49 protein-coding genes, 2 rRNA genes and 1 riboswitch (2 of these 52 cut by a window edge) are annotated in these 55,533 nt (G+C 66.1%); of the genes, 27 read left to right on the top strand and 24 right to left on the bottom strand.

The window, feature by feature from the left end; all coding sequences use genetic code 11:
* The 3 genes from ACAM55_RS02425 to ACAM55_RS02415 form a co-directional block, all read right to left on the bottom strand.
* Window positions 1-1,287, bottom strand: partial view of a carboxyl transferase domain-containing protein gene (locus ACAM55_RS02425; RefSeq protein ID WP_369654506.1) — the 5' portion only. The gene continues 345 nt to the left of window position 1, outside the view; only the first 1,287 of its 1,632 coding nucleotides appear in the window; it begins with the start codon at window positions 1,285-1,287; its stop codon lies beyond the left edge, outside the window.
* Window positions 1,284-2,954: an AMP-binding protein gene (locus ACAM55_RS02420; protein ID WP_369654505.1), complete on the bottom strand. Its 1,671-nt coding sequence runs from the start codon at window positions 2,952-2,954 to the stop codon at window positions 1,284-1,286. Before ACAM55_RS02420 ends, ACAM55_RS02425 begins: the two co-directional genes overlap by 4 nt.
* Window positions 2,955-3,044: 90 nt before the next feature.
* Entirely contained in the window at window positions 3,045-4,217 is a 1,173-nt protein-coding gene (locus ACAM55_RS02415) for an isovaleryl-CoA dehydrogenase (RefSeq protein ID WP_369654504.1), read from the bottom strand.
* A gap of 140 nt (window positions 4,218-4,357) precedes the next feature.
* Between ACAM55_RS02415 and ACAM55_RS02410 the strand changes: the two genes are divergently transcribed.
* Entirely contained in the window at window positions 4,358-5,386 is a 1,029-nt protein-coding gene (locus tag ACAM55_RS02410; protein ID WP_369654503.1) for an AraC family transcriptional regulator, read from the top strand.
* A 6-nt stretch (window positions 5,387-5,392) separates the two neighbouring features.
* Here the strand turns inward: ACAM55_RS02410 and ACAM55_RS02405 are convergent, their stop codons facing one another.
* From ACAM55_RS02405 to ACAM55_RS02380, 6 genes are all read right to left on the bottom strand, one after another.
* Window positions 5,393-5,722, bottom strand: a complete 330-nt coding sequence (locus ACAM55_RS02405; RefSeq protein ID WP_369654502.1) for a thioredoxin family protein — start codon at window positions 5,720-5,722, stop codon at window positions 5,393-5,395.
* 96 nt (window positions 5,723-5,818) lie between these two features.
* Window positions 5,819-6,511, bottom strand: coding sequence for an HAD family hydrolase (locus ACAM55_RS02400; protein ID WP_369654501.1), 693 nt, complete (start codon window positions 6,509-6,511; stop codon window positions 5,819-5,821).
* Window positions 6,512-6,695: 184 nt separating this feature from the next.
* Entirely contained in the window at window positions 6,696-7,466 is a 771-nt protein-coding gene (locus ACAM55_RS02395) for an SDR family oxidoreductase (protein WP_369654500.1), read from the bottom strand.
* A 75-nt stretch (window positions 7,467-7,541) separates the two neighbouring features.
* A complete protein-coding gene (locus tag ACAM55_RS02390) occupies window positions 7,542-8,453 on the bottom strand; it encodes a pseudouridine synthase (protein WP_369654499.1) in 912 nt (303 codons plus the stop codon).
* Window positions 8,450-9,760, bottom strand: a complete 1,311-nt coding sequence (locus ACAM55_RS02385) for a leucine-rich repeat-containing protein kinase family protein (RefSeq protein ID WP_369654498.1) — start codon at window positions 9,758-9,760, stop codon at window positions 8,450-8,452. The genes ACAM55_RS02390 and ACAM55_RS02385 overlap by 4 nt, the downstream gene beginning before the upstream one ends.
* Before the next feature lie 9 nt (window positions 9,761-9,769).
* Complete coding sequence (locus ACAM55_RS02380; RefSeq protein WP_369654497.1) at window positions 9,770-10,849, bottom strand: MBL fold metallo-hydrolase; 1,080 nt, start codon at window positions 10,847-10,849, stop codon at window positions 9,770-9,772.
* Between the two features lie 121 nt (window positions 10,850-10,970).
* Here ACAM55_RS02380 and ACAM55_RS02375 point away from each other — a divergent pair, with 121 nt between their 5' ends.
* The 7 genes from ACAM55_RS02375 to iaaH all read left to right on the top strand — a co-directional run bounded on the left by ACAM55_RS02375 (window position 10,971) and on the right by iaaH (window position 19,361).
* Complete coding sequence (locus tag ACAM55_RS02375) at window positions 10,971-11,369, top strand: MerR family DNA-binding transcriptional regulator (protein ID WP_369654496.1); 399 nt, start codon at window positions 10,971-10,973, stop codon at window positions 11,367-11,369.
* Between the two features lie 39 nt (window positions 11,370-11,408).
* A complete protein-coding gene (gene can, locus ACAM55_RS02370) occupies window positions 11,409-12,185 on the top strand; it encodes a carbonate dehydratase (protein WP_369654495.1) in 777 nt (258 codons plus the stop codon).
* Window positions 12,186-12,189: 4 nt separating this feature from the next.
* Window positions 12,190-14,010, top strand: coding sequence for a bifunctional isocitrate dehydrogenase kinase/phosphatase (gene aceK, locus ACAM55_RS02365; protein WP_369654494.1), 1,821 nt, complete (start codon window positions 12,190-12,192; stop codon window positions 14,008-14,010).
* A 50-nt stretch (window positions 14,011-14,060) separates the two neighbouring features.
* Window positions 14,061-15,245: an acetyl-CoA C-acyltransferase gene (locus ACAM55_RS02360; RefSeq protein ID WP_369654493.1), complete on the top strand. Its 1,185-nt coding sequence runs from the start codon at window positions 14,061-14,063 to the stop codon at window positions 15,243-15,245.
* Window positions 15,246-15,328: 83 nt separating this feature from the next.
* Entirely contained in the window at window positions 15,329-16,579 is a 1,251-nt protein-coding gene (locus tag ACAM55_RS02355; RefSeq protein ID WP_369654492.1) for a glutamate carboxypeptidase, read from the top strand.
* Window positions 16,580-16,615: 36 nt separating this feature from the next.
* Window positions 16,616-17,746: an acyl-CoA dehydrogenase family protein gene (locus tag ACAM55_RS02350; protein WP_369654491.1), complete on the top strand. Its 1,131-nt coding sequence runs from the start codon at window positions 16,616-16,618 to the stop codon at window positions 17,744-17,746.
* Window positions 17,747-17,897: 151 nt separating this feature from the next.
* On the top strand, window positions 17,898-19,361 hold the full coding sequence (gene iaaH, locus ACAM55_RS02345) for an indoleacetamide hydrolase (protein ID WP_369656319.1): 1,464 nt from the start codon (window positions 17,898-17,900) through the stop codon (window positions 19,359-19,361).
* A gap of 4 nt (window positions 19,362-19,365) precedes the next feature.
* Here the strand turns inward: iaaH and ACAM55_RS02340 are convergent, their stop codons facing one another.
* Window positions 19,366-20,100, bottom strand: coding sequence for a response regulator transcription factor (locus ACAM55_RS02340; protein ID WP_369654490.1), 735 nt, complete (start codon window positions 20,098-20,100; stop codon window positions 19,366-19,368).
* Between the two features lie 134 nt (window positions 20,101-20,234).
* Here ACAM55_RS02340 and ACAM55_RS02335 point away from each other — a divergent pair, with 134 nt between their 5' ends.
* Together ACAM55_RS02335 and thiC are read left to right on the top strand one after the other, a co-directional pair.
* Entirely contained in the window at window positions 20,235-20,663 is a 429-nt protein-coding gene (locus tag ACAM55_RS02335) for a YchJ family protein (protein WP_369654489.1), read from the top strand.
* Between the two features lie 26 nt (window positions 20,664-20,689).
* Window positions 20,690-20,794, top strand: a riboswitch (TPP riboswitch).
* A gap of 87 nt (window positions 20,795-20,881) precedes the next feature.
* Window positions 20,882-22,765 (top strand): phosphomethylpyrimidine synthase ThiC, encoded by a 1,884-nt coding sequence (gene thiC, locus ACAM55_RS02330; protein WP_369654488.1) that lies wholly within the window; start codon window positions 20,882-20,884, stop codon window positions 22,763-22,765.
* A 66-nt stretch (window positions 22,766-22,831) separates the two neighbouring features.
* Here the strand turns inward: thiC and ACAM55_RS02325 are convergent, their stop codons facing one another.
* The 5 genes from ACAM55_RS02325 to glyQ are packed head-to-tail and all read right to left on the bottom strand — an operon-like array spanning window position 22,832 to window position 28,261.
* Window positions 22,832-23,785 carry a M48 family metallopeptidase gene (locus tag ACAM55_RS02325; protein ID WP_369656318.1) on the bottom strand — a complete coding sequence of 318 codons (954 nt, stop codon included), beginning with the start codon at window positions 23,783-23,785 and terminating at the stop codon, window positions 22,832-22,834.
* Between the two features lie 49 nt (window positions 23,786-23,834).
* The gene (locus ACAM55_RS02320; RefSeq protein WP_369654487.1) at window positions 23,835-24,605 is read right to left on the bottom strand and encodes a lysophospholipid acyltransferase family protein; all 771 of its coding nucleotides are present in this window, start codon (window positions 24,603-24,605) and stop codon (window positions 23,835-23,837) included.
* On the bottom strand, window positions 24,605-25,183 hold the full coding sequence (gmhB, locus tag ACAM55_RS02315) for a D-glycero-beta-D-manno-heptose 1,7-bisphosphate 7-phosphatase (protein WP_369654486.1): 579 nt from the start codon (window positions 25,181-25,183) through the stop codon (window positions 24,605-24,607). Before gmhB ends, ACAM55_RS02320 begins: the two co-directional genes overlap by 1 nt.
* A gap of 30 nt (window positions 25,184-25,213) precedes the next feature.
* Complete coding sequence (gene glyS, locus ACAM55_RS02310) at window positions 25,214-27,352, bottom strand: glycine--tRNA ligase subunit beta (RefSeq protein ID WP_369654485.1); 2,139 nt, start codon at window positions 27,350-27,352, stop codon at window positions 25,214-25,216.
* 3 nt (window positions 27,353-27,355) lie between these two features.
* Window positions 27,356-28,261: a glycine--tRNA ligase subunit alpha gene (gene glyQ, locus ACAM55_RS02305; RefSeq protein ID WP_369654484.1), complete on the bottom strand. Its 906-nt coding sequence runs from the start codon at window positions 28,259-28,261 to the stop codon at window positions 27,356-27,358.
* Between the two features lie 298 nt (window positions 28,262-28,559).
* Here glyQ and ACAM55_RS02300 point away from each other — a divergent pair, with 298 nt between their 5' ends.
* Genes ACAM55_RS02300 through ACAM55_RS02290 form a run of 3 tightly spaced genes read left to right on the top strand, consistent with a single transcriptional unit; the run spans window position 28,560 to window position 31,175 of the window.
* Window positions 28,560-29,525, top strand: coding sequence for a diacylglycerol kinase family protein (locus ACAM55_RS02300; RefSeq protein WP_369654483.1), 966 nt, complete (start codon window positions 28,560-28,562; stop codon window positions 29,523-29,525).
* On the top strand, window positions 29,522-30,346 hold the full coding sequence (locus ACAM55_RS02295; protein ID WP_369654482.1) for a metallophosphoesterase: 825 nt from the start codon (window positions 29,522-29,524) through the stop codon (window positions 30,344-30,346). The genes ACAM55_RS02300 and ACAM55_RS02295 overlap by 4 nt, the downstream gene beginning before the upstream one ends.
* Window positions 30,347-30,356: 10 nt before the next feature.
* Window positions 30,357-31,175 carry a phosphatase PAP2 family protein gene (locus tag ACAM55_RS02290; protein WP_369654481.1) on the top strand — a complete coding sequence of 273 codons (819 nt, stop codon included), beginning with the start codon at window positions 30,357-30,359 and terminating at the stop codon, window positions 31,173-31,175.
* Window positions 31,176-31,181: 6 nt separating this feature from the next.
* Here the strand turns inward: ACAM55_RS02290 and ACAM55_RS02285 are convergent, their stop codons facing one another.
* Entirely contained in the window at window positions 31,182-32,252 is a 1,071-nt protein-coding gene (locus tag ACAM55_RS02285) for an asparaginase (protein ID WP_369654480.1), read from the bottom strand.
* A gap of 145 nt (window positions 32,253-32,397) precedes the next feature.
* Between ACAM55_RS02285 and ACAM55_RS02280 the strand changes: the two genes are divergently transcribed.
* Entirely contained in the window at window positions 32,398-33,075 is a 678-nt protein-coding gene (locus tag ACAM55_RS02280; protein ID WP_369654479.1) for a TetR family transcriptional regulator C-terminal domain-containing protein, read from the top strand.
* 30 nt (window positions 33,076-33,105) lie between these two features.
* Here ACAM55_RS02280 and ACAM55_RS02275 read toward each other — a convergent pair whose 3' ends face one another.
* Entirely contained in the window at window positions 33,106-34,053 is a 948-nt protein-coding gene (locus ACAM55_RS02275; protein ID WP_369654478.1) for a LysR family transcriptional regulator, read from the bottom strand.
* A 113-nt stretch (window positions 34,054-34,166) separates the two neighbouring features.
* On the opposite strand from ACAM55_RS02275, the gene ACAM55_RS02270 reads away from it, so the two are divergent.
* Entirely contained in the window at window positions 34,167-35,387 is a 1,221-nt protein-coding gene (locus ACAM55_RS02270; protein WP_369654477.1) for an MFS transporter, read from the top strand.
* A gap of 144 nt (window positions 35,388-35,531) precedes the next feature.
* Here the strand turns inward: ACAM55_RS02270 and ACAM55_RS02265 are convergent, their stop codons facing one another.
* Window positions 35,532-36,491: a TauD/TfdA dioxygenase family protein gene (locus tag ACAM55_RS02265; protein WP_369654476.1), complete on the bottom strand. Its 960-nt coding sequence runs from the start codon at window positions 36,489-36,491 to the stop codon at window positions 35,532-35,534.
* 231 nt (window positions 36,492-36,722) lie between these two features.
* Here ACAM55_RS02265 and ACAM55_RS02260 point away from each other — a divergent pair, with 231 nt between their 5' ends.
* The 7 genes from ACAM55_RS02260 (at window position 36,723) to ACAM55_RS02230 (ending at window position 43,553) form a co-directional block, all read left to right on the top strand.
* Entirely contained in the window at window positions 36,723-37,310 is a 588-nt protein-coding gene (locus ACAM55_RS02260) for an NAD(P)H-dependent oxidoreductase (protein WP_369654475.1), read from the top strand.
* Complete coding sequence (locus ACAM55_RS02255; RefSeq protein ID WP_369654474.1) at window positions 37,307-38,584, top strand: amidohydrolase family protein; 1,278 nt, start codon at window positions 37,307-37,309, stop codon at window positions 38,582-38,584. Before ACAM55_RS02260 ends, ACAM55_RS02255 begins: the two co-directional genes overlap by 4 nt.
* A gap of 16 nt (window positions 38,585-38,600) precedes the next feature.
* Window positions 38,601-39,464 carry a creatininase family protein gene (locus ACAM55_RS02250; protein ID WP_369654473.1) on the top strand — a complete coding sequence of 288 codons (864 nt, stop codon included), beginning with the start codon at window positions 38,601-38,603 and terminating at the stop codon, window positions 39,462-39,464.
* Window positions 39,465-39,537: 73 nt separating this feature from the next.
* Window positions 39,538-40,524, top strand: a complete 987-nt coding sequence (locus ACAM55_RS02245; protein WP_369654472.1) for an ABC transporter substrate-binding protein — start codon at window positions 39,538-39,540, stop codon at window positions 40,522-40,524.
* A 10-nt stretch (window positions 40,525-40,534) separates the two neighbouring features.
* Window positions 40,535-41,365: an ABC transporter ATP-binding protein gene (locus ACAM55_RS02240; RefSeq protein ID WP_369654471.1), complete on the top strand. Its 831-nt coding sequence runs from the start codon at window positions 40,535-40,537 to the stop codon at window positions 41,363-41,365.
* Window positions 41,362-42,168 (top strand): ABC transporter permease, encoded by an 807-nt coding sequence (locus ACAM55_RS02235; RefSeq protein WP_369654470.1) that lies wholly within the window; start codon window positions 41,362-41,364, stop codon window positions 42,166-42,168. The genes ACAM55_RS02240 and ACAM55_RS02235 overlap by 4 nt, the downstream gene beginning before the upstream one ends.
* Window positions 42,169-42,179: 11 nt before the next feature.
* Entirely contained in the window at window positions 42,180-43,553 is a 1,374-nt protein-coding gene (locus tag ACAM55_RS02230) for an FAD-binding oxidoreductase (RefSeq protein WP_369654469.1), read from the top strand.
* 16 nt (window positions 43,554-43,569) lie between these two features.
* Here ACAM55_RS02230 and lnt read toward each other — a convergent pair whose 3' ends face one another.
* The 4 genes from lnt to ACAM55_RS02210 all read right to left on the bottom strand — a co-directional run bounded on the left by lnt (window position 43,570) and on the right by ACAM55_RS02210 (window position 47,440).
* Entirely contained in the window at window positions 43,570-45,159 is a 1,590-nt protein-coding gene (gene lnt, locus ACAM55_RS02225; RefSeq protein WP_369654468.1) for an apolipoprotein N-acyltransferase, read from the bottom strand.
* Entirely contained in the window at window positions 45,159-46,037 is an 879-nt protein-coding gene (locus ACAM55_RS02220) for an HlyC/CorC family transporter (protein WP_369654467.1), read from the bottom strand. The genes lnt and ACAM55_RS02220 overlap by 1 nt, the downstream gene beginning before the upstream one ends.
* 91 nt (window positions 46,038-46,128) lie before the next feature.
* Entirely contained in the window at window positions 46,129-46,857 is a 729-nt protein-coding gene (locus ACAM55_RS02215) for an N-acetyltransferase family protein (protein ID WP_369654466.1), read from the bottom strand.
* Window positions 46,858-46,966: 109 nt separating this feature from the next.
* Complete coding sequence (locus tag ACAM55_RS02210) at window positions 46,967-47,440, bottom strand: Lrp/AsnC family transcriptional regulator (RefSeq protein ID WP_021012636.1); 474 nt, start codon at window positions 47,438-47,440, stop codon at window positions 46,967-46,969.
* Window positions 47,441-47,594: 154 nt separating this feature from the next.
* Here ACAM55_RS02210 and hppD point away from each other — a divergent pair, with 154 nt between their 5' ends.
* The 5 genes from hppD (at window position 47,595) to ACAM55_RS02185 (ending at window position 53,224) form a co-directional block, all read left to right on the top strand.
* The gene (hppD, locus tag ACAM55_RS02205; RefSeq protein WP_369654465.1) at window positions 47,595-48,722 is read left to right on the top strand and encodes a 4-hydroxyphenylpyruvate dioxygenase; all 1,128 of its coding nucleotides are present in this window, start codon (window positions 47,595-47,597) and stop codon (window positions 48,720-48,722) included.
* Between the two features lie 28 nt (window positions 48,723-48,750).
* Window positions 48,751-49,548 (top strand): transporter substrate-binding domain-containing protein, encoded by a 798-nt coding sequence (locus tag ACAM55_RS02200; protein ID WP_369654464.1) that lies wholly within the window; start codon window positions 48,751-48,753, stop codon window positions 49,546-49,548.
* Between the two features lie 17 nt (window positions 49,549-49,565).
* Window positions 49,566-50,450 carry a phenylalanine 4-monooxygenase gene (gene phhA / locus ACAM55_RS02195; protein WP_369654463.1) on the top strand — a complete coding sequence of 295 codons (885 nt, stop codon included), beginning with the start codon at window positions 49,566-49,568 and terminating at the stop codon, window positions 50,448-50,450.
* A 152-nt stretch (window positions 50,451-50,602) separates the two neighbouring features.
* The gene (locus tag ACAM55_RS02190; protein WP_369654462.1) at window positions 50,603-52,294 is read left to right on the top strand and encodes an AMP-binding protein; all 1,692 of its coding nucleotides are present in this window, start codon (window positions 50,603-50,605) and stop codon (window positions 52,292-52,294) included.
* Window positions 52,295-53,224 (top strand): MBL fold metallo-hydrolase, encoded by a 930-nt coding sequence (locus ACAM55_RS02185; RefSeq protein ID WP_369654461.1) that lies wholly within the window; start codon window positions 52,295-52,297, stop codon window positions 53,222-53,224.
* A gap of 108 nt (window positions 53,225-53,332) precedes the next feature.
* Here the strand turns inward: ACAM55_RS02185 and rrf are convergent.
* Both rrf and ACAM55_RS02175 read right to left on the bottom strand, forming a co-directional pair.
* Window positions 53,333-53,445, bottom strand: a 5S ribosomal RNA gene (gene rrf / locus ACAM55_RS02180).
* A gap of 142 nt (window positions 53,446-53,587) precedes the next feature.
* Window positions 53,588-55,533, bottom strand: a 23S ribosomal RNA gene (locus tag ACAM55_RS02175); it runs 928 nt beyond the window's last position.

Below are 55,533 nucleotides of genomic sequence, written 5' to 3'. Positions count from 1 at the left end.
GTTGCCGGCACCGAAGCTGCCGCCGATGATGATGGTGAACTTGGGCACGTTCGCAGTGGCCACGGCCGTCACCATCTTGGCGCCGTGGCGCGCGATGCCTTCGTTCTCGTACTTGCGGCCCACCATGAAGCCGGTGATGTTCTGCAGGAACACCAGCGGGATCTTGCGCTGGCAGCACAGCTCGATGAAGTGTGCACCCTTCTGGGCCGACTCGCTGAACAGGATGCCGTTGTTGGCGACGATGCCGACGGGCATGCCTTCGATCTCGGCAAAGCCGCAGACCAGCGTGGCGCCGAAGCGGGCCTTGAACTCGTGGAACTCGCTGCCGTCGACGATGCGCGCGATGATCTCGCGCACGTCGAAGGGCTTGCGCGTGTCGGTCGGAATCACGCCATAGAGCTCTTCGCGCGGGAACTCGGGCGGGCGCACCGCTGCAGCCCCCTCGGCTGCCGGCTGCGTAGCGACCTTCGCATTGAGATTGGCCACCGCAGAACGCGCGAGCGCAAGCGCATGCAGGTCGTTCTGCGCGAGGTGGTCCACCACGCCCGAGAGCCGCGTGTGCACGTCGCCGCCGCCCAGGTCTTCGGCCGTGACGACCTCGCCGGTGGCCGCCTTCACGAGCGGCGGGCCGCCCAGGAAAATCGTGCCCTGGTTCTTCACGATGATCGATTCGTCGCTCATCGCCGGCACGTACGCACCGCCCGCCGTGCACGAGCCCATGACCACCGCAATCTGCGGAATGCCCTGGGCGCTCATGTTGGCCTGGTTGTAGAAGATGCGGCCGAAGTGGTCGCGGTCGGGAAACACCTCGTCCTGGTTCGGCAGGTTGGCGCCGCCCGAGTCGACGAGGTAGATGCAGGGCAGGCGGTTCTGCTCGGCGATCTCCTGCGCGCGCAGGTGCTTCTTCACCGTGATCGGATAGTAGGTGCCGCCCTTCACCGTCGCGTCGTTGCAGACGATCATGCAGTCGACGCCGTTCACGCGGCCGATGCCGGCGATGATGCCCGCGCCGGGTGCCGACTCTGCGCCCTTGGCATCGAGGTACATCGCATGCGCGGCCAGCGGCGCGATCTCCAGGAACGGCGTGCCGGGGTCGAGCAGCTCGGCCACGCGGTCGCGCGGCAGCAGCTTGCCGCGCGCCGTGTGCTTGGCGCGCGCGGCCTCGCCGCCGCCCTGCTCCACTTTCGCGAACTGCTGGTACAGGTCGTCGACCAGCGCGCGCATTGCGGCAGCGTTGGCCTGGAAGTCGGCCGAACGCGCATTCAATTTCGTTTCGAGTTTGCTCATGCTGTCTTTTCTTGCTGGAGGCCGAGTTGCTCGGTCATGGCATCGCGGATCTTGAATTTCTGGATCTTGCCGGTCACCGTCATCGGGAATTCGGTGACGAAGCGGATGTACTTCGGCACCTTGTAGTGCGCGATCTGGCCCTTGCAGAAGTCGCGGATCTCGTCTTCGGTGGCGGTCTGGCCCGGCTTGACGATGATCCAGGCGCAGAGTTCCTCACCGTACTTCTTGTCGGGCAGGCCGACCACCTGCACGTCCTGCACCTTCGGATGGCGGTACAGGAATTCCTCGATCTCGCGCGGGTAGATGTTCTCGCCGCCGCGGATCACCAGGTCCTTGATGCGGCCGACGATGTTGACGTAGCCCTCGGCATCCATGGTGGCGAGGTCGCCGGTGTGCATCCAGTGCTCGGGATCGATGGCTTCGCGTGTGCGCGGCTCGTCCTCCCAGTAGCCATGCATGACCGAGTAGCCGCGCGTGCAGAGCTCGCCCGACTTTCCGGTCGGCATGATCCCACCCGTCTCCGGATCGATGATCTTCACTTCGAGATGCGGCTGCACGGTGCCCACCGTGGACACGCGCTTGTCCAGCGGCGTGTCCGTGCTGCTCTGGCAGCTCACCGGGCTGGTCTCGGTCATGCCGTAGGCGATGGTGATCTCGCCCAGGTGCATCTCGCTCACCACGCGCTTCATCACCTCGATGGGGCACGGCGATCCGGCCATGATGCCGGTGCGCAGTGTGGAAAGGTCGAACTCCTTGAAGCGCGGATGGTCGAGCTCGGCGATGAACATCGTGGGCACGCCGTGCAGGCCGGTGCACTTCTCGGCCTGCACGGTCTCCAGCACGGTGAGCGGGTCGAAGCCGTCGTTCGGGTACACGATGGCCGAGCCGTGCGTGAGGCAGGCCAGGTTGCCGAGCACCATGCCGAAGCAGTGGTACAGCGGCACCGGAATGCACAGCTTGTCGGCCGGCGAGAGCTTCATGCATTCGCCGATGAAGAAGCCGTTGTTGAGGATGTTGCGGTGGGTGAGCGTGGCGCCCTTGGGGAAGCCCGTGGTGCCGCTGGTGAACTGGATGTTGATCGGGTCGGTGGCTTTCAGCGTCTTCTGCACCTGCGCCACGCGCGGGTCGGCCGCATCGCCGCTCGCGAGCAATTGGCTGAAGCGCTGCATGCCCGGCTCTTCCACGCCGGCTGCCGCCTTGCCGTCGATCCAGAAGGTGTGCTGCAACTGCGGCAGGCGCTTCGGCCCCAGTTCGCGCAGCATGCCGAGGTAGTCGCTGGTCTTGAACTGCGCCATCGTGACCAGCACCTTGCAGCCGACCTTGTTGAGCGCGTACTCGAGCTCGGAGGTGCGGTAGGCCGGGTTGATGTTGACGAGGATCAGGCCGGCCTTGGCGGTCGCGAGCTGCATCAGCACCCAGGGTGCATTGTTGTGCGACCAGATGCCGACACGGTCGCCGGGCACGAGGCCCAGATTCAGCAATGCGCTCGCGAGGCGGTTCGATTCGGCCTGCAGTTCGCGGTAGGTGAAGCGCTTGCCTTCGTGGCGGCTGATGAGCGCCTCGCGGTCGGGGTGCTTCGCGGCCATGTCGTCGAAGAAGTCGCCGATGGTTTGTTCGATCAGCGGGACGTCGGTGGCGCCTTGGGCCAGGCTCTGCGTCAATGGCATCGTCTTGTCTCCTTGTCTTTCCCCCTCTCCCTTTGGGAGAGGGTTGGGGTGAGGGCGCTCGGCCTGGAATGCCGGACAGCGCGCTTCATCCTAGGCAGTTTCCGAGAACAGCTCACGCCCGATCAACATCCGGCGGATCTCGCTCGTGCCCGCGCCGATCTCGTACAGCTTGGCATCGCGCCACAGCCGCTCGACCGGAAAGTCTTTCGTGTACCCCACGCCGCCGAGCGCCTGGATCGCCTCGCCGGCCATCCACGTCGCCTTCTCGGCCGAATAGAGAATTGCCCCGGCCGCATCCTTGCGGAACGTGCGCGCATGGTCGTTGCGGTCGCAGGCCTTGCCCACGGCGTACACATAGGCGCGCGTGGCCTGCCACGTCGAATACATGTCAGCCAGCTTGCCCTGCATCAGCTGGAATTCGCCGATGCTCTGGCCGAACTGTTTGCGCTCGTGAATGAAGGGCAACACCGCATCCATGCAGGCGGCCATGATGCCCAGCGGGCCGCCCGACAGCACCGCGCGCTCGTAGTCGAGCCCGCTCATCAGCACCTTGGCGCCCATGCCCTCGCCGCCGAGCACGTTCTCTTCGGGCACTTCGCAGTTGTCGAAAAACAGCGGGTAGGTGTTGGAGCCCCGCATGCCCAGCTTGTCGAGCTTGGTGCCGGCCGAAAATCCCTTGAAGTTCTTCTCGACGATGAAGGCCGTCATGCCGCGCGCGCCCATCTCGGGTTCGGTCTTGGCGTAGATCACCAGCGTGTCCGCGTCGCCGCCGTTGGTGATCCACATCTTGCCGCCGTTGAGCACGTAGTAGCCGTTCTTCTTCTCGGCCTTGAGCTTCATGCTCACCACGTCGGAGCCGGCGTTGGGCTCGCTCATGGCCAGCGCGCCGACGTGCTCGCCGCTCACCAGCTTGGGCAGGTACTTTTTCTTTTGCGCCTCGCTGCCGTTGCGGTGGATCTGGTTCACGCACAGGTTGGAGTGCGCGCCGTACGAGAGGCCCACCGAGGCCGAGGCGCGCGAGACTTCTTCCATGGCCACGATATGCGCCAGGTAGCCCAGCTCGGTGCCGCCGAACTCTTCCTTCACCGTCATGCCGTGCAGGCCGAGCTCGCCCAGCTTCTGCCACAGGTCGTGCGGGAACAGGTTGTCGCGATCGATGTCGGCGGCGCGCGGGGCGATTTCGTTCGCGGCGAAGTCCTGGATGGCGCTGCGCAGCGAGTCGATGGTGTCGCCCAGGTCGAAGTTCAGGCCGGGATCGTGCATGTGTCTTGTCTCCTCTGAGGGGGTCGGCGCGCAGGCTGTCCCACGCGGATTGGCGCTTGGAAGAAACGCAGCTTACGCCTCGGCGAGCCGCAATTGGCGCCACAATGGTTGCAAATTGCGCCACGCCTATGCACCCATCCATGACTTCGCCCGCCTTCCTCCGACCCGCCCGCGCCGCCACGCCGATGGCCTTCGTGAGAGCCATTGTGAAGGGCTACGAGCGTTACGGCGCCGATCCGGCGGGGGCTCTGCAAGCGGCACAGATCACGCCGCGTGAACTGGCCCGGCCGGACGCGCGTGTGACGGCCGCGCAGTTCGAGGCGCTCTCGGAACATGCCATGCAGGAACTGGACGACGAGGCCCTCGGCTGGTTCTCCCGGCGGCTGCCCTGGGGCAGCTACGGCATGCTGTGCCGCGCCTCGCTGACCTCGCCCGACCTGGGCGTGGCCATCAAGCGCTGGTGCCGCCACCATCGCCTGCTGACCGACGACGTCACGCTGGCGCTGGAGGTGTCCGGCGGCGTCGCCACGATGCGCATCACCGAGAACCGCCCGCTGGACGAGGCGTTTCGCGAGTTCTGCCTGGTGACCACCCTGCGCTTCCTGCACGGTTACGTCTGCTGGGCCATCGACTCGCGCATTTCGTTGCGCGACGCCACGTTTCCGTTCGCGGCGCCGCAGCACCGCGACGCCTACCCGCTGATGTTCACGGCCGACGTGCGTTTCGATGCGCCCGAGGCCGGCTTCAGCTTCGATGAGCGGTACCTCGCCCTGCCGCTGCAGCGCGACGAGCGCGCGCTGCGCACCATGCTCAAGCGCGCGCTGCCGCTCACGGTGCTGCAGTACCGGCGCGACCGGCTGCTGGGCCAGCGCGTGCGCGAGCTGCTGCGTTCACGCGCGAGCGAGGCGACCACCGCGGAGGCCTTGGCCACGCTGCTCAACGTCTCGAGCCGCACGCTGCACCGCCAGCTGCATGAGGAAGGCACGTCACTGCAGACGCTGAAGAACGAGGTGCGCCACGAGATGGCGGTGGACCAGCTGCGCCGCACCAGCCGCCCCATCAAGCAGGTGGCGCTGTCGGTCGGCTTCAGGAACGAAAAGAGTTTTTCGCGCGCCTTCCTGCAATGGACCGGGCACGCACCGCGCGATTTCCGGCAGCAGGGAAAGTAGCAGCGCTCAGGCAGCCGGCGCGTCGATGAGCGCGAGCGCGTCGGAGATGGATTGGCTGTCTTCCGGCCGCACCAGCTTCGCGACCTGTTTGCCGTCGCGCATGAACACCAGCGTGGGCCACAACCGCACGTTGAACGAACGGCCCAGCGGACGTCCGCTGCCATCCTCCACCTTGATGCGGCGGATGTGCGGGTACTTGGCAAAGGCCTCGGCGATGTTCGGCTGCGCAGCCTTGCAGATGCCGCACCAGTTGGTGCCGAACTCGACCACGGCGGCGCCCGCGAGCGCATCGATCTCGGCGCGGTCGGGCTGCTCGGTCTTGTACTCGGAAGTCATGCGATCTGGCTCCTTGTGGACTTGCTTTGCTGCCATTGCAGCAGAAACCCGGCGGGCTTGCCGCGACAGGGGCTTGGTTCTTTCGGCCTGTATTTTTCAGGCCGGCTGCAAGCCGTGCGCGGCCAACAGCGCGGGCAGTTCCTTCATGTCGCTGAACACCTGCAGCGCGCCAACGCTGCGCAGCGCCTCGGGGCCGCTGTGGCCCGATTCGCCGGTGCTGTAGCCGAACACCGTGGCGCCCGCGGCGACGCCGGCCATCGCGCCGGTGACCGTGTCTTCGACCACCGCGCAGCGCTTGGGGTCGACGCCGAGCGCGGCGGCCGCGGCAAGGTACACGTCGGGATGAGGTTTGGAGCGCGGCATCTCGTGTCCGCTGAAGATGCGGCCTTCGAAGCAATCGAGCAGGCCGACCTTCGCCAGTTGCAGCTCGACCTTGTGGCGATCGGCGCCCGAGGCGCAGGCAATGCGGCCCTCGAGCTTCGCGTGTATTTCTCGGATGGCCGCGGGGGCGTGGGGAATGGCCTTCAGGTCGCGCTCGAGGGCTTCGTTGCGGCGCCCCCTGAATGCCTTGAGCCACTCTTCGGTGATCCTGACGCCGGTCTTGGATTCGATGAGAGCGGTTTCGTCCTTCACGGCCTTGCCGGTGAAAGTGTTCATCGACTCTTCGGTGGTGAGGTGCCAACCGAGTTCACCAAGCATTTCGGCGAGGACACGGTTGGTGATGGGTTCGGAATCTACGAGGACGCCGTCGCAGTCGAAGAGGACTGCGGCGAAGGGGAATGAGGGCATTTGGCTTTGTTCGGGCTTGTCGGCTTTGGGGACGATGGTAGCAACTGGGCTTGTTTGCTTCCCGAGGCCGGGATATCCGCCCGGCGGCGGACTCACATTTTTTTCTTCGCCAAAAGAAAGTAGGCAAAGAAAAGTAGGTCGCCCGCCAGGGCGAGTCCCGGCCTCGGAACCTAAAAAAATACCTCTAGCGCGCGTGCGTAACCCCCCCATCCACCACCAACGTAGACCCCATCACATAGTCCCCCGCCCGCGAAGCAAGATAAATAGCCGCCCCCGCCATGTCCTCGGGCGTCCCGATGCGCCCCGCAGGAATCCGCTCCTTCACTTCATCGCCATGGTCGCGCGCCAGCTTGTTCATGTCCGAAGCGAACGCGCCCGGCGCGATCGCACTCACCACGATCCGGTCTTGCGCGAGCCGCAGCGCCATGCGCCGCGTGAGCTGGATCAGGCCGGCCTTGCTCGCCGCATAGGAGTACGTCTCCTGCGGATTCACCGAGATGCCGTCGATCGATGCAATGTTGATCACCTTTGCCAGGTGATCGGTCGCCGCCTTCTTGAGCATCGGCGTCAGCGCCTTGGTCAGGAAGAACGGTGTCTTGAGGTTCAGGTCCACCACCTTGTCCCAGCCGCTCTCGGGAAACTCGTCGTACGGCGCGCCCCAGGCCGCGCCGGCGTTGTTGACCAGGATGTCGAGCGAGCTCTCATGCTTCGCGTAGGCGTCGACCAGCGCCTGCGCGCCTTCCAGCGTGGACACGTCGGCCGGCAGCGACACGCAATGGCCGAAGGCCGACAGCTCCTTGGCGGTCTGGTCGCAGGCCGCGGCCTTGCGGGCCGAGATGTACACGCGCGCGCCCTGCGCCAGGAAGCCTTCGGCGATCATGCGGCCGATGCCGCGCGAGCCGCCGGTGATCAGGGCGCTGCGGCCCTTCAGCGAGAAGAGTTGGGTGGTGTCCATGGTGCAGGTGTCTCCTGAATGAAATGACGAAAGATTCCAGGAAACGAGCTTAGTGCGCCACGCGCCGACGAGGCGTCACCTTGGCGGCAGCGACAGGCTTCGCGGACTCGTGAAGCTGCGCAGCTCGCCGCTCACGGGGTCCTGGAACGCCACCGACTTGGCCAGCAGCTGCAGCGGCTTGTCGAAGTCGTCGCTGCCCTGCGGCAGCAGCGTGGGGTAGATCGGATCGTTCACGATCGGCATGCCCAGGGCCATGCAGTGCACCCGCAGCTGGTGCTTGCGGCCGGTGACCGGCGAAAGCTTCAGCAGGGCGTGGCCGTCCTGGGCCTGCTCCACCACGATGCGCGTTTCGGAGTTGGGTTCGCCGGCCTCTTCCTTCACGCGCATGAAATGCTCGTCGTCCACCAGCCGGCTGCGGTAGGTGCCGGGCACCGACGACACGCCCGGCGGCCATGGCACCACGGCCTCGTAGTGCTTGGCGATGCGGCGCTGCGGGAACATGGCCTGGTAGGCGCCGCGCGTTTCGGGGCGCACCGAGAACAGCACCAGCCCCGCCGTGCTGCGGTCGATGCGGTGCAGCGGCACCAGGTCGTCGAGCTTCAGCTTGCGCTTGAGCCGCACCAGCAGGCTTTCCTGCAAATACTTTCCGGTCGGCGTCACGGGCAGGAACGGCGGCTTGTCGACCACCACCAGCTGGTCGTCCTGGAACAGCACCTGCTCGTCGAAGGGAATGCGCACTTCGGCATCGAGCGTGCGGTAGTAGTACACACGCAGCGGCGCCTGGTAGCGGCGTTGTGCGGTCACGGGCACGCCGTGTTCGTCGACCACATCGTTGGCCTCGATGCGGGTCATCCAGGCTTCACGCGTGATCGCGGGAAAGCGCGCCATCAAGAACTCCGCGATGGTGGGCCAGGGGCCTTGCGGCAGGCCCACGCAGCTCGGTCCGACGCCGTCGCGCGTGGGCAGCGGCAAGCGCGGGCTCGTCATTGCGAGAGCTCGCCCTGGAGCAGCGGCAACACCTCGGCGAAAGAGGGCCGCGCGGCCACGTCCGTTTGCATGCAGCGGTCCTTCAGGTCGGCCATGGCTTGCGGCGGCGCATCGCTGCAATGCGCGAGCAGTTCTTCGAGCAGGCAGCCGAATGCGCGCATCTCCAGCCGTTGCAGTGCCCCGGCATGCGCCGGGTCGAGCGCGCCCGTCATCCAGCCCGCACCGAAGTCGCCGAGCAACCCGCCGCCCTGTGCGCTCCAGAGGATGTTGTGCGCATAGAGGTCGCCGTGCAGGATGCCGCGTGCATGCAGGTGCCGCATGGCGGAGGCGATGTCGCGGGCGATGCGCAGTGCCACGCCGGAGGTCCATTGCGCGTCGGCCGGATAGACGTCGCGCGTGCAGGAGGCAAGGCTTGGCGGCCCGGCCAGCGCGCGGAACGATGGGTCCACCAGCGCCATGACCAGGCCTTCGGCGCCGCCCGGATGCCCGTCGATCCTGCTTTGCGCGGCGATGAGGGTCGGGTGCGCGCCGGCTGCGATGCTGGCGGCCATTTCGCTGTGCGGCCAGCCGTCGCTCGTCACCGCACCCTTGAAAAGCTTGACGGCCACCGGCTGCAACGCCGGGCCCAGGGTCGCCTGGTGGATCACACCCGACGCCCCCTCGCCGAGCTGCTTGCCCAGCGTCAGTTCGCGCCAGTCGACATGCGGCACCGACTGCGCAGCGATGGCCGCATCCTCGGCCTGCGCATCGAAGGGATTGCCCGCACCCGCGAGCCAGGAAAGGCGCGGCAGCGAGAGCAGCCATGCGGGCAGTGCCTCGAAACGGTTGGCGGAAATGCGCAGCAGTTCGAGCTGGCCGCAGGCCGCCAGCGACTCCGGCAGCGCACGCAGCTGGTTGCCGGCGAGCATGAGCTTCTGCATTGCGGTGCATTGGCCCAGCGCCTCGGGCAAGGCCTCGATCTGGTTGTCCGTCAGGATCAGCCAGCGCAGCAACGGCAGCCGCAGCGCGGCGGCGGGCACGGTGCGGATGCGGTTGGCCTTGAACCCGACCATCTCCAGCGCCTGGCACTGGCCGATCGATTCGGGCAGTTGCGTGAAGCGGTTGTCGGAGCAGAACAGCACGCGCAGGCGATGCAGCCGGCCCAGGTCGCCGGGCAGCGAATCGAGCGCGTTCCCGGAGAGGTTCAGCGTCTCGAGCGAATCGGCCAGGTCGAAGATTTCGCGCGGGAACTCGGTGAGTCCGCACGAGAGGTCGAGCCTGGTGGCGCCTGCCAGCCGGCCCGCGCGCAGCTCAGCAAGCGTGTCCATCCGCCGAGTCTAAAGTCCCTGGGCCGCGGCGGTTCCGGCGCCGAAACGGTAGATGCCGTCCGCGCCCAGCTCGCGCCTGACCTGGCCCGCAAACCACAGCAGGTGCAGGTGCGCTACCGTCTCGCCCATCGCGAAGGTCATCTGGTGCAGGTCGAGTTCGCGCTTGAACAGGATGGGCAGGCCCTCTGCCGCGGTCAAAGGACGTGCGGTGCAGGCTTCGAGCAGTTCGGCCAGGCGGTCGCGGTGGTGCTCCTGCAGCTGGTCGACGCGTCGGTGAATGCCCGTGAACGGCTTGCCGTGCGAAGGCAGGCCCAGCGTGTCGGCCGGCAGCGCCTTGAATTTGTCGATGCTGTCCAGGAACAGCCGCAGCGAGTTGGCTTCGGGCTCGCCCGCGTGCACGCTCACGTTGGTCGAGATGCGCGGCAGCATCATGTCGCCGCCCAGCAGCAGCTTCAGCTCGTCGCAGTACAGCGCGATGTGCTCGGGCGCGTGGCCGTAGCCGCTGATGCAGCGCCAGTCGCGGCCGTTGATGGCCACCGTGTCGCCGTCCATCATGCGCGTGAAGCGGTCGGGCACGGAGGGCACCATGTTGGCGTAGTAGTTGGTGCGCGCGCGGATCTTGGCGACCGCTTCGGGATCGGTCAGGCCGTGCGAGGCAAAGAAGCTCGCGGCGGCATCGCCGCCCGCCAGCGTGTCGCCGGCGGTGCTCAGCACGCGGGCCACGTGGTAGTCGGTCGAGCTGATCCACAGTGGCGCATTCCAGCGCGTGCACAGCCATTCGGCCAGGCCGATGTGGTCGGGGTGCATGTGGGTGACGATCACGCGCAGGATCGGCAGGCCCTGCAGCTGGGTCTCGAACACCTGCTCCCACTGCGCGCGGGCCTCGTCGTGCGCAATGCAGCAGTCGACCACCGTCCAGCCCTCGACGCCGTCGATGCTGTCGCGCAGCAGCCAGAGGTTGATGTGGTCGAGCGCAAAGGGCAGCCGCATGCGGATCCATCGCACGCCCGGCGCGACTTCCAGTGCTTCGCCGGCGGCGGGCAGGGTGTCGCCCAGGGGGTAGTGGAGTTCGCGTTCGAGGAGGTTCATGTAAGATTGACGTTTACGTAAACGTCATGGATTGAGGGCACCATTGTAGGGAGAGCGGGGAAAACCTGCTGTCGCGCCCGCAACGCCCCCCAGAGACGGCTTCCAGACAGACCGCATCCACATGTCCGCGCAGACCTTCACCATCAGCCAGCTCGCGAAGGAGTTCGACCTCACGACGCGCGCCATCCGCTTCTACGAAGACATGGGGCTGCTGACACCGGAGCGCTCCGGCATGCAGCGCATCTACAGCGCGCGCGACCGGGCGCGGCTCACGCTCACGCTGCGTGCCAAGCGCCTGGGCCTGAGCCTGACCGAGGCCAGGGAAATCCTCGACATGTACGACAGCCCGCGCGACACCGTGCCGCAGCTCGAGAAGTTTCTCGGCGTGCTCGGCGCGCACCGCGCCCAGCTCGAAGCCCAGCTGGCCGAGCTGCAGGCCAACCTGGCGGAAGTGCGCGAACACGAGAAGAAGGGCCGCGCGACGCTGGCCAAGGCACAGAAAGCCGCCAGGACGGCCTGATATACCGCACCCAATCACGACTCATCGACAATCACGCCCATGTCCGACACTCTTGATGACCTGTTTGCCCACAACCGTGCCTGGTCCGCACAGATGGAACGCGACCGGCCCGGCTTCTTCACCAGCCTGGTGAAGCAGCAGACGCCGCGCTACATGTGGATCGGCTGCTCCGACAGCCGCGTGCCCGCCAACCAGATCACCGGCCTGGAGCCGGGCGAGGTGTTCGTGCATCGCAACGTCGCCAACATCGTGGTGCACTCCGATCTCAACGCGCTCTCGGCCATTCAATTCGCGGTCGAGCACCTGAAGGTCGAGCACATCATGGTGGTGGGCCACTATGGCTGCGCCGGCGTCAAGGCGGCGCTCAGCGGCAAGCGCATCGGCCTGGCCGACAACTGGATCCGCCACATCCAGGACGTGCGCGACCGCCACGCCGTGATGCTCGAAACCCTGCCCGAAGACGTGCGCGTCGATGCGCTGTGCGAACTCAACGTGGCCGAGCAGGTGGTCAACGTGGCCGTCAGCACCGTCATGGTCGATGCCTGGGGCCGCGGCCAGAAGGTCAAGATCCACGGCTGGACCTTTGGCGTGCACGATGGGCTGCTGCAGGATCTCGGGCTGAATGTCGACGGCGCCAAGCCGCTCGACGCGGTGTACAAGGCCGCGGTGCAGCGCATCCGCTACAAGTGGAGCAAGCCCCTGGGTATCTCGCCCTCCGCGCAGGCCGGCTCCGATGGCACCGAGGTCATCGAAGTCATTCCGGCCGGCGAGGCCCACGCCCCCGTCGGCGAAGGAACCGAAGCGAAATCCGGCTGAAGCCATGTTTCCGCAGCGTCTCGATTCACCGCTGGCCTACGACATCGCCAAGGCGATGATCGATGGATTCAATCGCCACTACAGCCTGTTCCGCGCTGAATCGGCACGCGCCAAGCACCGCTTCGAAACGGCTGACTGGCACGGCCAGCAGCGCGCCCAGCGCGAGCGCATCGAGTTCTATGACCTGCGCGTGAACGAGGCCGTGGCCCGCCTGGAAAAAGAGTTCAAGGCCGGCGACCAGCCGATGGAAGTGTGGCACCAGGTCAAGCTGCACTTCATCGGCCTGCTGGTGGACCACCACCAGCCCGAGCTGGCCGAGAGCTTCTTCAACTCGGTGACCACGAAGATCCTGCACCGGGCCTACTTCCAGAACGACTTCATCTTCGTTCGCCCGGCCATCAGCACCGAATACATCGAGCCGCGCGGCGCGCCCACCTACCGGCCCTACTACCCTTCGCACGAGACGCTGGCCGACACCATCGAGCAGATGCTCGACGATTACGCGCTGCAGGGCAGCTTTGCCAACAAGCGGCGCGATGCCGAGCGCGTGGCGCACGCCATCATGGGGCGCTTTCACCAGGTGAAGCTGCGCGCCAATTTCCAGCTGCAGGTGCTCTCGGGGCTGTTCTATCGCAACAAGGGCGCCTACGTGGTCGGAAAGATCATGAACGGCTTTGTCGAGCTCCCGTTCTCGCTGCCGATCCTGCATGACAGCCACGGCAAGTTCTACATCGACGCGGCGCTTTTCGGCGAAGACGACCTGCAGATGCTCTTCAGCTTTGCGCGCGCCTATTTCATGGTCGACATGGAAGTGCCGTCGGCCTGCGTGCAGTTCCTGCGCTCGCTCATGCCGCGCAAGCCGCGCGCGGAAATCTACAACGCGCTGGGCCTGGCCAAGCAGGGCAAGACGCTGTTCTATCGCGACTTTCTTTCGCACCTGAACTACTCGAGCGACCGCTTCCGCATTGCACCCGGCATCAAGGGCATGGTCATGCTGGTGTTCGACCTGCCGTCGTTCCCGTTCGTGTTCAAGGTCATCAAGGACTTCTATCCGCCGCAGAAGGACACCACGCGCGAGCAGATCAAGAGCAAGTACATGCTCGTGAAGCAGCACGACCGCGTGGGCCGCATGGCCGACACGCTGGAGTACAGCGACGTGGGCTTTCCGCTCGACCGCTTCGAGCCCGAGCTGATCGAGGAGATCCGCAAGTTCGCGCCCAGCCAGCTCGAGATCGGCGACCGCGACGGCAACGGGGAGATGGAGCTGGTGCTCAAGCACGTCTACATCGAGCGCCGCATGATCCCGCTCAACATCTACCTGCAGGAGGCCTTCGACACGCTGGCCCACCCCGAAAGCCCGGCCCACGCCAAGCGCGCGAAGGATCAGCTGGAGCATGCGGTGATCGAATACGGCAACGCGATCAAGGACATGGTCGCCGCCAACATCTTCCCGGGCGACATGCTGTGGAAGAACTTCGGCGTCACGCGCGGCGGCAAGGTCGTTTTCTACGACTACGACGAGATCGAATACGTTACCGACTGCAAGTTCCGCAAGGTGCCTGCGCCGCGCAACGAGGAAGACGAGATGAGCGGCGAAGTCTGGTACTCGGTGGGCCCGAAGGACGTGTTTCCCGAAACCTTCGAACCCTTCCTGCTCGGCAACAGCGACGTGCGCGAAGCCTTCATGGCGCACCATGCCGACCTGCTCGACGCTGCCTTCTGGCAGCACCACAAGGAACGCATCGAGGCCGGCCAGATGCTCGACGTGTTCCCGTACGAAGAATCGCAGCGCTTCCAGCATGAAGGCCATGCGACCCATTTTTGATTGAGCCCCGGTCCACGACGACCGCTTTTCAACTTTTGAAGGAGACCACCATGCCTGAATCCATCGTCATCGTCGGCGCCGCCCGCACCCCCATGGGGAGCTTCCAGGGCGACTTTTCTTCCCTCTCGGCGCACGACCTCGGCGGTGCCGCCATCAAGGCCGCCGTCGAGCGCGCCGGCATTGCGCCGGACAGCGTGGGCGAAGTGCTGTTCGGCAACTGCCTCATGGCCGGCCAGGGCCAGGCCCCTGCGCGCCAGGCGGCCTACAAGGGCGGCCTGCCCGACAGCGCGGGCGCCGTCACGCTCAGCAAGATGTGCGGCTCGGCCATGAAGGCCGCCATGCTCGCGCACGACCTGCTGCTGGCCGGCACGCACGACGTGATGGTGGCCGGTGGCATGGAAAGCATGACCAACGCGCCCTACCTCATGCTCAAGGGCCGCGGCGGCTACCGCATGGGCCACGACCGCATCTTCGACCACATGATGCTCGACGGCCTGGAAGACGCCTACCAGCCGGGCCGCTCGATGGGCACCTTCGGCGAAGACTGCGCCGCCAAGTACAAGTTCACGCGCGAGCAGCAGGACGCCTTCGCCATTGCCAGCGTGCAGCGCGCCAAGGCCGCCACCGAGTCCGGCGCGTTCAAGGACGAGATCACGCCCGTCACTGTGAAGGGCCGCGGCGGCGACACGGTCATTTCCATCGACGAAGGCCCGGGCAAGGTCAAGCTCGACAAGATCGCCACGCTCAAGCCCGCGTTCAAGAAGGAGAACGGCACCATCACCGCCGCGTCGAGTTCGTCGATCAACGACGGCGCCGCCGCGCTGGTGATGATGACCGAGTCGCATGCGAAGAAGATCGGCGCCAAGCCCATCGCCCGCATCGTCGGCCATGCCACGCATGCGCAGCAGCCCGAATGGTTCTCCACCGCCCCCGTGGGCGCGGTCGCCAAGCTGTTCAAGAAGACCGGCTGGACGGTCAAGGACGTGGACCTGTGGGAAGTGAACGAGGCTTTCGCGGTGGTGCCGATGGCGCTGATGCACGAACTCGACGTGTCGCACGACATCGTCAATGTGAACGGCGGCGCCTGTGCGCTGGGCCACCCGATCGGCGCCAGCGGCGCGCGCATCATGGTCACGCTGATCCATGCGCTGAAGGCACGCGGCAAGAAGCGCGGCGTGGCCACGCTGTGCATCGGCGGCGGCGAAGGCACGGCCGTGGCGCTTGAATTGCTTTGATAAAAACAACCGCCACGAGCGCCCCCGGACGGGGCGCTTCGAGGTTTTACTTTACGACCATTGCACCCGGCAGGAGATTCTTCATGCGCCCATTCAACCAACGTACCGTCATGGCGGCCTTGCTGGCCGGCGCTTTGCTGGCGCCCGCCGCCGGCTGGGCGCAGAAGCGCGACAACGTGCTGTTCCAGGCAGCCACCGACGCGCAGCCCGCGGTGCTCAAGACGTTGGAGCAGCTGGTCAACATCGAAACCGGCACGGAAGACGCCGAAGGCATTGCGGCCGCCGGCAACTACCTGGAAGGCGAGCTCAAGAACCTGGGCTTCACCGTGACGCGCAGCAAGTCCACCGGACTCGTGGCGGGCGACAACATCGTCGGCAAGCTCAAGGGCCGCGGCGGGAAGAACCTGCTGCTGATGTCGCACATGGACACCGTGTACCTCAAGGGCACGCTCGCGAAGGCGCCGTTCCGCATCGAGGGCACCAAGGCCTACGGCCCGGGCATTGCCGATGACAAGGGCGGCAACGCCGTCATCCTGCACACGCTGAAGCTGCTCAAGGACTACGGCGTGCGCGACTACGGCACCATCACCGTGCTCTTCAACACCGACGAGGAAAAAGGCTCCTTCGGCTCGCGCGACCTGATCCAGGAAGAAGCCAAACAGGCCGACTACGTGCTGTCGTTCGAACCCACGAGCGCGGGCGACGAGAAGCTCTCGCTCGGCACTTCGGGCATTGCCTATGTGCAGGTCAACATCACCGGCAAGGCCTCGCATGCGGGCGCGGCGCCCGAGCTGGGCGTGAACGCGCTGGTCGAAGCTTCCGACCTGGTGCTGCGCACCATGAGCATCGACGACAAGGCGAAGCACCTGCGCTTCAACTGGACCATTGCCAAGGCGGGCAATGTGTCGAACATCATCCCCGCCAGTGCGACCTTGAATGCCGACGTGCGCTATGCGCGCAACGAGGACTTCGACGCCGCGATGAAGACGCTCGAAGAGAAGGCGCAGCAGAAGAAGCTGCCCGAATCCGACGTCAAGGTGGTGGTCACGCGTGGCCGGCCGGCCTTCAACGCGGGCGAAGGCGGCAAGAAGCTGGTCGAGAAGGCCGTGGCCTTCTACAAGGAAGCCGGCGGCACGCTGGGCGTGGAAGAGCGCAGCGGCGGCGGCACCGACGCGGCCTATGCGGCGCTTTCGGGCAAGCCGGTGATCGAGAGCCTGGGCCTGCCGGGCTTCGGCTATCACAGCGACAAGGCCGAGTACGTCGACATCAGTGCCATTCCGCGCCGTCTGTACATGGCCGCGCGCCTGATCATGGATCTGGGCTCGGGCAAGTAAGACGCAAGAAGTAGAAAAACGACAGGAGACAACGCCATGCTGCTCAGCGCCGACCAGGAAGCCATCCGCGACGCGGTGCGCGATTTTTCGCAGGCCGAACTCTGGCCCAACGCCCCGAAGTGGGACCGCGAGCACAGCTTTCCGAAAGAGGCGCACCAGGGCCTTGCGGCGCTCGGCGCCTACGGCATCTGCGTGCCGGAGGACCACGGCGGTGCGGGCCTGGACTACCTGACGCTCGCGCTGGTGCTGGAAGAAATCGCCGCCGGCGACGGCGGCACCAGCACCGCCATCAGCGTGACCAACTGCCCGGTCAACGCCATCCTCATGCGCTACGGCAACGCCCAGCAGAAGAAGCAGTGGCTCGAGCCGCTCGCGCAAGGGCAGATGCTCGGCGCCTTCTGCCTCACCGAGCCGCAGGCCGGCAGCGATGCATCGAGCCTGCGCACCACGGCGCGCAAGGAAGGCGATGCCTACGTGATCGATGGCGTGAAGCAGTTCATCACCAGCGGCAAGAACGGCCAGGTCGCGATCGTCATCGCGGTGACCGACAAGGGCGCGGGCAAGCGCGGCATGAGCGCGTTCATCGTGCCGACCGACGCGCCCGGCTACGGCGTGGCGCGGCTCGAGGACAAGCTGGGCCAGCACAGCAGCGACACCGCGCAGATCAATTTCGACGGCTGCCGCATTCCGTCGGAAAACCTCATCGGCGCCGAGGGCGAGGGCTACAAGATCGCGCTCGGCGCGCTCGAGGGCGGGCGCATCGGCATCGCGGCGCAGAGCGTGGGCATGGCGCGCAGCGCCTTCGACGTGGCGCTGGCCTATGCCAAGGAACGGCAGGCCTTCGGCGGTTCGATCTTCGAGCAGCAGGCCGTCGGGTTCCGCCTGGCCGAATGCGCCACGCAGCTCGAGGCCGCGCGCCAGCTGATCTGGCATGCCGCCAGCCTGCGCGATGCCGGCCGGCCCTGCCTCAAGGAAGCCGCCATGGCCAAGCTGTTCGCGAGCGAAATGGCCGAGCGCGTGTGCAGCGCCGCCATCCAGACGCTGGGCGGCTACGGCTACGTGAACGACTTTCCGCTGGAGCGCATCTACCGCGACGTGCGCGTGTGCCAGATCTACGAAGGCACCTCGGACATCCAGAAACTGCTGATCCAGCGCGCGCTGGCGTGAGCATGCGCCGCGGGCGCTGGGGTGTCATCGGTTTGGATGACAGACAGCAAAGCGCCGGCAGCGCAGCATGGCGGTCTCTTCGTCGGAGGTCTTTGCCATGTCCAATTTCAAACCCGTTCCCCTCGCCCTGGCCCTGCTGTGCCTCGGTGCCATGGGCTCGTCCACGCAAGCCCAGCCTGCCGCCCCGGACCTCGCCACGCTGACCGCGAGCGACGCAGTGCGGCAGCTCTGCGAGGGCACGGTGAGCAGCGAGCAGCTGGTGTCGGCCTACATCGCGCAGGCCAATGCAAGAAAGAACCTCAATGCCTTCGTCATGCTCGACGAAGCCGGGGCGCTGAAAGCCGCGCGCGCCGCCGATGCAGAGCGCAAGCGCGGCGGCACCTGCAAGCCGCTGGCCGGCCTGCCGGTGGTCATCAAGGACAACATCCAGGTGCGGGGCCTGCCCGCCACGGCCGGTTCACCTGCACTCAAGGGCTTCGTGCCCGCAACGGACGCCCCCGTGGTCGCCAGGCTTCGGGCGGCGGGCGCGGTCATCCTCGGCAAGACGAACATGCACGAGCTGGCCTTCGGGGTCAGTGGCTACAACCCCGCGTTCCAGAGCGGCCCCGATGTGGGTGTGCGCAACGCCTACGACCCGAGCCGCATTGCGGGCGGCTCGTCGTCGGGCAATGGCGCGGCGCTCGGCGCGCGCATGGCGCCGGCCGCGCTGGGCACCGACACGGGCGGCTCGGTGCGCATTCCGTGCGCGTTCAATGGCTGCGCATCGCTGCGTCCGACCATGGGGCGCTATTCGCAGCAGGGCATCGCGCCGATCTCGCACACGCGCGACACGGCCGGACCGATGGCGCAGTCGATGGCCGACGTCGCGCTGCTCGACCGAGCGATCGCGGGCGGCACGCCGCTCAGGCCCGCCGACCTGAAGCGGGTGCGGCTCGGCGTGGTGCCGGCCTTCTACGCGAACCTCGATGCGGACACGCGCGCCACCACCGATGCCGCGCTGGCCAGGCTGCGCGCGGCCGGCGTCACGCTGGTGGACGTGGAGATGCCCGGGCTCATGGAACTCAACGGTGCCATCGGCTTTCCGCTTGCACTCTACGAGGCGCACGACGACATGGTGGCCTACCTTGCGAAGTACCGCACCGGCATCGATATCGCGCAGTTGACGGCCGGCATCGCAAGCCCCGACGTCAAGGGCACCTTCGAAGCCTTCGTGATCCCGCGCAAGCTGCCCGCGCCGAACGGCGCGGTCGATGCCAGGCCGGCCTACGACAACGCCATGCGCGTGGCACGGCCGGCACTGCAGAAGCTTTATCGCGATACCTTCTCGAAGAACAGGCTCGATGCGCTCGTGTTCCCCACGGTGCCTCGCTTGGCCCTGTCGGCAGGGCCCGAGGCCAGCAGCCCCGAGAACTTCGGCGCGCTGATCCAGAACACCGACCCCGGCAGCAACGCTGGTATTCCGGGAGTGCAGTTGCCCTCGGGCCTGGGCGCGACCAGCGGCCTGCCGGTGGGGCTGGAACTCGACGGGCCGGCCGGCAGCGACCGCAAGCTGCTCGCCGTAGGGCTCGCGGTGGAAGACGTGCTGGGCCGCCTGCCTGCGCCCAAGGCGAAATAGCGAATCAGCGCTTCGCCAGGCCGGCCAGCGCCGACCGGCGTTCGATGCCGAGCTTGTCGAAGATGCGCCGCAGGTAGGTGCGCACTGTCGGCACGCTCACGGCCATGCGGCGCGCGATCTCCTTGTCGGTGAGGCCTTGGCACACGGCCCGTGCAACCTCCTGTTCGCGCGCGCTCAATTCGCGCCAGCCGGTTTCGGCGGGCATCGGCGTGGCAGCCGCCGTGCGCTGCGCGCGCCGCAGCGCACCGATGAACGCCGGCTCGATCAGGTCGAGCAGCGCCTTCTCATGGTCACCAAAATCGCCGCGTCCCTTGCGCCGCCAGATGCGCAGATCGCCCAGCGCACGGTTGCCTTCGAAGGCATGCAGGTTCATGCCCCAGTGCAGTCCGTCGCGCGAGAGAAAGTCGGTGAAGAACTCGGTCTGCATCAGTTCGCGCTGCGGCATCACGTCGGTCACCCGCGTGGCGCGGCGGTGCGACTGCAGCACGAAGGTGATGGGGTCATGGTGCTGGTGCCATTCGCCGTAGCGGTCGAGATTGGCGGGGTCCATGTTCAGCGCAACGCGACCCTCGAAGCGGCCGGTTTCGGCATGCCACACGAAGGAGGCGAACTGGTCCGCATGCAGCAGGTCGAGCAGCGCCCAGCCCAGGCGCTCGCGGATGTCGCTTTCGCCGCGGTCTTGCGCGAGCAGCGTGAAAACGCCGCGCAGCGCCTGCTGTTCGGAGCCTGTCAGGTACATCGCCGCCTCGTTCTGTGGGTATGCCGAAGAAGGCTAGCGTTTAGCAAGCACTGCGCCAAGGGAGTATCTCCGGAGGCGGCCGCAGGGCTTGCCCCATCGGAGGGAAGGCTTCGAGGTGTTCCAATAGGGGCTTCATGAGTGCCACCGATCCCACCACCGGACCTTGCCCCTGCGGCCGCACGGACCGCCGAGACAAGCCCATTGGCTACGCCCTGTGCTGTGGCCGCTACCTCGACGATTTCGAGGGCACACCCGCGCCCGACGCCGAATCGCTGATGCGTTCCCGCTATACCGCCTTCGTGCTGGAGCGCGGCCCCTACCTGCTCGCCACCTGGCACCCGTCGAAGCGGCCGGACTCGATCGAGTTCGAGCCCGGCGTGAAATGGCTCGGGCTCGACATCCGCTCGCGATCGGTGCTCGACGCCGACCATGCCGAGGTCGAATTCGTCGCCCGCCAGCGCAGCAGTACCGGCGCGGCAACGCGCCTGCACGAGCGCAGCCGCTTCGTGCGCGAGGGAGACCGCTGGTTCTACCTCGAGGGCGACCTGCAGACCCCCGGTTGACGCACCGGGCCCCGGCCCGCACAATAGGCCCCGCTCCGGGGTGCACGCATGTGGCGTGCTGAGATGGCAAAGTGCCGACCCGCGAACTTGATCCGGGTCATACCGGCGTAAGAAGAGCTGCACTCCCTGACTCCGGTCCCGCCACCCACCCACCGTGGCGGCCCAAAGTCCTCAGAGCGATTGCGGAGCACCCTTTCCCTCAACAAGGAGTGCCCCGCATGAATGCCCCCGACAAGTTCACCTCCCTGCTTTCGCTCACGCGCGAGCCCTTTCCCGCTTCGCACAAGTGCCTGATTCCGGGCAGCCGGCCCGACCTGAACGTGCCGGTGCGCGACGTGCTGCTGACCAATGGCGAGACCGTGTCGCTCTACGACACCTCGGGCCCCTACACCGATGCCAAGGTCGAGATCGACGTGCGCCGCGGCCTGCCCGACGTGCGCGGCGCTTGGGTCCTGGAGCGCAACGACACCGAAAGCTACGAGGGCCGCTCGCACCATGCGCTGGACGACGGCGCCAAGAACGAAGACCGCGACGCCCAGCGCCTGGCCGAATTGCGCGCCGGCGCCTCGGCCCTGCAGCGCACGCCGCGCCGCGCCAAGTCGGGCGCCAACGTCACGCAGATGCACTACGCGCGCCGCGGCATCGTCACGCCCGAGATGGAATACGTGGCGCTGCGCGAGAACGGCAAGCGCGAATGGATGGCCCAGTACATGGCCAACGAGGAGCGCGCGAAGCGCGTGGCCGGCAACCCGATGGGCGCGAGCATTCCGCGCATCATCACGCCCGAGTTCGTGCGCGACGAAGTGGCGCGCGGCCGCGCCATCATTCCGGCCAACATCAACCACCCCGAAGTCGAGCCGATGGCCATCGGCCGCAACTTCAAGGTGAAGATCAACGCCAACATCGGCAATTCGGCCGTCACCTCGAGCATCGAGGAAGAGGTTGAAAAGCTGGTGTGGGCGATCCGCTGGGGCGCCGACAACGTGATGGACCTGTCGACCGGCAAGAACATCCACACCACGCGCGATTGGATCGTGCGCAACTCGCCGGTGCCCATCGGCACCGTGCCGATCTACCAGGCGCTCGAGAAGGTGGGCGGCGTGGCCGAGGACCTTACCTGGGAGATCTATCGCGACACGCTGATCGAGCAGGCCGAGCAAGGCGTGGACTACTTCACCATCCACGCGGGCCTGCGGCTGCCGTTCATCCACCTGACGGCCGACCGCATGACGGGCATCGTCTCGCGCGGCGGTTCGATCATGGCCAAGTGGTGCATCGCGCATCACAAGGAGAGCTTCCTGTACGAGCACTTCGAGGACATCTGCGACATCATGAAGGCCTACGACGTGAGCTTCTCGCTCGGCGACGGCCTGCGGCCCGGCTCCGGCGCCGACGCCAACGACGAAGCCCAGTTTGCCGAGCTGCGCACGCTTGGCGAGCTGACGCAGATCGCGTGGAAGCACGACGTGCAGACCATGATCGAAGGGCCGGGTCACGTGCCGATGCACATGATCCAGTCGAACATGGACGAGCAGCTCAAGCACTGCCACGAAGCGCCGTTCTACACGCTCGGGCCGCTGACCATCGACATCGCGCCGGGCTACGACCACATCGCGAGCGCCATTGGCGCGGCGATGATCGGCTGGGCCGGCACCGCGATGCTCTGCTACGTGACGCCCAAGGAACACCTGGGCCTGCCCGACCGCGACGACGTGAAGCAGGGGATCATTGCCTACAAGATCGCCGCGCACGCGGCGGACGTGGCCAAGGGACACCCAGGGGCCCGCTCCCGCGACGACGCGCTGAGCAAGGCGCGCTTCGAGTTCCGCTGGCAGGACCAGTTCAACCTCGGACTCGACCCCGACACCGCGCGCGAATTCCATGACGAGACCTTGCCGAAGGATTCGAGCAAGGTGGCGCACTTCTGCTCGATGTGCGGCCCGAAGTTCTGCTCCATGAAGATCACGCAGGAGGTGCGGGAGTACGCGGCGAAGAAGGGCGTGGCGGAGGCCGAAGCCATGGCGGCCGGCATGGCCGAGAAGTCGCAGGAGTTCGCGGCGGCTGGTGGGGAGATGTACATCCCGATTCGGGCGGTGTCCTGAGTTTTTTCCCGGGGCCGGCTCTCGCCCCGGCCTCAGACCTCAAAAAACCAGCAGAAAGCAAGACCCTCAAGACCACCGAGGCGCAGCCTCGTCCTTGAGCTGCTGCCGGAGCAGGTCATAGTCCGGCACCACACTCTCCACCGTCTCCCAGAACCGGTGCGAGTGGTCCATCACCCGCAGATGCGCGAGCTCGTGCGCAACCACGTAGTCGATCACCGGCAGGCGAAAGTGGATCAAGCGCCAGTTCAACCGGATAGATCCATCAACGCTCGCACTGCCCCACCGCGTAGCCGCATTCGACAGCGAAAGCTTCTGCCAGCGCACGCCGAGCCGCGGCGCGAAGTGATCGAGCCGTTCGATGAAAAGCCGCCGCGCCTGGCGCATGAGCCAGGCCTGGGCCGCGTCGCGAATCTGCGAAGCTTCGGCGTTCTGCGCCACGGCCAGCCGCAGGATGCGCGGACCACTGCCGTCGTCGCTCGCGTCCAGCGTGCCGCCGACGCTTGCGAAGCCGTGCTTCGGATCGAGGCGGATCACGACCGTTTCGCCCATGAACGGAAATTGCGCGCCGTCTTTCCACTCGATGCGCGTGGCCTCGACGCGCGCGTGGCGCTGCCGCGTTTCCAGCAGCTTGCGCAGGATCCAGTCGGATTTCTCCTTGATGGCGGCATCCACATCGCGCAGTGTGACCCAGCGCGGCGCGCGCACCGACAGGCCTTCGGCACCCACCAGGAATCCGATGGTCTTGCGCTTGCCGCGCTTGAACTCGTAGGCCACACGCGCCGAGCCCAGCACCGTTTCACGCGTGGCCTGCGGGTGCACGAAGCTCGCGAGCGCCAGCGTGTCGCGCAGCGGAATGGCGGGCAGCGCGGGGCCGGTGTGGTCGGCCTTGTCCTGTTGCAGTCCCTCGAGCGCCGAAGGCGGCGCCACGGGCGGTGCGGCCTTCTTCTTGACCTTTCGGGTCCGCGGCGCGGGCGGCTTGGCCGGCGCAAACTCGTTGCCCAGTCCTTCGAACAGGTCCATCGTGAACTGAAGCAGTCCCCGCATCTCGGGCTCTTTTCTTTCTTCTTCTTCAGCGCACTTCTTGCGGCACCTGCAGCGGCGGGCTGTCGCGGTAGGCCTCGGGGTCGAGCCGGCGCATCTCGGATTCGATCCAGGCCTCGACTTCGCGCATCAGCTCGTCGGGCTTGCGGCCGACGCTGGGAATGGCCGGGCCGATCGACACGTCGACCACGCCGGGGCGCTTGATGAAAGCCTTGCGCGGCCAGACCTTGGCCGAGGTGACGGCAATGGGAATCACCGGCACGCCGGTTTCGCACGCGAGCCGCGTGCCGCCGCTCTTGTAGGTGCCCTTCTGGCCGCGCGGAATGCGGGTGCCTTCGGGAAACATGATGATCCAGATGCCCTGAGCAAGCAGCTTTCGGCCCTGGTTCACGACCTTGTTGAAGGCCTGCGCGCGCTGGCTGCGGTCGATGTGGATCATGTCGAGCCGGGCCATGGCCCAGCCGAAGAAGGGCACGTAGATCAGCTCCTTCTTGAACACGAAAGCCAGCGGATGCGGCATCAGCGTAGGCATCAGGAAAGTCTCGAAGGTCGACTGGTGCTTGACCAGCAGGACCGCGCCGGCGAGCTTGTCGACGGGCAGGTTTTCCATGCCGGTGACGCGGGTGCGGATGCCCAGCAGCACACGCGCGCCGCCGATGGCCCAGCTGAGCCATTGCACCGCCATCCAGTAGAGCGGAATGCCGCGCTTCCAGAGCGAGCTGATGCACATGATGATGCCCCAGGGCACCACGGTGACGAGCATCCACAGGGCATGGACCACGGAACGGATAAACGCCATCAGACAGCCACCTGCAGTGCGGCCTGCGCTTCGCGCGCAAGCAGAAAATCGACAAAGGCGGCCAGGCTCTCGTGAACCATGGTGTTCGCCGGGTATTCGGGGGGCAGCGGATCGACGCCGCGGCAGGACGCCCCCATGCCGGTGAGCAGCAGGTGCGGCTCGCAGCCGGCCGCCGCGCCGGCCTGCAGGTCGCGCAGGCTGTCGCCCGCGGTGGGTACGTCTTTGAGGTCGATGCCGTAGCGGTCGCCGATCTGGCGGAACAGGCCCGGCGCGGGCTTGCGGCAATCGCAGCCTTCGTCGGGGCTGTGCGGGCAATAGAAGACCGCATCGACCCGCCCGCCCACGGCCGCGAGCATCTTGTGCATCTTGGCGTGCATGGCGTTGAGCGACGCCATGTCGAACAGGCCGCGTCCCAGGCCCGACTGGTTGGACGCGACCACCACGTGCCAGCCGGCATGGTTGAGCTTGGCCACGGCCTCGAGCGCGCCGGGCAGCGGCGTCCACTCGATGTCGCTCTTGACGAAATCTTCACGGTGCACGTTGATCGTGCCGTTGCGGTCGAGGATGACGAGTTTCATGGCGCTGGCAAGAAGCCCCTGTCTTTACGGTCAGGCCGCCAGCCGCTCGAGCTGCGCCACGCGGTTCATCGCCACGTGCAGCGACATCAAGAGGCCCAGCCGGTTGAGGCGCAGGTCGGCCTGTTCGGCATTGACCATCACGCCGTCGAAGAAGGCATCGACCGGCTCTCGCAGCGCGGCCAGTGTCTGCAGAGAAGCGGTGTAGTCGCCGGCGTCGAACTGTGCATTGGCGGCGGGCACGACCTCGGCCATGGCCGCGTGCAGCGCCTTCTCGGCGGGCTCGTGCAGCAGCAGTTCGCTGACGTGCGCGTCGGCTTCGGGCGCCTTCTTGAGGATGTTGCCGATGCGCTTGTTGGCGGCGGCCAGCGCGGCCGCGGCGGGCAGCGCGGCAAAGGCGCGCACGGCGGCCAGCAGCTTGGGCACTTCGCCCAGGCGCTGCGGTCGCGGCGCGAGCACGGCGTCGACCTCTTGCGCGCTGGCGCCCTGCTCGCGCAGGCTGCCGGCCAGTCGGTCGAGAATGAAGTCCTGCAGCAGGGCCGTGGCCTTGCCGGCGTCGAAGCCGTCGATGTCCTTGAACTGCGCGGCGGCGTCCTGCAGCAGTGCGTCGAGCCCCAGTGGCAGGTCTTTCTCGATCAGCATGCGGATCACGCCCAGCGCATGCCGGCGCAGCGCGAACGGGTCGCGGTCGCCGGTCGGCAGGTTGCCGATGCCGAACATGCCGACGAGCGTCTCGAGCTTGTCGGCCAGCGCGACCACGATGCCGACCGTGTGGCGCGGCAACTCGTCGCCTGCGAAACGCGGCTTGTAGTGGTCCTCGATCGCGTCGGCCACTTCGGCGGACAAGCCGTCGTGCAGCGCGTAATAGCGGCCCATGGTGCCCTGCAGTTCCGGGAACTCGCCGACCATGTCGGTCACCAGATCGGCCTTGGCCAGCTGCGCCGCCTGCACGGCATGCGCAGTGAGCGTGGCGTTACCCAGCGGCGCCGCGATGCCGCGCGCGATGCGCATCACGCGCTCGACGCGCTCGCCCTGGGTGCCGAGCTTGTTGTGATAGACCACCTTGCCCAGCGATTCGACACGCGAGGCCAGCGACTTCTTGCGGTCCTGGTCGAAGAAGAACTTGGCGTCGGCCAGGCGCGGGCGCACCACGCGCTCGTTGCCGCCGACCACCGCGCTCGCGTCCTCGGGGCTGATGTTGCTGACGACCAGGAACTTGTTGGTGAGCTTGTTCGATGCGTCGAGCAGCGGAAAGTACTTCTGGTTGGCCTTCATCGTGAGGATGAGGCACTCCTGCGGTACTTCGAGAAACTCGCGCTCGAAGCTGCATATCAGCACGTTGGGCCGCTCGACCAGCGCCGTCACTTCGTCGAGCAGCGCGTCGTCCTGGATCGGCGCGGCGGCGCCGCCGGCCCGCACGGCCGCGGCAGCGAGCTGGCGCGCGATCTCGGTGCGGCGGGCCTCGAAGCTCGCGATGACTGCGCCCTCGTCCTGCATCTGCAGCGCATAGCTGTTGGCGTCGCGCAGCACCACGGGGTCAACGGCCGCTTCGAAGCGGTGGCCATGGGTTTCGCGGCCTGCACGAAGGCCGAGCGCCTCGACCGGCACCACGGTGTCGCCATGCAGCGCCACCAGGCCATGCGCGGGGCGCACGAAGCTCACGCTGCTCCAGCCCGGCAGCTCGCAGCCGGTTTCGAGCTGGTAGCTCATCACCTTGGGAATCGGCAGCTTGGCGATCGCTTCGGCCAGCGCCTTTTGAAGGCCTTCGGCCAGCGTGGCGCCCTTGGCGGTGCTTTCGTGGAACAGGGCTTCGGCCTTGCCGTCCACCGCGCGCTTGAGGCCTGGCACGGCCGAGGCGTCTGCGCCCAGTGCGGCCAGGCGCTTGAGCAGTGCGGGCGTGGGCTGGCCCGAAGCATCGAGCCCCACGGCCACAGGCATGAGCTTTTGCGACACGGCCTTGTCGGCGGCACGCTCGGCCACGTGCGTGAGATGCGCGGCCAGGCGGCGCGGCGATGCATAGGCGGTCAGCACGGAGGCGGGCTCGGCGAGCCCCTGCGCCACGAGCTGGTCGCGCAGGCCATTGGCGAAGGCATCGCCGAGTTTCTTGAGGGCCTTGGGCGGCAGCTCTTCCACGAAGAGTTCGACCAACAGGTTCTTTTGCACGCTCGTCATCGCTCAGGCCGCCTTCTTCGTGATTTGTGCAACCCACTCGCGAGGCGCCATCGGGAAACCGAGCCGCTCGCGGCTCTCGTAGTAGCTTTGCGCCACGCTGCGCGCGAGGTTGCGGATACGGCCGATGTAGGCCGCGCGCTCGGTCACGCTGATGGCGCCGCGCGCGTCGAGCAGGTTGAAGCTGTGCGCGGCCTTGAGCACCTGCTCGTAGGCCGGCAGCGCGAGCTGCTCGGTCATGAGGTGCTTGGCCTGCTTCTCGTGCGCGGCAAAGGCGGTGAACAGGAACTCGGCGTCGCTGTGCTCGAAGTTGTAGGTCGACTGCTCGACCTCGTTCTGCTTGTAGACGTCGCCATAGCTCAGGCCTTCGGTCCACGTGAGGTTGTAGACGTTGTCCACGCCCTGCAGGTACATCGCGAGGCGCTCGAGGCCGTAGGTGATCTCGCCGGTGATGGGCTTGCAGTCGATGCCGCCGACCTGCTGGAAATAGGTGAACTGCGTCACCTCCATGCCGTTGAGCCAGACTTCCCAGCCCAGGCCCCAGGCGCCAAGCGTCGGATTTTCCCAGTCGTCCTCGACGAAGCGGATGTCGTTCTTCTTCAGGTCGAAGCCCAGCGCCTCCAGGCTGCCGAGGTAAAGCTCCAGGATGTTGCTAGGCGCCGGCTTGAGCACCACCTGGTACTGGTAGTAGTGCTGCAGGCGGTTGGGGTTCTCGCCATAGCGGCCGTCCTTGGGGCGGCGGCTGGGCTGTACGTAGGCGGCCTTCCACGGTTCGGGGCCGAGCGCGCGCAGGAAGGTGGCGGTGTGCGAGGTGCCCGCGCCCACTTCCATGTCGTACGGTTGCAGCAGCGCACAGCCCTTGTCGGCCCAGTACGACTGCAGTTTGAGAATGATTTGCTGGAAGGTCAACATGAAGCTGGCCGGCGTGACCGGGCGTTGGACGGTAGCGCGGTGATTCACCGCGAAAGCAGACGATTTTACGGTCGGAGGGCAACTCTCCCACAGCCAGCCGGGATGCCGGCCGCCGGCGCGGCGCCGCGGGCCGTGCGATAACTCCGAGCCGGTTGCGCGCGATCTCTTCCCGATCGCCTCGCAATTGCCTTTTTCAAGTCTTTTCGAGCCTCTCCGAGCCCCTACTCCGGTCTTCCGCCCTCGTCCCGCAGTCTTGCACGAGCCCGCGGGACCCGCCTCTTTTCCGTTTCATCCAGACATGCCAGCGCCCTGCATCGGTCCGAGTTCCCCGTTATTCATCGTTCTCAATGCCGGCGCCGGCAGCGCGGATGCCGCCCAGACCCGCCGGATCGTCGAGGAGGGCTGCGCCGCGGCGGGCCGCCGGCACCGCCTCTTCGTTGTCGACGAACGCGCAACGGTGCAGGCGCTGGCGCGCGAGGCCGTCGAGCGCGCCCGCGCGGTGGGCGGGGTGGTGGTGGCCGCGGGCGGCGACGGCACCGTCAACGCGGTGGCGCAGGCCACGCTCGGCAGCGGCCTGGCCTTTGGCGTGCTGCCGCAGGGCACCTTCAACTACTTCAGCCGCACCCATGGCATTCCGCGCGACACGGCAGAGGCGCTGCAGGTGCTGCTGACCGGGCAGCCCCGGCCGGCGCAGGTGGGACTGGTCAACGACCGCATCTTTCTGGTGAATGCCAGCATGGGCCTGTATGCCGAGCTTCTGGAAGACCGCGAAAGCTACAAGGCGCGCTATGGCCGCAGCCGCTGGATCGCGTTCTTCGCCGGCCTCCTGACCGTGATGCGCGGCCACCGGCACTGGAACCTGCGCATGGCCTGGCGAGGCCAGGAGCGCGACCTGCGCACGCCGACGCTGTTCGTGGGCAACAACCCGTTGCAGTTGCTGCAGGTCGGCATCGAACACGCCGATGCGCCTGAAAACGGCCAGCTGGCTGCCGTGGCGCTGAAACCCATGGGAGTTCTTGCGATGCCGGGCCTCCTGGTGCGCGGCGCCCTGGGCCGGCTCGGCGGCGCCGACGAGGTATTGAGCTTTCCGTTCGAATCGATGACAGTGAAAGCCGGCCGCTCGCACGGCCCGCGCCGCGTGAAGGTGGCCGCCGACGGCGAGATCTCATGGGCCGAGATGCCGCTGCTGTTCCGCGTCTCGCCCGAGCCGCTGTGGCTGGTGCGGCCCGACACCGCGCCCGAACTGGAGGCCGCCAAGGAATGAGCTGCCTGCTTCAGATCTCCGACACGCATTTCGGCACCGAACGGCCCGAGGTGATGGAAGCGCTCGAGCGGCTTGCGCATGCCTTGTCGCCGCAGGTGGTGGTGCTTTCGGGCGACATCACTCAACGCGCCACGCGCGCCCAGTTCGCGGCGGCGCGCGCCTTCGTCGAAAGGCTGGCCGCGCCGGCCGTGATTGCCATTCCGGGCAACCACGACATTCCGCTTTTTCAGCTGGGTGCTCGGCTGTTCACGCCGTATGAAAGGTACGCCGGCGCCTTCGGCGCAGACCTGGAGCCGGTGTTCGAATCCGCCGAATGGCTGGTGGTTGCAGTCAACACCACGCGCTGGTACCGGCACGCGCACGGCGAGGTTTCACCCGCGCAGATCGAGCGGGTGGCGGCCCGGCTCGCGGCTGCTTCGCCCGAGCAGCTGCGCGTGGTGGTCACGCACCAGCCGGTGATGGTGACGCGGCAGGAAGACATGCCGAACCGGCTGCACGGGCGCGAAACCGCCGTGGCGCGATGGTGCGCGGCCGGCGCCGACCTGATCCTCGGCGGGCACATCCACCTGCCGTTCGTGCGTTCGCTGCACGACGCCTACGCCGGCTGCCCGCGCACGACGTGGGCCGTGCAGGCCGGCACGGCGGTGTCGTCGCGCATGCGTGCGGGGCACCCCAACTCGGTGAACGTGCTGCGGCTGGGCGAAGCGGACGACGGCCGCACCTGCCAGGCGGAGCGGTGGGATCACTCGGCCGTGGACAAGGCCTTCGTGTGCGCCAAAGTATTGCAGCTCCCGCTTGCCAGCGCCGCGGCACCTGCTTAGGGTGCGCGGCATGCCGACGGAAGCCCCTGCCCTCGTTCTTCTCGCCCGCCAGCTCGGCGAGCATTCCCTTGCATGGTTCGCATGCGTCCTCGCCCTTTCGGTGCTCGGCGCCGGCGTGGCCTGCCGGGCATGGCGGGAACGCCGCGCCCGGACATTGCCGACGGGGGAACCGGAAGAACCGCGGCTCGCGGCCGCGCTGGCGATGGGTTTCCTGGTGATCCTCGGGGCAGCGAGCCTGGTGGCGTACATCGCGTCGAAGCTCGGCGACGGACGCCTGCTCGGCCTGGCCGACCAGGCGCTGGCCGATGCAATCGGCGACCATGTGCCCTGGGCGGCCCTGGTGGTTTTCAGCTGGCTCACGCACCTGGGCGACGCCGAACTGCTGGCGCCGGTGTGCCTGGTCGTGGCCTTGCTGCTGTGGCGCAAGGCCCATCATGGCCTGGCGCTGGGCTGGGTGATGGCGCTCGGGGGCATCGTGCTGCTGAACCCCGCCCTCAAGCGCATCTTCGCGCGGGCGCGGCCGCTGCACGACCATGGGCTGGCACTGGAAACGAGCTTCAGCTTTCCGAGCGGCCACAGCGCGGGCGCCATCGTGAGCTACGGGATGCTGATGTACCTGGCGCTGCGCCTGTTGCCCACGCGCTGGCATGTGCCGGCGGCCATGGCGGCCGCGGCTGCCATCGTCACCATCGCGTGCAGCCGCGTCTTTTTGCAGGTGCATTTCGCAAGCGACGTGGCGGCCGGCCTGCTGACCGGCCTCGCCTGGCTGCTCGTATGCGTGAGCAGCCTCGAATACGCGCGGCACCGCAAGCGGCGGGCCGCGCGCTAGCGAAGATCAATACTCCCAGAAGATGCGCTGGAGTTCTTTCGTGTCGCTGGTCTTGGTGAGGGCGACCATCGCCAGGATGCGGGCCTTCTGCGGACGCAGGTCGTGCGCCACCACCCAGTCGTACTTGTCGTCGGGCTGCTCGGCGTTGCGGATCACGAAACCGTCGGCCACGCGCGAGCTGCGGATGATGATCGCGCCGTCGGTGCGCGCCTTCTGCAGGTTCGGCACGATGCGGTTGGCCACCGAGCCGTTGCCCGTGCCGCCATGGATGATGGCCTTGACGCCGCTCTTGGCGAACGCGTCGATGGCGATGGACGAAACGCCCTCGTAGCCCATGGCGATCTCGACCGGCGGCAGCGCGTTGATGGCGTCGATGTCGAATTCCGAAGCCATGGTGTGGCGCTTCACCGGCGCGCGGAACCAGTAGTTCTTGCCCTCGACCACCATGCCGAGCGGACCCCACTGGCTCGAGAAGGCGCTGGTCTTGACGTTGACGTTCTTGCTCACGTCCCGGCCGCTGTCGATGTTGTCGTTCATCGTCACGAGCACGCCCTTGCCCGCCGCATCCTTGCTGCCGGCGACGCTGACCGCGTCATAGAGGTTGAGCGCGCCGTCGGCCGAAAGGGCCGTGCCCGGGCGCATCGAGCCGACCACGACGATCGGCTTGCTGGTGTGCACGGTGAGGGTCAGGAAGTACGCGGTTTCTTCCAGCGTGTCGGTGCCGTGGGTGATGACGATGCCGTCCACGTCGGCTTGCTTGGACAGCGCGGAAACGCGCTTGGCGAGCGTCAGCAGGTTGTCGTTGGTGAGGCTCTCGGAAGCGACCTGGAACACCTGCTCGCCGCGCACGTTGGCGATCTTGGAGAGTTCAGGCAGGCCGGCGATCAGCTTGTCCACGCCGACCTTGGCGGCCGCGTAGGTGGCGCTGTTCACGGCCGAGGCGCCGGCGCCCGCAATGGTGCCGCCGGTGGCCAGGATCACCACATTGGGCAACGCCTGCTGGGCTTGCGCCAGGGCGCTGGCCGCGAACAGCGCGGCGCCGGCCGCGAAGGCCCTGAAACGGGGAGAAAGGTACATGAAGGAACTCCTTGTCTTGAACGAATTTCTGGAAGCGGCGAGAAGATACATGAACCGTGCCCGCGTGCCTCGCGCATGCCATGCCGGCATGGCATGCGGCCATGCGGATTACCATCGCCGGGCGCACCGCCGCAATTCCATGCCAATGAACGCCGATCCCGCCGCCCTTCCCCCGACGACCGCCCAGGAAATGCCCGCCCCCGACGGACCGCTGTCGCGCGCCCGCCCCGGGCGCGAGCGCATCATGGCGGCCATCCGCTCGGCGGCGGTCACGGAGTTCAGCCTGCATGGCCTGAAGGGCACCTCGACACAGGCCATTGCCGCGCGCGCCGGACTCACCAAGCCCCAGCTGCACTACTACATCGCCGGCAAGGAAGAGCTCTACGAAGAGCTGCTGATGCAGGTGCTGCATGCCTGGAAGGTGGTGTTCTCGTTCGAGGACGCCAGCGACCCGGCCACGGTGCTGGGCGACTACATCCGCAAGAAGCTTGACCACGCCTTCGACAACCCGGAGATCTCGCGCATCTTCACGCGCGAGGTGCTCGACGGCGGCCGCAACCTCGACCGCTACTGGCCCAATGCCAGGGCCTGGACGCAGAAGAAGGTCGACGTCATCAACGGCTGGATCGCACGCGGGCAGATGCGTCCGCTCGACGCGCGCCTGCTTCTGATGCACATCTGGGCCATGACCCAGAGCTACGCCGACTACGCGATACAGACGCGCGTGATGCTCGGCCTGCCGCCCGACGCGCCCATCGACCGCGAGCCGATCGCGCGCGAGCTGGTGGCGTTCGTGCTGGGCGGCTGCGGGATCAAGACCTAGGCCTTCCCTGCGCCCCGCCGAAGGCGCCGATCACGATGCCCCGACCTCCCAGGCGCGCCCCGTCGGGTCCGCCAGCGCGACCCGCATCATCTCGATGAAGCGGCGCAGGCGCGCCGGCTGGAAGCGCGCAGGCGGATAGACCAGGTAGACGGGCAGCGCCGCCACGTGCCATTGCGGCACGAGCTGCACCAGGCGGCCGGCAGCGATGTCGTCCTTCATGAGCCAGACCGAGCCCATGCAGGCGCCCAGGCCCATGCGGGCCGCGCTTTGCAGCGCATAGAGGCTGTCGGTGCTCATGCGCGGACGGATGGTCACGCGCGCGGTCTCGCCGCTCGGCCGGTGCGTGAGCAGCACCTCGTTGCGATAGAAGGTGCGCAGCGCAAGCCACGGCAACTCCGCCAACTCCGACGCATGCGCGAGCGGCGCCCGTCCGGCCAGCACCGAGGGTGCGGCGACCACCACGCGCGGCACTTCCGAGAGTTTGATCGCCACGGCCATGGTGTCGGTCATCTCGCCGACCTGGATCGCACAGTCGACGCCTTCGGCGATGAAGTCGGGCCGGCGGTCGTTCAGCAGCCATTCGACGGACACCCGCGGGTACGCGCGAAGGTAGTCGGCCAGCGGACCGACCAGCAGAAGCTGGCCCAGCGCATGCGGCACCACCACGCGCAGCATCCCTTCGGGCTCGTCGCCCACGCCGCGAATGTCGGCCTCGAAGGCGTGCCAGTCCGCGATCAGCTCCCGGGCCCGCTCGTAGCAGCGCTCGCCGTCCTCGGTGAGCTTCATCGCGTGCGTGGAGCGGCGCAGGAGCCGCACCCCCAGCGAGCGCTCCAGCACCTGCAACCGGCGGCTCACGGTGGGCTGCGTCGTACCCATCTGCTGGGCGGCAGCGGAGAGGCTGCCCGCCTCGACGATATGGACGAAGGTCTGCATCAGCTCGATGCGGTCGGCGGCGGCGGCGGCGGGAGGATTCGGCATCATCGGCATCTTTATACGCCCTACGTATAGACATTGTGCAATCCGCAGGACTACCAAGTCTTTTCTCATGGGAGCACATTTCAACCCCTGCTCGATGTTTAAGGGTTAACGCCATGTCTTCCATTCAATCAACGCATGCAACAGCGGAAAGCACTGCGCCGGCGGCACACGATTTGCCGCCGTCCCTGGTCCTGCTGCTGGCCACCGGCGCCGGTTTGTCGGTGGCGTCGCTCTACTACGCCCAGCCGATGCTCGGCGTGCTGGGTGCCGACATCGGCGCCTCCGGCCGGGCCGTGGGTTTCATTCCCACGCTGACGCAGCTGGGTTACGCGCTCGGCATCCTGCTGCTGGCGCCGCTCGGCGACCGCTTCGACCGGCGCCGCATCGTGCTGGCCAAGGCGGCCGCGCTGTGCGCCGCGCTGCTGGTGGCCGGCGCAGCCCCGTCGATCGGCATGCTGCTCGCGGCCAGCCTCGCGATCGGGCTCGCGGCCACGATGGCGCAGGACATCGTGCCCGCGGCCGCCACGCTGGCGCCCGAAGCCACGCGCGGCAAGACGGTCGGCACGGTGATGACGGGGCTGCTGCTCGGCATCCTGCTGTCGCGCGTCGTGAGCGGCTTCGTGGCCGAGCACTTCGGCTGGCGCTCGATGTTCATCGTGGCCGCGGCCAGCATCGCGATCATCGGTGCGGCCGCCTGGCGCGGGCTGCCGCGCTTCCGTCCCACCACGCACCTGGCCTACGGCGCGCTGCTCGGTTCGCTGGCCACGCTGTGGTCGCGCCACGGCACGCTGCGCAGGGCTGCGCTGGCCCAGGCGCTGCTGGCAGTGGGGTTCAGCGCCTTCTGGTCGACGCTGGCGGTGATGCTTCACGGCGAGCCCTTCCACCTGGGCAGCGCGGCGGCAGGCGCCTTCGGCCTGGCCGGTGCGGCGGGTGCGCTGGCGGCGCCGTTGGCCGGACGACTGGCCGACCGGCGCGGGCCGGAACTGGTGACGCGCCTCGGCGCCGGGCTGGTGGTGGTGTCGTTCGCGGCCATGGGACTGGCGCCGCTGATGCTGCCGCATGCGCAGCTCTGGCTGCTGGCGCTCGCCGCCATCGGCTTCGACCTTGGCATGCAGGCGGCGCTGATCGCGCACCAGACCATCGTCTACGGCATCGAGCCCGGTGCCCGCAGCCGGCTCAACGCGGTGCTGTTCACTGCCATGTTCATCGGCATGGCGGCCGGATCGGCGCTGGGCGCGCTGGCGCTTGCCCAATGGGGCTGGGCTGGCGTGACGTGGCTGGCGACCGGCACGGCTGCTTCTGCGCTGGCCGTGCGGCTCTGGCCACGGGCGTGACAGCGTTCGTTCGTCAGTTGAGGCGCTGGCCGCCTGCCGCGTCGAACAAATGCGCCTTGGCAGCCACCGGCCACGGTGGCAGCAGTTGGGGATAGGTGACAGTGAAGGCCGATGGGTGGGTCATGGAGTTGGGACGGTGCGGCTTCAGGCGGTGGCGGAAATGACTTCGTCGATGCGCGCGTCGTTCGTGGCTTCGGGCCGGCTGCGCGTCCTGCTGCGCTGCCCGTCGATGGCCACGGCGGCTTCGCCATGCACCGTCACGCGCCGCACCAGGCGCGGCTGGTTGCCGTAGTCGTTGATCGCGAAGTGCTGCGTGGCGCGGTTGTCCCAGATCGCCACGTCGTCCTGCTGCCAGCTCCAGCGCACCGTGTTCTCCAGGCGGGTCACGCGGTTCTGCAGCAGCTCGAAGATGCGCGCCGACTCGCTGCTCGACAGCCCCACCAGCCTCTTCACGAAATGCCCGAGCAGCAACGCTCGCTCGCCAGAGACCGGGTGCACGTGCACCACCGGGTGCTCGGCCTCGTACACCGCCGAGACGAACACGTGGCGGTGGTGGCGCAGGCGTTCTTCCTCCACCTGCACGCGGTCGGCGCCGTAGTCGTAGTCGTTGCTGTGAACGGCCCAGAGCTGGTCGGCCAGTTGCTTCAGTTGCGCGGGAAGGCGCTCGTAGGCCAGCGCCGTGTTGGCCCAGACGGTGTCGCCGCCATAGGCGGGAATCTTCACGCCGCGCAGGATGGAGATCTTGGGAAACGCATCGACGAAGGTCACGTCGGTATGCCACGAATCTGCGCGCCCGCCGCCCTTGGAGGCGTCGAGCTCGAACAGCTTGGTGCCCGTGGGCGACGGCACCGTGGGGTGCGCCACCGTCCGGCCGAAGCGCGCGCCGAAAGCCTGGTGCGCGGCGTCGTCGAGGTGGTCCTGCCCGCGGAAGAACAACACCTTGTGCTTCACCAGCGCAGCGTTGAGCTGCTCGATCACCTCCCGCGGCAGGTCGGCGGACAGCTTCAGGTTCTGCACCTCGCCGCCGATGTGGCCCGCGACGCGGCGGATGCGCAGGTCGCCGAAGCTCGTATCGGAGGATGAAGTGAGGGCGTGGTCGCTCATCGGGGGAATCTCCTGTTCGTGCAGCTGGAAACCGGCCAGGCCGCAGGCCGCCGATTCTCTGGGGGCGCGTGGCTGCGTCCAACGAACGACTCCGTGTTTGGACATGCGCAATTCTTCTATGCCGGAACACTCGTGGAACCGCCCCATTGGCCGATCCCCAGTCCGGTGCATCCGGATTGGCACGTCGCTTGCATAACCTGACCACTTGCTCTGATTAAGCGGTCAAACACCATGCGCGTGCTCGTCGTCTATTGCCATCCGGTCGAAACCAGCTTCCACGCAGCCCTGCATCAGGAGGTGCTGAAGAACCTGCACGCGGCCGGACACGAGGTGGACGACTGCGACCTGTACGCCGAGGGCTTCAACCCGGTTCTTTCGCGCGAGGAGCGGCTCGGCTACCACGACGTGCCAAGCAACCGGCTGGCGCTCGAGCCGTACGTGGAGCGGCTGCAGTGGGCCGAGGGCATCGTGTTCTGCTTTCCAACCTGGTGCTTCGGCCTGCCCGCGATGCTGAAGGGCTACTTCGACCGGCTCTTCATGCCCGGCGTGGCCTTCGACATCAGCGATCCCGCCAACGTGAAGCCGATGCTGACGCACATCAAGCGCATCAGCGCCGTGGTCACCTACGGACGGCCGCGCTGGATGGCCTGGTACATGGGCGACCCGCCGCGCAAGATCGTCACGCGCTACATGCTGCGGCTCACCGGCCGGCGCGCCCGCGTGGACTACCACGCCCACTATCACATGAACGTGGCGACCGAGCCCCAGCTCAAGCGCTTCATGGCACGGGTCGGCACCGCGATGGCGCGCTTCGCATGAAGGCGCCCGTCCTGCTCGGCAACGCGCGCCTGCCGCGCTGGCTGCTGCCCGCAAGCTGGCCCCACCGCGACGGCGTGCCGGTGCTGGCGTGCGTCGGGCTCGAAGCCGGCCGCGTGCAGTCGGTGCGGCCCGCGTCCGCTGACGACGCCGCGCTTCCGGCTGAAAGCTGGGACCTGGCCGGCACGCTGGTGCTGCCGGGCTTCGTCGATGCCCACACGCACCTGGACAAGGCCTTCACCCTGCCGCGCATGAACGAGGTGCAGCCGGGCCTGCTCGGCGCCATCGACGCGATGCTGAACGACCGCGTGCATTGGAGCGCCGGCGACGTTCACGAGCGCGCCTCGCGCGGCCTGCAGTGGGCGTGGGAATGCGGCACCACCCAGGTGCGCACGCATGTCGACTGGTGGGAGCCTGATGCGGTGCCGCTCGCCTGGCCGGTGATGGCCGAGCTCGCGCAGGAGTGGAGGGGCCGGGTGCAGCTGGAGCAGGTCAGCCTCATCAAGCTGCCGTTGTTCGAAGACGCCGCGCAGGCCATGCGGCTCGCCAGGCAGGTGAAGGCCACGGGGCCGCATGCGTTGCTCGGCGGCTTCGTGCACTCCACCAATTGGAGCGAGAACGCGCTGCGCAACCTGCTGGTATCGGCGCAGGCCTGCGACCTGGACGTCGACCTGCACGTCGACGAAGAGCTGAATTCCGCAGCGGTCGGCTTGCCGACCACCGCCCGCATCCTGCGCGAGATCGGCTTTGAAGGCCGCGTGGTCTGCGGCCACATCTGCGCGCTGGCTGCGCAGCCCGAAGCCCAGGCTTTTGCCACGCTCGATGCGGTGGCGCGCGCACCGATCACCGTGGTTTCGCTGCCCGCCACCAACTTGCTGCTGCAGGACGCCGTCACCGGCCGCACGCCGCGCCAGCGTGGCATCACGTTGGTGAAGGAAGCGCGCGAGCGCGGCATTCCGCTGCTGTTTGCGAGCGACAACGTGCAAGACCCGTTCTGCCGGCTCGGCAGCTTCGATCCCGTCGAGGCGCTGGGCACGGCCGCGCTGGTGGCCCAGCTCGACGAGCCCTTCGACAACTGGTCGCAGGCGCTGTGCCGCGGCGACTGGCTACAGCGCGCTCCGGCCACGACGACGCCCACGCTCGTGGGCGCCAAGGCCGACCTGGTGCTGTTCACGCAGGCCGACCGCCACGGCTGGCCCTCGCGCAGCGCCACCCGCGCGGTACTGCGCGACGGCTGCGTGACGCACGGCGACGCGACGCCTTTTCATCCCCGCTAACGAACAAGGACCTCCCATGCTCCACGGCTACATACCGCCCCACCGCTTCCTGCCCTACCTGAGCTGGACCGAAATCGCCGCGCTGCCCGACCGCGAGAACACGGTCATCGTGCTGCCGTGCGGCGCCATCGAGCAGCACGGGCCGCACCTGCCCTGCTCGGTCGACAGCGTGATCGCCTCGGGCGTGATGGGCAAGGCGCTCGAGAAACTGCCGGCCGAGGTGCGCGCCTTCGCGCTGCCGACCATCACCTATGGCAAGTCGGAAGAGCACCTGCACTTTCCCGGCACCATGACGCTGACCGGCACCACGCTGCTGTCGACCGTGACGGAGATCGGCGAGTCGGTCTACCGCGCGGGCTTTCGCAAGCTGCTCTTTGCCAACGGCCACGGCGGCCAGCCGCAGGTGCTGGAGATGGCGGCGCGCGAACTTCGCCTCAGACACGGCGACTTCGTGGTCGTGCCGCACGGCGTGTCGCGCCTGCCGAATGCGTCGAGCAAGCAGATCAGCGAGCAGGAAAAGCGCCTGTCGATGCACGCCGGCCATTCCGAGACCGCGCTGATGCTCGCGCTGGCGCCCGACACCGTGCACATGGAGCGCGCGGCCGCCAACTTTCCGCCGCCGTTCCCGATCAAGCTGCTGTCGGCCGACGGCCGCCCGGCCTGCGCCTGGACTGCGCGCGACTTCGGCCCGAGCGGCGTGATCGGCGATCCGACCAGCGCCACGCGCGAGCAAGGCGAAGAGATCCTGGACACGCTCTCCGAAAGCTGGGTGCAGGCGCTGACCGAGCTCCACGCACTGCGCTGGGTCGTGCGCGAGGAAACCACCTGGGAGCGCGGCCACCAGCAGGGCTTCATCCAGCAGTCGTTCGAGCCCGCCTGAGGCGCGCTACTTGCATCGGTCCATCGGCTTTTTTTTCAACTGTTCTTCCACCAGCCTTCGAGAGGTTCCCACCATGCGTTCTTTCGCTCTTTCCATGGCCGGCGCCGCCGCGCTCGCACTGTTCGCCGTCGCCACACCGGCCCAGGCGCAGGACAAGTTCACCTACATGACCAACTGGTATGCGCAGGCCGAGCACGGCGGCTTCTACCAGGCGGTGGCGCAGGGTATCTACAAGAAGTACGGGCTCGACGTGACCATCAAGATGGGCGGACCCCAGGTCAACATCACGCAGATGATGGCTGCGGGCCAGGCCGACTGCATCATGGGGTCGAGCGACATCCAGATGATGCAGGTGCGCGAAGGCGGCGTGCCGGTGGTCAACGTGGCGGCCTTCTTCCAGAAGGACCCGCAGGTGCTGATCGCGCACGACGACGTGAAGAAGTTCGAAGACCTGAAGGGCAAGACACTGCTGATCGGCGCACAGGCGCAGCGCGGCTACTGGCCGTGGCTCAAGGCCAGGTTCGGCTTCACCGACGAGCAGACGCGGCCCTACACCTTCAACATCCAGCCCTTCGTGGCCGACAAGAACACCGCGCAGCAGGGCTACCTGACCTCGGAGCCCTACGCGATCCAGAAGGCCGGCGTGAAGAGCACCGTGCTGATGTTCAGCGACCACGGCTTTCCGGCCTATGCCACCACGGTGTCGTGCATGGAAAAGACGGTGAAGGAGCGCAGCAAGCAGGTGGAAGCCTTCGTCAAGGCTTCGGCCGAGGGCTGGAAGAGCTACCTCGCCGACCCGGCGCCCGCCAACGCGCTGATCAAGAAGGACAACCCCAACATGACCGACGACCAGTTGGCCTACAGCGTCGCCAAGCTGAAGGAAATGGGCATGGTCACCGGCGGCGACGCGGCCAAGCTGGGCATCGGCGTGATCACCGACGCACGCTCCAAGGCGAGCTACGACTTCCTGGTGAGCGCCAAGCTGCTCGACCCGGCGAAGGTGGAGCTCGCGAAGACCTACACCACGGAGTTCGTCAAGGACGCCAAGGTAATGCCTTGAGTCTCGCACCATGAATCGCATCGAGCCCCATACCCTCGCCCCGCCAACGGCGCCTGCCGTGCCCGCGGTGGAAGTGCTCTCGGCCGAGAAGACCTATCCCAACGGCACGCAGGCGCTGCTGCCGGTGGACCTGTCGATCGCCGAAGGCGAGTTCGTCACGCTGCTCGGGCCTTCGGGCTGCGGCAAGAGCACGCTGCTGAAGATGGTGGCAGGCATGCTCGAGCCCAGCGACGGCCGATTGCTGGTGTGGCGCAAGCCGGTCGCCGAGATCCACAGCTGCCCGCACAAGCTGTCGTTCGTGTTCCAGTCGGCCACGCTGATGCCGTGGGCCAGCGTGCGCACCAACGTGCGGCTGCCGCTCGACCTGGCGGGCGTGCCGCGCAAGGAGGCCGATGCGCGCGTGATGGAGTCGCTCGCGCTGGTGGGCCTGGAGAAGTTTGCCGATGCATTGCCGCGCGCGCTCTCGGGCGGCATGCAGATGCGGGTGTCGATCGCGCGCGGGCTGGTCACGCAGCCCGACCTGCTGCTGATGGACGAACCCTTCGGCGCGCTCGACGAGATCACGCGCCACAAGCTGGACGCCGACCTGCTCGACCTCTGGCGCAAGAAGAAGCTCACGGTGATCTTCGTGACGCATTCGATCCATGAGGCGGTGTTCCTCTCGACCCGCGTGGTGATGATGGCCGCTCGGCCGGGCCGCGTGGTGGAACAGTTCCACATCGACGAGCCCTACCCGCGCACACCCGACTTCATGGTGACCCCGGAGTTCGCGCGCCATGCCAAGCGGCTGCAGGACAGCCTGCTGCGCGCGAGCCAAGGCGACGAGGAGCATGCGCGATGAAAAAGAGCCTGCCCCTCCTCAATCAGCCACGCGTGCAGCGCGTGCTCTACCCGGTGCTCATCGGCGTGGTGCTGGTCGCGCTCTGGCAGTGGCTGGTGGTCGCGATGGAGCTGCCGCCCTACCTGGTGCCGTCGCCCTTCCTCATGGTGCAGACGCTCGTCACCGACTGGGTGCCGCTTGGCAACGCGCTGCTGGTCACGCTCAAGATCACCCTGCTGTCGTTCGCTCTGGCCACCGTGGCAGGGGTGCTGATCTCGTTCCTGTTCGTGCAGAGCAAGCGCATCGAGACCGCGCTCTTTCCGTATGCGGTGCTGCTGCAGGTCACGCCCATCGTCGCGGTGGCGCCGCTCATCATCATCTGGGTGAAGAACCCGGTGGCCGCGATGACGGTGTGCGCCGCGCTGGTGGCGTTGTTCCCGATCATCAGCAACACCACGCTGGGGCTGCGCAGCATCGACCCCGATCTGCAGAGCTACTTCAAGCTCAACCGCGCAACGCGCTGGCAGCAACTCGTGCGGCTGCGCATCCCGAGCGCACTGCCCTACTTCTTCGGCGGGCTGCGCATCTCGAGCGGCCTGGCGCTGATCGGCGCGGTGGTGGCCGAGTTCGTCGCTGGCACGGGTGGTTCGGGCGCCGGGCTGGCCTACCAGATTCTCCAGGCCGGCTTTCAACTGAACATTCCGCGCATGTTCGCCGCGCTGCTGCTCATTTCGCTGACCGGCGTCGCGCTCTTCGTGCTGATGGCCTGGCTCACCAAGCTGGCGCTGGGCTCGTGGCACGCGAGCGAACTTTCCCAGGATTGAAAACCTTGACCATGAACGCCTCCATTACCGCCATCGAACAGCTGCTGTTCGAGCTGCCCGAACTCGACTGGATCACCGACGAAAGCCGCGTGGCCCGGTTGTCGCAAGACTTCTCGTGGTTCAGCCCGGTGCTGAACCGCCAATTGAAAGACAAGCGCGCCGACGTGGCCGTGCGTCCGCGCACCGAGGCCGAGATCCGCGCCGTGGTCGGCGCCTGCGCGCGGCACAACGTACCGATCACCCTCCGCGGCAGCGGCACCGGCAACTACGGCCAGACCACGCCGCTGGCGGGCGGCGTGGTGCTCGACATGACCGGCTACAACGCCTTCCTGTGGGTGAAGCCCGGGGTGGCGCGCGCGCAGGCCGGCATTCGCCTGGGCGAGCTCGAGAAGCAGACCAAACCCACCGGACAGGAGATGCGCTGCTTACCCTCTACCTACCGCAGTGCCACGCTCGGTGGCCTGTTCGGCGGTGGCTTCGGCGGCGTGGGCTCCATCAACTACGGGCCGCTCGGCGCACCCGGCAATGTGCTCGGCATCCGCGCGATGACCATCGAGGCTGAGCCGCAGATGGTCGAGCTGCGCGGCCCGGAGGCCATGCGCATGCACCATCTCTGGGGCACCAACGGCCTGGTGCTGGAACTGGAGATTGCACTCGCGCCCGCCCACCCCTGGCTCGAAACGCTCGTGACTTTCGACGGCTTTGCAGACGCGCTGCATTTCGCCGACAAGCTGGCGAATGCGCCAGGGATCGTGAAGCGCGAAATCGCGTTCTTCGGGGCGCCGATTGCGGACCACCTCGCGCAGCTTGCCGCGCACCTGCCCAAGGGCTGCCACACGGTGCTGTCGCTGGTCGCCGAATCGTGCGAGCCCGCATTGCTGCAACTGGCCGAAGCGCATGGCGGCACGGTGGCCTATCGCAAGACAGCAGCCGAGGTGCAGAAGAGCAACCGCACGCTGATGGAGTTCACCTGGAACCACACCACGCTGCATGCGCTCAAGGTCGACCCGACGCTCACGTACCTGCAGAGCGGCTTCGTGCCGGGCCGGCATGTCGAGCAGATCATCGAAATGGAGCAACTTCTCGGTGGCGAAGTGATGATGCATGTCGAGTTCCTGCGCAACGTGGCCGGGCTCATGACCTGCAGCGGATTGCAGCTGGTGCGTTTCAGCACCGAGGAGCGGCTCGCGCAGATCATCGACATTCACCGCGCGCACGGCGTGCACATCAACAACCCGCACGTGAACATCGTGGAAGACGGCAAGGCCGGCGGACCGCTGCCGCCCGAGGTCATCGAGACGAAAAAGCGCTTCGATCCGATGGGCCTGCTGAATCCGGGCAAGCTGCGCGACTGGCCGGTGAAGGCCGCGCCTACGACGGCCTGACGACCATCGCCCTGCGTCAGCCCGGGCGGCGGCGCAGCAAGAAGGCGATGGCCACGACCGCGAACGCGGCGATCCACAGCGGCCACAGGCCGAACGGCGCCACCCAGCGCGCAAAGGGCGTGAGCCCCGTGCGGCCTTCGACCGACGCCTCGAGCACGCCGCGCGTGAGCCGCGGCAGCTCGTGCGTGACACGGCCTTCGGCGTCGATGACCACGGTTGCGCCGGTGTTGGTGGCCCGCACCATCGGCCGCGCGAATTCGAGCGAACGCATGCGGGAAATGGCGAGGTGCTGGTCGATGGCCACCGAGTTGCCGAACCACGCGATGTTGCTCACGTTGAGGAGGATGGTCGGGGCCGCGGCCTCGTTCTTGAAGTTGGCGCCGATCTCGTCGCCGAACAGGTCTTCGTAGCAGATGTTGGGCGCAACACGCTGGCCCTGCCATGCGAAAGGCGCCTGCGCCAGGCCGCCGCGGGCGAAGTCGCCGAGCGGAATGTTCATCATCCGGATGAACCAGCGAAAGCCCGGAGGAATGAATTCGCCGAACGGAACGAGGTGGTGCTTGCTGTAGCTATAGGGCTGCGCGGCACCGGGCTGGAAGCCGAGCACCGCGTTGCTGTAGGTGCCCTGGCCGCCCAGCGGCAGGCCGACGATGGCGGCCTGCGTGCCCTGGCTGTAGCGCGCCTGGATGGCGTCCAGATAGCCGGCGGGCAGTTGCTGCGGCAGCAGCGGCAGCGCGGTTTCGGGCGTGACGACCAGTGAGGCCTTGGCATCGCGCAGCTGTTCGCCATACCAGCGCAGGGCGAGGTCGATGCCGCCGCCCGGAATGAATTTTTCGTCTTGCGGGATATTGCCCTGCAGCAGTGCCATCTGCAGGTGGCCGCTCGAGCCCTTGTCACCCTGCGCGCCGGCGGGCAGCGGGTTGACCAGGTGCGGCGCCGCGAACGCAGCAATGACGAGGACCAGGGCCTGCACCAGGCCCGAGGTGCGGGCGGGGCGCGTCAGTGCAACGAGTGCCGCCACGAGCGCGGCGATCGCGCCGATGCCGTACACGCCGATCCAGGGTGCCCAGGCGGCCAGAGGCCCCTCGACGTGCGCATAGCCGCCGGCCCCCCAGGGGAAGCCGGTGAACCAGCTGCCGCGCACGAGTTCGGCCAGCGTCCACAGCGCGGAGAAGACCAGCGCGCCTGCCACAGGGTCCCTCGGCCCCCGAGCAACGAACCAGGCACAGGCGGCGGCGTAGTAGAGCCCGAGCGCCGCCGCAAGCAAGAGCACCGCAATGACCGCAAGCGGCGCCGGAAGCCCGCCGTAGGTGTGCATCGAGATGAAAAGCCACCAGAAGCTGCCGGTGAGCCACGCCGCCGAGAAAAGCCAGCCATGCAGGCCGGCGCGGCGCCAGCCCGCGCCTTCGGTGCGCAGCCAGTCGAGCAGGCCGACGAGTGCCGCCAGTGAAACGAGCTGCAGCCACCACAGCGGGCGGCCGTTCGCGGGCCAGGCGATGGCGGCGGCCTGCGCGAGCCCTGCCAGCGCGAAGCCGAGAAGGCGCAGCAGGCCCACGGCGGAAAAGGTCGGCTGTGTGCGGAGCGTTGCCGCTGCGGGCAGCGGCATCAGTCGGCCGCGTCGCTGCCGCGGGCCGGGGACACCTTGAACCAGCGCACGGCTCCGCCCTTGGTGTGCAGCACCACGAAGTCGAAGCCGCCGATGGCGTGATGCTCGCCGCGCTTGGGAACGTGGCCCATCTCGTGCGCAATGAGTCCGCCGATGGTGTCGAAGTCTTCGCTCAGCTGTTCTTCGTCGAAGGCGATGCCGAAGGCTTCGGCCACGCGTTCGATGGGCGTGTCGCCCGAGACGCGGTAGGTGTGGTCGGCCAGGCCGAAGATGTCGCCTTCGTCCTCGGCAATGTCGAATTCGTCTTCGATCTCTCCGACGATCTGCTCGAGCACGTCCTCGATGGTGATGAGGCCGGCCACGCGGCCGAACTCGTCGATCACGATGGCCAGGTGGTTGCGGTTGCCGCGGAACTCGCGCAGCAGGTCGTTCAGGCCCTTGCTCTCGGGAACGAAGGTCGCGGGGCGCAGCAGTGCGCGGATGTTGAGCCCCGGCGCACGCTGCAGCTTGAGCAGGTCTTTCGCCAGCAGGATGCCGATGATGTTTTCTTTTTCCCCTTCATACACCGGGAAGCGCGAGTGCGCGGTGTCGATGACCAGATGCAGCAGCGCGTCGAAGGGCGCATCGATGTTCACCAGGTCCATGCGCGGGGCGGCAACCATGACGTCGCCGGCCGTCATGTCGGCCATGCGCAGTACGCCCTCGAGCATCACGCGCGACTCGGCGCCGATCACCTCGTTGTCCTCGGCGTCGGCGAGGGTTTCGATCAACTCGTCGCGCGAGTCGGGACCGGGGTGAATGAATTCGGCCAGCTTCTGGAGAAAGCCGCGCTTGTCTTCCCGTTCGACGGGAGCGCGTTCAGAGTGAGGTTCGGCCACTGCGGGAGGCGTAGTTGAAGAGCTGCAAGGATACCGGATTGCGCGTGACAGGCTCTACCGCACGGCCCTCATGGCCCTTTCTCCAGGACGCTCAAGGGGCAGATTTGCTGCGCGCGTCTCTCATGCCGCTGCGCACTTCCTGCAGGCTGGCGAGAACGGCCCAGAACTGCTTGGCGCGGGTCTTGAGCTGGTAATCGACCGCCGCGTAGTGCTCGAGCGCGATCTCGCTCATGCGGCTGTCGAAGGTGGCGCTCGGCAGCTGCAGATGCGCCTCGGACTCGGAACCGCTGCGCACCACGGTGGCACCAGCGTTGCGGGCGATCTTCAGCATGGCGGCGTTTTCACTCAGCGCATGGATGAAGAGCATGCCCACGCCTTCGTTGCGCGCCACGACCACGGCACGCTCGAACAGCCGGGCACCGTAGCCGCGGCCGCGCGCGTGCGCAGACACCGAGACGCCGAATTCGGCGCAGTCGCTGTGCTGGTCGTCCGGCGCGAACGCCAGGTGGGCCATGGCAATGAGGTCGAGCCTGCGGTTGTAGATGCCAAAAAGCTCGTCGCGGTCGAAGTCGAGCCCGTCGACGTAGCGCTGCACTTGCTCGTCGGCCGCGGCATAGCCGAAGCGCAGGTAGCGGTCGTGCGGACTCAACGCCAGCAGGTGCTGCGCGATGCGCTCGCGTTCGCGCGGGCCGATCGAACGGATCGGCACCATGACGGGTGTGGGCGCGGAGCTCGCGCGCGGTTGCGCCTCAACCATCGGCGCTTTCAGGAAAGAGCCGAGGCCGAGAGACGCCTTCAGAAGGGTCTTGGCGGTAAGCATGGCTCAAATATAAGGGTTTTCCCTTAATCAACAAGCCAGCATGGGTACTTTCGGGCCTCATAGGTGTCTCCATACCAAAGCGCGTGTCGTTCCCGCAACCAATTCGTGGCTAGACAGGCACAGCCGTTGTGGCCTTGACACGGTCGAGCACGAAGCTGGTCTTGCAATCCTCGACGCTGGGATGCTTGAGCAGGGTGTCCATGATGAAGCGGCTGTAGTGCCCCATGTCGGCGACCACCACGCGCAGCAGGTAGTCCATATCGCCCGTGAGAGCCGCGCACTCGACGACTTCGGGCCAGGTCTGCACGCTGGCACGGAACAGGTCCATGGGGTTGCGCTTGTGGCTTTCGGTGTGCTTTTCGAGCCGGACGTTCAGATAGGCGGTGAGGCCGAGACCGATGACTTCGGGGCGGACGAGCGCGACGTAGCGGTCGATGACGCCGCTTTCTTCCAGCCGCTTGACCCGCCGGAGCACGGCGCTGGGCGACAGGCTCACCTGTTCAGCGATCTGGTCGTAGGTGGCGCGGCCGTCTGCTTGCAGCGTGCGCAGAATCAACCTATCAATCTTGTCGAGTGCTTCCATATTGGCATTTTCGCAGTTTTACTGCGTCATGGCCATTTTCAGCGCCCATTAACGCTGAAAACGTGAGGGGGATCCGCTCTACAGTGCACCACTGGTCGTTCTCGCCCTTTCACTGACTGTTTCATTCATTCGAACCCACTTCTGGAGACCCCCCATGAGCCACGCCGACGCCCCCCCTTTCACGCCCTGGGAGAACCCGATGGGGACCGACGGCTTCGAATTCATCGAGTACGCGGCGCCGGACCCGGTGGCCATGGGCAAGGTGTTCGAGCGCATGGGCTTCACGGCGGTGGCCAGGCATCGCCACAAGAACGTGCTGCTGTACCGCCAGGGCACGATCAATTTCATCGTGAATGCCGAGCCCGACTCGTTCGCCCAGCGCTTTGCGCGCGAACACGGCCCGAGCGTCTGCGCCATCGCATTCCGGGTGCAGGACGCCAAGCAGGCCTACGAGCGCGCCATCTCGCTGGGCGCCTGGGGTTTTGCCGACAAGGCAGGTCCTGGCGAACTGAACATCCCGGCCATCAAAGGCATCGGCGACAGCCTGATCTACCTGGTCGACCGCTGGCCCGGCAAGAACGGCGCCAAGCCCGGCGACATCGGCAACATCGGTTTCTATGACGTCGATTTCGAACCGCTGCCGGGGGTGGCCTCGGAGGATGCGCTGGCGCCCAAGGGCAACGGCCTGACCTACATCGACCATCTGACGCACAACGTGTACCGCGGCCGCATGAACGTCTGGGCCGCCTTCTACGAGAAGCTCTTCAACTTCCGCGAGATCAAGTACTTCGACATCGAAGGCCAGGTCACGGGCGTGAAGAGCAAGGCCATGACCAGCCCCTGCGGCAAGATCCGCATCCCGATCAATGAAGAAGGCAAGGAGCAGGCCGGCCAGATCCAGGAGTACCTGGACATGTACCACGGCGAAGGCATCCAGCACATTGCGATGGGCTCGGACAACCTGTATGAAACCGTCGATGCGCTGCGCGCCAACGGCGTCACCCTGCTCGACACCATCGACACGTACTACGAACTGGTCGACAAGCGCATTCCGGGGCACGGCGAAAGCGTGGCCGAGCTCCAAAAGCGCAAGATCCTGATCGACGGCAAGAAAGACGCGCTGCTGCTGCAGATCTTCAGCGAGAACCAGCTCGGACCGATCTTCTTCGAGTTCATCCAGCGCAAGGGCGACGACGGCTTCGGCAACGGCAACTTCAAGGCGTTGTTCGAGAGCATCGAGCTCGACCAGATGCGCCGCGGCGTACTGTCGGCCGCAAAATAAGCGTCTCTTTCACTGGCCAGGAGCCCCCATGCGCAGCACGTTTTCGATCGGCTTGACTCTCATCGCGGCCGCGGCCGTTCTTTCGGGTTGCGCCATGGCGCCGGCCACGCCGGCGGCCGGCGCCTCGCGTCTGGATGCGGTGCAGAAGGCCGCGGCGCTGCGCATCTGCACGCCTGGTGACTACAAGCCGTTCAGCTTCCAGAAGGCCGACGGCTCGTTCGAAGGCATCGACGTGGACCTCATGACGGGCTTCAGCACCAGCCTCGGCGCCAAGCCGGAGTGGGTGAAGACCACCTGGGCGAACCTGCTGCCCGACCTCACCGCCGGCAAGTGCGACATGGCCGTTGGCGGTGTGTCCGTGACCACCGACCGGCAGAAACGCGCCTTCTTCAGCGCGCCCTACATGGTGAACGGCAAGGCGCCGATCGCGCGCTGCGCCGACGTTGCCAAGTACCGGACCGTGGCCGACATCGACAAGCCTTCGACGCGGGTCATCTTCAATCCGGGCGGCAGCAACGAGCGCTTTGCGCGCGCCAACTTCAAGCAGGCCAAGCTCACGATGCATGGCGAGAACGTGACGATCTTCGACGAAATCCTTGCGAACCGCGCCGACGTGTTCGTGACCGAATCCGCCGAAGCCATCACGCAGCAGAAGCTCAAGCCCGGGCTCTGCGCCATCAACCCCGACAAGCCGCTGCAGTACGGCGAGATGGCCTGGATGCTGCCGCGCGACGATGTGGCCTTCAAGGCGTATGTCGACCAATGGCTGCACCTGCAGCAAGCCGGCGGCGACTTCCAGCGCGTGATGGACCGCTGGCTCAAATAACCAAACAGCTCTTTCTCATGGACACTCTCGCCGCCGCCGCCCCTGCCGCCGTCACGCCCGTCGTCTACGGTGCTTCCGATCGCCCGCCGCGCGGCGACTATTCGCGCGGCGGCTCGGTGCAGGCCGACTACACCTGCCCGCAGGACTGGGCCAGCTACACGCCGGCCGATCACGACACCTACAGGCGGCTCTACGAGCGGCAGGCGGCGCAGCTGCCGGGCCTGGCCTGCGATGCGTTCATCAACGCGCTGCCTTTGCTGGGCGTGAAGGACCGCATCCCTCGCTTCGAGGAAATCAACCAACGGCTGCGCCACGCCACCGGTTGGGAAATCGTCGCGGTGCCAGGGCTGATTCCCGAGCTGCCGTTCTTCACCCTGCTGGCGAATCGCAAGTTTCCGGTGACCGACTGGATCCGGAAACCGGAGGAGTTCAACTACATCGTCGAGCCCGATGTATTCCATGACCTGTTCGGCCACGTGCCGATGCTGTTCGACCCGACCTTCGCCGACTACGTGCAGCGCTATGGCGAGGGCGGCATCAAGGCGCACGAACTGGGTGCCGGCGAGAAGCTGGCGCGGCTGTACTGGTACACGGTCGAGTTCGGCCTCATCCGCCAGCCCGACGGGCTTCGGGCATACGGCGCCGGGATTCTGAGCTCGGTGGGCGAGCTGCAGCACGCGGTGCGCAGCGACGAGCCGCACCGGCTGCCGCTCGACCTGCTGCGCGCCATGCGCACGCTCTACAAGATCGACACCTACCAGGCCAACTATTTCGTGATCGAGAGCTTCGCGCAGTTGTTCGAACTCACGGCGCCCGACTTCACGCCGCTCTACCGCGCCCTCGAGGTCGAGTCCGACATCCCCGCCGGCGTGCTGCTGCCCGGCGAGACCGGCAAAGCCTGAAAACGCGCTTCCCGGTTCGATTGCGGCGCTCTCGCGCGCTGCGCGCTGCCGCACGGCTATCGCATGCGCGACAGCGACCGCCCCGCTCCTAGGACAAGCCCGCTGGCGGCTGGCTGCATCTGGCTCCCACAATCCGCGCAAAAGGAGCTTGCATGCAGACATCCGCGCGACAAAACTACCCGGCCGACGTGCCGCACGAGATCCATCCGGAACAGTACCGTTCCCTGCCTCACATGTTCGACGAAGCCTTCGGACGCTACGCCGAACGGCCGTTCTCGGTCTGCATGGAGCGCTGGATGTCGTATGGCGAGCTCGACACGTTGTCGAAGGCGCTGGGCGCATGGCTCCAGTCGCTCGGCCTCGAGCCGGGCGCGCGGGTGGCCATCATGCTGCCCAACGTGCCGCAGTTCGCCGTCACGATGTGCGGTGTGCTCAGGGCCGGCTATACCTGCGTCAACGTCAATCCGCTCTATACGGCGCGCGAACTCGAACACCAGCTCAAGGACTCGGGCGCCACGGCCATCGTCATCCTGGAGAACTTCGCTGCGACGCTGGAGCAGGTGATCGAGCGCACGCCCGTCAAGCATGTGATCGTCACGTCGATGGGCGATCTGCTGGGCGGCCTCTACGGCGCATGGATCACCGTCGCGGTTCGCCACCTGGCGAAGATGGTTCCGCCCTACAAGCTGCCCCTGGGCAACGGCCGAACCGTGACGCCGTTTCCGAAGGTCATCGAAGAGGGGCGCGGACGCACGCTGGCGGCGGACCAGAGCACGCTCGATTCGATCGCGTTCCTGCAATACACCGGTGGCACCACAGGCTTGTCGAAAGGTGCGGTGCTGACGCATCGCAACATCGTCGCGGCCACCTTGCAGGCGGAGGCGTGGTTCACGCCCGCGCTTTCGAAGGCGGGCGACCTGGCGAAGGTCAACAGCATTGCCGCGCTGCCGCTGTATCACATCTTCGCGCTCACGCTCTGCCTCCTGGTCATCCGCCAGGGGTCGCACATGACGCTGATCCCGAATCCGCGCGATTTCAATAAATTCATCGCGGTGCTCAAGAAACGCCCGTTCCACATGCTGCCCGCGGTGAACACGCTGTTCAATGCGCTGCTGATGCATCCCGAGTTCAAGTCGATCGATTTCTCGACGCTGTTCGTGTCGCAGGCGGGCGGAATGGCCGCTTCCGAGGGCACGGCCCGGCGGTGGTTCGAGGCCACGGGCTGTCCGATGATCGAAGGCTGGGGCATGAGCGAAACCTGCGCCATTGGCACCAACAATCCCGTATCGAACACCGAGTTCACGGGAACCATCGGCTTGCCGCTGCCGAGCATCGAGATCGCCATCAAGGACGACGAAGGCAACTCCCTGCCGGTCGGATCGCCAGGCGAGCTCTGCATCAAGGGCCCCAACGTGATGAGAGGCTACTACAACCAACCGGCCGAAACGGCTGCCGCTTTCACGGCCGACGGATTCATGCGCACCGGCGACATCGCCGTCATGCAGGAGGACGGCTACAGCCGCATCGTCGACCGCAAGAAGGACATGATCCTGGTCAGTGGCTTCAATGTTTTTCCGAACGAACTCGAAAACGTGATCTCGTTGTGCCCTGGTGTGGTCGAATGCGCCGCCGTCGGGGTGCCGGACGAGAAGCAAGGCGAGGCGATCAAGGTTTTTGTGGTGCGCAGGGACCCCACACTGACCGAAGACGCCGTGCTGCAATACTGCAATGGACAACTCACCGGCTACAAGCGGCCCAAGCACATCGAGTTCCGGGATGCCTTGCCCAAGACCAATGTCGGGAAGATCCTGCGGCGGGAGTTGCGCGCCAGCGCGAGCGCCTGAATGAGCCACCAGGCCGCGGCCGGGCTGCCGGCGAATCTCGTCGTCTACGAGCGCGGCTGGCTTTCGTCGAACAACATCCTGTTCATCGGGGCCAAAGAGACCGCGCTGGTCGACACCGGGTATGCCACGCACGCCGAGCAGACTCTGGCGCTGGTCGAATCGACCTTGGGCACACGGCCGCTCGATCGGATTCTGAATACGCACCTGCACAGTGATCACTGCGGCGGCAACGCCGCCTTGCAGCAACGCTACCCGGCGCTTCGAACGGACATTCCACCGGGCGAGGCGGCATTGGTGGAGCGGTGGGACGAGGAGCGCTTGAGCTTTCGTGCGACAGGGCAGATCTGCCCGCGGTTCCAGTTCACCGGCTTGTTGCAGCCGGGGGAGCAATGCGTGCTGGGCGACAGGCCGTGGCAGGTGCACAGTGCGCCCGGCCACGATCCTCATTCGATCATTCTGTTCGATCCGCTCTCTCGGACACTGATCTCAGCAGACGCCTTGTGGGAAAACGGGTTTGGCATTGCCTTTCCCGAGCTTGCGGGCGAACCGTCGTTCGAAGACGTGGCGGCCACGCTGGATCGGATCGAGGCGCTGGCGCCGCTGCAGGTGATTCCAGGGCACGGGCGCGTCTTCGACGATGTCGGCGGCGCCCTGGCCACAGCGCGCCGCCGGCTCGACGGTCTTCAGCGCGACCCTGTGAAGCATGCGCGGCATGCCATCAAGGTGCTGATGAAGTTCAAACTATTGGAAGTGCAATCCATTGCCCCCGACGACTGGGAGGCCTGGCTTCGAAGCGCGTCGTATCTGGGCGTGATTCGCTCGCGCTTCTTTGCCGATACGGAGCTGCATCAATTGGCCGACGATATCCTGGCCGAATTGGTCAGCGCGGGCGCCGCCGAAATGGATGCAACCAGCATTCGCAATATCTAACCTGTTTTGCGGCAATAAAAAAGCGCGTCACCGGATGATGACGCGCTTTTTCAAAGCACCAAAAGAAAAAGCCCAACACGCTGTGTTGGGCTTTTCCAGGCTGTAAGAGCCTGACGATGACCTACTTTCACACGGGAACCCGCACTATCATCGGCGCTGACGCGTTTCACTGTCCTGTTCGGGATGGGAAGGAGTGGTACCACGTCGCTATGGTCATCAGGCATAACTTGTTGTCTGACTGATCACGTGATCAATCAAACGAATTCATAGAGTTTGGAATCAGCACGCAGTATCTGCGCTGTTTGAATGTATTTTGAATGCGTCAACTTGGCATAACACCTTGATCTGATTGATCAAAGTTATAGGGTCAAGCCGCACGAGCAATTAGTATCAGTTAGCTTAACGCATTACTGCGCTTCCACACCTGACCTATCAACGTCCTGGTCTTGAACGACTCTTTAGGGGGCTCAAGGCCCCGGCAGATCTCATCTTGAAACGAGTTTCCCGCTTAGATGCTTTCAGCGGTTATCTCTTCCACACTTAGCTACTCGGCAATGCCACTGGCGTGACAACCGATACACCAGAGGTGTGTCCACTCCGGTCCTCTCGTACTAGGAGCAGGCTTCCTCAAATCTGCAGCGCCCACGGAAGATAGGGACCAAACTGTCTCACGACGTTTTAAACCCAGCTCACGTACCTCTTTAAATGGCGAACAGCCATACCCTTGGGACCGGCTACAGCCCCAGGATGAGATGAGCCGACATCGAGGTGCCAAACACCGCCGTCGATATGAACTCTTGGGCGGTATCAGCCTGTTATCCCCAGAGTACCTTTTATCCGTTGAGCGATGGCCCTTCCATACAGAACCACCGGATCACTATGTCCTGCTTTCGCATCTGCTCGACTTGTCAGTCTCGCAGTTAAGCACGCTTATGCCATTGCACTATCGTCACGATGTCCGACCGTAACTAGCGTACCTTCGAACTCCTCCGTTACGCTTTGGGAGGAGACCGCCCCAGTCAAACTGCCTACCATGCACTGTCCCCGATCCAGATAATGGACCTAGGTTAGAACCTCAAACACACCAGGGTGGTATTTCAACGTTGGCTCCACAAGATCTAGCGACCCTGCTTCAAAGCCTCCCACCTATCCTACACAGATCTGTTCAAAGTCCAATACAAAGCTACAGTAAAGGTTCATGGGGTCTTTCCGTCTTTCCGCGGGGAGATTGCATCATCACAAACATTTCAACTTCGCTGAGTCTCAGGAGGAGACAGTGTGGCCATCGTTACGCCATTCGTGCAGGTCGGAACTTACCCGACAAGGAATTTCGCTACCTTAGGACCGTTATAGTTACGGCCGCCGTTTACTGGGACTTCAATCAAGAGCTTGCACCCCATCATTTAATCTTCCAGCACCGGGCAGGCGTCACACCCTATACGTCCACTTTCGTGTTTGCAGAGTGCTGTGTTTTTAATAAACAGTCGCAGCCACCGATTTTTTGCAACCCATTCATGCTTCGTTGTTCACTACACACTAATAGGGCACACCTTCTTCCGAAGTTACGGTGTCAATTTGCCGAGTTCCTTCTCCTGAGTTCTCTCAAGCGCCTTAGAATACTCATCTCGCGCACCAGTGTCGGTTTGCGGTACGGTCGTATATAGCTGAAGCTTAGTGGCTTTTCCTGGAACCTCGTTCAGTCACTTCACGGACAAGTCCGCTCGATCGTTGGCCTCGGTATATGTGCACCGGATTTGCCTAATGCACGCCTACATCCAACTAAACCAGAATAATCCAATAACTGGATGACCTATTAAGATCCGTCCCCACATCGCACTATATATCGGTACAGGAATATTGACCTGTTTCCCATCAGCTACGCATCTCTGCCTCGCCTTAGGGGCCGACTCACTCTACGCCGATGAACGTTGCGTAGAAAACCTTGCGCTTACGGCGAGGGGGCTTTTCACCCCCTTTAACGCTACTCATGTCAGCATTCGCACTTCTGATACCTCCAGCACGCTTTACAACGCACCTTCACAGGCTTACAGAACGCTCTCCTACCACTTGCAATAAATTGCAAATCCGCAGCTTCGGTAACTGGCTTAGCCCCGTTACATCTTCCGCGCAGGACGACTCGATCAGTGAGCTATTACGCTTTCTTTAAATGATGGCTGCTTCTAAGCCAACATCCTGACTGTTTTAGCCTTCCCACTTCGTTTCCCACTTAGCCAATTTTAGGGACCTTAGCTGGCGGTCTGGGTTGTTTCCCTCTTGAGTCCGGACGTTAGCACCCGGTGCTCTGTCTC

This window comes from Variovorax sp. V213 (genome assembly GCF_041154455.1).
GTDB lineage: Bacteria > Pseudomonadota > Gammaproteobacteria > Burkholderiales > Burkholderiaceae_C > Variovorax.
The sequence above is the reverse complement of the archived record's forward strand: the minus strand, read 5'-3'. Positions and strand labels throughout refer to the sequence as shown.

Excerpts from the sequence above, each read along its gene's own strand:
- ACAM55_RS02420 (WP_369654505.1), bottom strand. The coding sequence starts at position 2,954 with ATGCCATTGACGCAGAGCCTGGCCCAAGGCGCCACCGACGTCCCGCTG.
- ACAM55_RS02415 (WP_369654504.1), bottom strand. The coding sequence starts at position 4,217 with ATGCACGATCCCGGCCTGAACTTCGACCTGGGCGACACCATCGACTCG.
- ACAM55_RS02410 (WP_369654503.1), top strand. The coding sequence starts at position 4,358 with ATGACTTCGCCCGCCTTCCTCCGACCCGCCCGCGCCGCCACGCCGATG.
- ACAM55_RS02405 (WP_369654502.1), bottom strand. The coding sequence starts at position 5,722 with ATGACTTCCGAGTACAAGACCGAGCAGCCCGACCGCGCCGAGATCGAT.
- ACAM55_RS02400 (WP_369654501.1), bottom strand. The coding sequence starts at position 6,511 with ATGCCCTCATTCCCCTTCGCCGCAGTCCTCTTCGACTGCGACGGCGTC.
- ACAM55_RS02395 (WP_369654500.1), bottom strand. The coding sequence starts at position 7,466 with ATGGACACCACCCAACTCTTCTCGCTGAAGGGCCGCAGCGCCCTGATC.
- ACAM55_RS02390 (WP_369654499.1), bottom strand. The coding sequence starts at position 8,453 with ATGACGAGCCCGCGCTTGCCGCTGCCCACGCGCGACGGCGTCGGACCG.
- ACAM55_RS02385 (WP_369654498.1), bottom strand. The coding sequence starts at position 9,760 with ATGGACACGCTTGCTGAGCTGCGCGCGGGCCGGCTGGCAGGCGCCACC.
- ACAM55_RS02380 (WP_369654497.1), bottom strand. The coding sequence starts at position 10,849 with ATGAACCTCCTCGAACGCGAACTCCACTACCCCCTGGGCGACACCCTG.
- ACAM55_RS02375 (WP_369654496.1), top strand. The coding sequence starts at position 10,971 with ATGTCCGCGCAGACCTTCACCATCAGCCAGCTCGCGAAGGAGTTCGAC.
- can (WP_369654495.1), top strand. The coding sequence starts at position 11,409 with ATGTCCGACACTCTTGATGACCTGTTTGCCCACAACCGTGCCTGGTCC.
- aceK (WP_369654494.1), top strand. The coding sequence starts at position 12,190 with ATGTTTCCGCAGCGTCTCGATTCACCGCTGGCCTACGACATCGCCAAG.
- ACAM55_RS02360 (WP_369654493.1), top strand. The coding sequence starts at position 14,061 with ATGCCTGAATCCATCGTCATCGTCGGCGCCGCCCGCACCCCCATGGGG.
- ACAM55_RS02355 (WP_369654492.1), top strand. The coding sequence starts at position 15,329 with ATGCGCCCATTCAACCAACGTACCGTCATGGCGGCCTTGCTGGCCGGC.
- ACAM55_RS02350 (WP_369654491.1), top strand. The coding sequence starts at position 16,616 with ATGCTGCTCAGCGCCGACCAGGAAGCCATCCGCGACGCGGTGCGCGAT.
- iaaH (WP_369656319.1), top strand. The coding sequence starts at position 17,898 with ATGGGCTCGTCCACGCAAGCCCAGCCTGCCGCCCCGGACCTCGCCACG.
- ACAM55_RS02340 (WP_369654490.1), bottom strand. The coding sequence starts at position 20,100 with ATGTACCTGACAGGCTCCGAACAGCAGGCGCTGCGCGGCGTTTTCACG.
- ACAM55_RS02335 (WP_369654489.1), top strand. The coding sequence starts at position 20,235 with ATGAGTGCCACCGATCCCACCACCGGACCTTGCCCCTGCGGCCGCACG.
- thiC (WP_369654488.1), top strand. The coding sequence starts at position 20,882 with ATGAATGCCCCCGACAAGTTCACCTCCCTGCTTTCGCTCACGCGCGAG.
- ACAM55_RS02325 (WP_369656318.1), bottom strand. The coding sequence starts at position 23,785 with ATGGACCTGTTCGAAGGACTGGGCAACGAGTTTGCGCCGGCCAAGCCG.
- ACAM55_RS02320 (WP_369654487.1), bottom strand. The coding sequence starts at position 24,605 with ATGGCGTTTATCCGTTCCGTGGTCCATGCCCTGTGGATGCTCGTCACC.
- gmhB (WP_369654486.1), bottom strand. The coding sequence starts at position 25,183 with ATGAAACTCGTCATCCTCGACCGCAACGGCACGATCAACGTGCACCGT.
- glyS (WP_369654485.1), bottom strand. The coding sequence starts at position 27,352 with ATGACGAGCGTGCAAAAGAACCTGTTGGTCGAACTCTTCGTGGAAGAG.
- glyQ (WP_369654484.1), bottom strand. The coding sequence starts at position 28,261 with ATGTTGACCTTCCAGCAAATCATTCTCAAACTGCAGTCGTACTGGGCC.
- ACAM55_RS02300 (WP_369654483.1), top strand. The coding sequence starts at position 28,560 with ATGCCAGCGCCCTGCATCGGTCCGAGTTCCCCGTTATTCATCGTTCTC.
- ACAM55_RS02295 (WP_369654482.1), top strand. The coding sequence starts at position 29,522 with ATGAGCTGCCTGCTTCAGATCTCCGACACGCATTTCGGCACCGAACGG.
- ACAM55_RS02290 (WP_369654481.1), top strand. The coding sequence starts at position 30,357 with ATGCCGACGGAAGCCCCTGCCCTCGTTCTTCTCGCCCGCCAGCTCGGC.
- ACAM55_RS02285 (WP_369654480.1), bottom strand. The coding sequence starts at position 32,252 with ATGTACCTTTCTCCCCGTTTCAGGGCCTTCGCGGCCGGCGCCGCGCTG.
- ACAM55_RS02280 (WP_369654479.1), top strand. The coding sequence starts at position 32,398 with ATGAACGCCGATCCCGCCGCCCTTCCCCCGACGACCGCCCAGGAAATG.
- ACAM55_RS02275 (WP_369654478.1), bottom strand. The coding sequence starts at position 34,053 with ATGCCGAATCCTCCCGCCGCCGCCGCCGCCGACCGCATCGAGCTGATG.
- ACAM55_RS02270 (WP_369654477.1), top strand. The coding sequence starts at position 34,167 with ATGTCTTCCATTCAATCAACGCATGCAACAGCGGAAAGCACTGCGCCG.
- ACAM55_RS02265 (WP_369654476.1), bottom strand. The coding sequence starts at position 36,491 with ATGAGCGACCACGCCCTCACTTCATCCTCCGATACGAGCTTCGGCGAC.
- ACAM55_RS02260 (WP_369654475.1), top strand. The coding sequence starts at position 36,723 with ATGCGCGTGCTCGTCGTCTATTGCCATCCGGTCGAAACCAGCTTCCAC.
- ACAM55_RS02255 (WP_369654474.1), top strand. The coding sequence starts at position 37,307 with ATGAAGGCGCCCGTCCTGCTCGGCAACGCGCGCCTGCCGCGCTGGCTG.
- ACAM55_RS02250 (WP_369654473.1), top strand. The coding sequence starts at position 38,601 with ATGCTCCACGGCTACATACCGCCCCACCGCTTCCTGCCCTACCTGAGC.
- ACAM55_RS02245 (WP_369654472.1), top strand. The coding sequence starts at position 39,538 with ATGCGTTCTTTCGCTCTTTCCATGGCCGGCGCCGCCGCGCTCGCACTG.
- ACAM55_RS02240 (WP_369654471.1), top strand. The coding sequence starts at position 40,535 with ATGAATCGCATCGAGCCCCATACCCTCGCCCCGCCAACGGCGCCTGCC.
- ACAM55_RS02235 (WP_369654470.1), top strand. The coding sequence starts at position 41,362 with ATGAAAAAGAGCCTGCCCCTCCTCAATCAGCCACGCGTGCAGCGCGTG.
- ACAM55_RS02230 (WP_369654469.1), top strand. The coding sequence starts at position 42,180 with ATGAACGCCTCCATTACCGCCATCGAACAGCTGCTGTTCGAGCTGCCC.
- lnt (WP_369654468.1), bottom strand. The coding sequence starts at position 45,159 with ATGCCGCTGCCCGCAGCGGCAACGCTCCGCACACAGCCGACCTTTTCC.
- ACAM55_RS02215 (WP_369654466.1), bottom strand. The coding sequence starts at position 46,857 with ATGCTTACCGCCAAGACCCTTCTGAAGGCGTCTCTCGGCCTCGGCTCT.
- ACAM55_RS02210 (WP_021012636.1), bottom strand. The coding sequence starts at position 47,440 with ATGGAAGCACTCGACAAGATTGATAGGTTGATTCTGCGCACGCTGCAA.
- hppD (WP_369654465.1), top strand. The coding sequence starts at position 47,595 with ATGAGCCACGCCGACGCCCCCCCTTTCACGCCCTGGGAGAACCCGATG.
- ACAM55_RS02200 (WP_369654464.1), top strand. The coding sequence starts at position 48,751 with ATGCGCAGCACGTTTTCGATCGGCTTGACTCTCATCGCGGCCGCGGCC.
- phhA (WP_369654463.1), top strand. The coding sequence starts at position 49,566 with ATGGACACTCTCGCCGCCGCCGCCCCTGCCGCCGTCACGCCCGTCGTC.
- ACAM55_RS02190 (WP_369654462.1), top strand. The coding sequence starts at position 50,603 with ATGCAGACATCCGCGCGACAAAACTACCCGGCCGACGTGCCGCACGAG.
- ACAM55_RS02185 (WP_369654461.1), top strand. The coding sequence starts at position 52,295 with ATGAGCCACCAGGCCGCGGCCGGGCTGCCGGCGAATCTCGTCGTCTAC.